The sequence below is a fragment of the Ensifer sp. Root558 genome, assembly GCF_001427045.1.
Lineage (GTDB): Bacteria > Pseudomonadota > Alphaproteobacteria > Rhizobiales > Rhizobiaceae > Ensifer > Ensifer adhaerens.
This window is the reverse complement of sequence record NZ_LMGC01000001.1, coordinates 783,745-841,415: the sequence shown is the minus strand read 5'-3', so window position 1 is coordinate 841,415 and position 57,671 is coordinate 783,745. Positions and strand designations below refer to the sequence as shown.

Below are 57,671 nucleotides of genomic sequence, written 5' to 3'. Positions count from 1 at the left end.
CCCTCGCGTTCGTCCGAATAGTCGCCGCCCAGTAATGTGCCGGTGCAGCCCACGGACGTCGCTTCCGAGCGGGACAAACAAATTGTATCTATTGTACTCATTGACAACCCCAATGCAGCGATTGCTATCGTTGTCTTGGTGATAATTGACATATTTTCCGCTGTAATCTAAAGAATTGTCACTATGACAAATTGGCTCCCCGACATTCAGCAGGGTCACGGTCCGCTCTACGCACGGATCGCCGATCAAATCGAACTGGCAATTGGCAACGGGGCCTTGCCCGTCGGCGCCAAATTGCCACCGCAACGCAACCTCGCCTACGATATCGGGGTGACAATCGGCACGATCGGGCGCGCCTACAATATTGTCCGCGAGCGCGGGCTTGTGAGCGGCGAAGTCGGGCGCGGCACCTATGTGCTCGACCATCCCGAAAGCCGGCCGCCGGAGCAGGCGGACCCGCTGACGACGTCCCTTGCCGGCACCCGGCCCCTGGTCGCGCCCGTTGGCAAGCTCAGGTTCGACAGCACCGCCGCGCCGGATATCGGCCAGGGAACGGTGCTGAGCGAAGTGTTGAGCGAAATCAGTCACGAGCATCACGCCGATATTGCCAGCTACGCGCGGAACTTCCCGGATCACTGGTTCGAGGCAGGCTGCCAATGGCTGGCGCGCGGAGGGTTTCGTCCTAAGCCCGAAAACATCGTGCCGACGCTCGGTGCGCATGCGGCCGTCGTTGCCGTAATCGCGGCGGTGACGGCCCCAGGCGACCGCATCGCCTTCGAGACGCTCACCTATTCGCAGGTCAGCCGCAGCGCCGGCCTGATTGGTCGCCGCACGACGCTGGTCGAATCCGACGCCTTCGGCATGATCCCCGACGACTTCGAGCGCGTCTGCGCGCAGCAGCATCCGAAGCTCGCCTTCCTGATGCCGAGCGCGCAGAACCCGACAGTGGCCGTCATGCCGCTCGCCCGCCGCCAGGCGATCGCCGATATCGCCCGCAAATACGGCGTCTGGCTGGTGGAGGATGATCTCTACGGCGCTATGACCGGCGATCAAACGCCGCTGCTCGCCGAGCTTGCGCCCGAACGTACCTTCCTCGTCGGCGGTCTTTCAAAGTCCGTTGCCGCAGGCGTTCGCGGTGGCTGGGTCGCCTGCCCTCCGCATTTCGGCCAGCGCATCCGCATCGCCCACAAGATGGTCAGCGGCGGCCTGCCGTTCATCCTGGCGGAACTCTGCGCCCGGCTGGTGCTCTCCGGCTCGGCTGCAGCCTTGCGCAGCCAGGGCATTGAGGAGGTTCGCGCCCGCGAAGCAATGGCGCGCGAGGTCTTTGAGGGTATCGAGTTCGCGTCCCATCCCTGCATTCCGTTCCTCTGGATGAAGTTGCCTGACCCCTGGCTGTCAGGAACCTTCAAGCAGGCGGCTCTTCAGGAAGGCGTGCTCGTCGACGACGAGGACGAGTTCAAGGCCGGCCGTACCGATCGCGTCTTCCATCGGATCCGCATCGGCTTTTCCTCGCCACCGCAGCGCGCCGAGGTGAGAGCCGGATTCCAGACACTGAAGCGGCTGCTCGACAGCGGCCGAGCCGGCTACGACAGTTTCGAGTGACTATCGAAATCGACGGGGTGACTTTCGCGCAAGCTTCCGCATCATACTGTTTTAGCAGTCTTGCGTAGATGATTCGCCCTCAAGGATTTCGCATGCCGCTATCGCTTCGCCCGGTTCCGTCCCGCCTGATTGCATCCCTTCTTTTCGTCACGACCACCTCCGTCATCGCCGCGCCGGCGGCGGCTCAAGATGGTGTCTTTGACGAAATGCGCTTCGGCGTGACGACATCGATCGCCAGCGGCGGCAAGCAGGAAGACGGCGTGTTTCCCTCGTTCACGCTCTACTTCGATCCGTTCAATGCGGACGGCGCCGCGGATCTCGGCGAAAAGCTGCTGCGTCCACGCGTCTATACCGGTGCTGCCGTGGCCACGTCGTCGAACGGCGTCAACCAGGCCTATGCCGGCCTGAGCTGGACCTTCGACATGACGCAACGCCTCTTCGTGGAGTTCGGCGCGGGCGGCACGGTTCACGACGGCGATCTCGACGATCCCAACGGTTCCGGTCCGCAACTCGGCTGCCGCGTCCTCTTCCGCGAATACGCCGCCGCGGGCGTGCGCCTCGACGAACACTGGAACGTCTCGGCGACCGTTGAACATGCGTCGCATGCCAATCTCTGCGACGGTCCCAACAACGGCCTGACACGCGCAGGCCTCGCCCTCGGCTACAAGTTCTGACGCAGGCCTGCGCAGTCGCGCTCAACAAAGCTTCATACGGGCATCAACCGCTGTTGATCGCCCGTATTTTTCTGTCGCGCCCCGCCGCAGCATAGGTTAAAGAAGCCGCAAAGCGCCCCCTGTTTCTGTTGCGGTTCGCACGCGCCATATTCCTCATTAGTGGATTGCGCGCCGCCCGAAGGATTTGACGGTCGACGATGACGATTTCCAACACCCGCCCCATCACCCCGGACCTCATCGCATCGCACGGGCTGAAGCCTGACGAATACGAGCGCATCCTCGGCCTGATCGGGCGCGAGCCGACCTTCACCGAGCTCGGCATCTTCTCGGCCATGTGGAACGAGCACTGCTCCTACAAGTCTTCCAAGAAGTGGCTGCGCACGCTGCCGACCAAGGGGCCGCGCGTCATCCAGGGCCCGGGCGAAAACGCCGGCGTGGTCGATATCGATGACGGCGACTGCGTCGTCTTCAAGATGGAAAGCCACAACCACCCGTCCTATATCGAGCCCTACCAGGGCGCGGCAACGGGCGTCGGCGGCATCCTGCGCGACGTCTTCACCATGGGCGCCCGTCCCGTCGCAGCGATGAACGCGCTGCGCTTCGGTTCGCCCGACCACCCGAAGACCCGCCACCTCGTTTCCGGCGTCGTTGCCGGTGTCGGCGGCTACGGCAACTCCTTCGGCGTTCCGACCGTTGGCGGCGAAGTCGAGTTCGATGCCCGCTACAACGGCAACATTCTGGTCAACGCCTTTGCCGCCGGCCTCGCCAAGAGCGATGCCATCTTCTACTCCAAGGCCGAAGGCGTCGGCCTTCCCGTCGTTTATCTCGGTGCGAAGACCGGCCGCGACGGCGTCGGTGGCGCGACCATGGCGTCCGCCGAGTTCGACGAGTCGATCGAAGAGAAGCGCCCGACCGTTCAGGTCGGCGACCCCTTCACCGAAAAGTGCCTGCTCGAAGCCTGCCTCGAGCTGATGACGACCGGCGCCGTCATCGCCATCCAGGACATGGGTGCAGCCGGCCTCACCTGCTCGGCCGTCGAAATGGGCGCCAAGGGCGACCTCGGCATCGAGCTCGACCTCGACACCGTTCCGGTGCGCGAAGAGCGCATGACCGCCTATGAAATGATGCTGTCGGAAAGCCAGGAGCGCATGCTCATGGTGCTCGAGCCCGCCAAGGAAGAGGTCGCCAAAGCGATCTTCGTCAAGTGGGGCCTCGATTTCGCAATCGTCGGCAAGACGACCGACGACCTGCGCTTCCGTATCCTGCACCAGGGCGAAGAGGTTGCGAACCTGCCAATCAAGGAACTGGGCGACGAAGCGCCGGAATATGATCGTCCCTGGACCCCGGCCAAGACCGCGGCACCGCTCGCAACCAACGACATTCCGGCAGCCGACGTCGCCGACGCGCTCGTCAAGCTCGTCGGTTCGGCCAACAATTCGTCGCGCCGTTGGGTTTACGAGCAGTACGACACGCTGATCCAGGGCAACTCGCTGCAGCTGCCGGGCGGCGACGCCGGTGTCGTGCGCGTCGAAGGTCATGCCTCCAAGGCGCTTGCCTTCTCCTCCGACGTGACGCCGCGCTACGTCGAAGCCGATCCTTACGAAGGCGGCAAGCAGGCGGTCGCCGAATGCTGGCGCAACCTGACGGCAACCGGATCGCTGCCGCTGGCAGCCACCGACAACCTCAATTTCGGCAACCCGGAACGCCCTGAGATCATGAGCCAGCTGGTTCATGCCATCAAGGGCATCGGAGAAGCCTGCACCGCACTCGACTTCCCGATCGTGTCGGGCAACGTCTCGCTCTACAACGAGACAAACGGCCAGGCGATCCTGCCGACCCCGACCATCGGCGGTGTCGGCCTGATCAAGGACTGGTCGAAGATGGCGCGCATCCGCTTTGCCGCTGAAGGCGAAACGATCCTCGTCGCCGGCGCGCCGGCCGGTCTCGGCTCGCACATCGCCCAGTCGGTCTATATGCGCGACGTTCACGGCCGCACCGATGGCCCGGCGCCCCATGTCGATCTGGTGCATGAGCGCAAGGTTGGCGACTTCGTCCGCGGCCTGATCGTCGACGGTCTTGTAACCGCCGTGCACGATTGCTCGTCGGGCGGCCTGGCACTTGCCGTTGCCGAAATGGCGATGGCTTCGGGCATCGGCGCCTCGGTCGACGCTGTTGCCGGCCATGATCCGATCGCGACCTTCTACGGCGAAGACCAGGGTCGCTACGTCGTGACGGTTGCCGCCGGCGCGCTCGACGCGGTTGCCGCTCGTGCCAAGGCTGCCGGCGTCTCGCTCCCCATCATCGGCAAGACCGGCGGCGACGCCGTCAAGCTTGGCGACGCCAGGGCCGTCTCGGTTGCGGATCTCCGCGCCGCCCATGAAGGCTGGTTCCCGGACTTCATGCAGGGCGACCTCGCGCCTGAAAACTGAGAGATCGATGACGGGAGCCGCACTTTCTGCGGCTCCCGTCACCCCTGTTGCGTGCCTGCTTGCAGGCGCTGCCGAGGGCGATCATTTGATCGTGTCGGCGCTGGCAACTGCCCTCCCTCACCCAATTCAGCAATTGCGTTCCGCCCCTGAATCGTGGTTCCCTTGTTTCATGGACAACGTCGGCAGGCTGCTGACGTTGCAGAATAAAAAGGGAGTTGGCGTATCATGCCCATGACACCAGGCGACATCGAAGACATGATCAAGGCGGGGATTCCCGGAGCCAAGGTCACGATCCGCGATCTGGCCGGTGACGGCGACCACTATGCCGCCGAAGTCGTGGCCGAAGCGTTTCGTGGCAAAAGCCGCGTGCAGCAGCACCAGATGGTCTACAACGCACTGAAGGGCAATATGGGCGGCGTGCTACATGCCCTGGCACTTCAGACGAGCGCGCCGGAGTAAGCTGGCGTGGCTGACCTGATCAAGGAACTCGTCAGCGGCGTAGTTGACAGCGCGCTCAAGGAAATTCTGAGGAAGACCGGCGTCAAGCGCACGACCACCAAGCGGACGAAGCGCCGGACGCGGCCGGCGGCCTCTGGCGGCGGCATCCTCGCGGATATCCTTGAAGCCGCCATCCGCAAGCCGGCGAAGAAACAGGTCAGCCGGCGGAAAACCTCGGCGGCGCGCAGCAAGGCGCGGCGCCGCACGGCTTGAGTGGTATTAAAACCACATCTTGAGGCCCATCAATATTTGTTGCGATTGGGTGGTGAAAATCACCAATATGCATGCTATCTAAGACCCAATCGATATCCGGCCCTTGAAGCCGGCGCAGGAAGGAAGACAGGATGAGCGGAATTCACGAATTCATCGACAACGAAGTCAAGACGAACGATGTGGTGCTCTTCATGAAGGGTACGCCGCAGTTCCCGCAGTGTGGCTTCTCCGGTCAGGTGGTCCAGATTCTCGACTACATCGGCGTCGACTACAAGGGCATCAACGTGCTCGCCGACGCGGACCTGCGCCAGGGCATCAAGGACTATTCCAACTGGCCGACGATCCCGCAGCTCTACGTCAAGGGCGAATTCGTCGGCGGTTGCGACATCGTGCGTGAGATGTTCCAGGCCGGCGAACTTCAGTCCCACCTTTCGGAGCAGGGTATCGCCGTCAAGGGCGCTGTCGCCTGATCTAAGGACGCCTTGTCCCGATCCATCGGAGAAGGCGGGCAACCGCCTTTTTTGATTCGGACGTTCCGTCCGGATCTCGATTTTCGTTGTCTTCCCAAAGGCTTTGCGCGCTTGGTTCGCGCAATGACCGTTTGAATGTTTGTGAAAGCAGGCTTCCTTCCTGAAACGTTTCCGGCGTTCTGCAGCGAGGCCTGGGGCCGCATTTTCGGCCTGTCATGAAGCAGTCGCGATCGTTCGGCATAAGCAGCAGCGGTTCCCGCTCCGGCCTCGGCACGGAAATGACCCCGTCGCTGCCGATCGATGCTCCCGCCGCTTCCTGCAGGCCCGGTCCATGTGGTGCGGCTTCCCGGTCGCTCCCGCCTGACATCCCTGTGCCGACCGGCATTTAGCCAGCCGACATCCTTCTTTTTCCGGAGCGGTCCGGACCCAGACCTGTTTCGCTTGGCGCCCACCGCGCCGCTAGGACTTTTGAAATGACAAGCACGACCAACGACGATGCCCTGCCCGGCCTCACGAAATTCCAGTTCATCGCGCTGATGGCCACACTGATGGCGACGAACGCGATTTCGATCGACATCATGCTGCCGGGCCTCCAGGAAATCGGGGCCAGCCTGGGCGTGGCGTCGGAAAACGAGCGGCAATACATCATCACCGCCTACCTGCTCGGCATGGGCGTGGCGCAGCTGTTCTTCGGCCCACTGTCGGACCGGTTCGGGCGCAAGCCGCCGCTTCTGGCGGGCCTTGCCCTTTATGCCGTCTGTGCGGTGGCAATTGCCATGGTGCCGACCTTCGGCCTCATGCTCGCCCTTCGCTTCATGCAGGGCGCGGGTGCGGCTGCCACGCGCGTCATCACCATCTCGATCGTCCGCGACGTCTATGGCGGCCGGCAGATGGCCGAGGTGATGTCGCTGGTCATGATGGTGTTCATGATCGTGCCTGTGATCGCCCCGTCGATCGGCCAGCTCATCATCAGCTTTGCCGAGTGGCATATGATCTTTGTCATCGTCGCGCTTTATGCGGTGATGAACATCGCGATCGTGCTGTCGAAGCTCGGCGAAACGCTTGATCCGGCCCACCGCCGCGCCTTCACGCCTTCGGTAATCCTAAGCGGTTTCCGCATCGTGCTGACCAACCGGTTGTCGCTGCTTTATACGCTCGCGACCTCGGTTATCCTTGGCGCGCTCTTCGGCTTCATCAACTCGGCGCAGCAGGTGCTGGTCGGCGTCTACGATCTGGGCGTGTGGTTTCCGCTTGTCTTTGCGGCTTTCGCGAGTATGATGGCGGTCGCTTCCTTTACCAACTCCCGCCTCGTCCGCCGCTTCGGCATGCGGCCGTTGTCCCATGCGGCCCTCTGCGGCTTTACGCTCGCAAGCTTCATCTGGATGTCGGCCTCGCTCTATGCGCCGCTGCCCTTCCCGGCCTTCGTGGTCCTCTATTGCGCCACGATGTTCCAGTTCGGGCTGATCGCGCCAAACTTCAACGCCATGGCCATGGAGCCGCTCGGCCATGTCGCCGGCACGGCGTCCTCGGTTCTCGGCTTCATGCAGACGATCGGCGGGAGCGTGATCGGAGCCTTCATCGGCCAGTCCTTCGACGGAACGGCCACCCCGCTTGCCACCGGCTACTTCACCGTCGCGGCCATCGGCCTCGTCTTCGTGCTCATCGCCGAACGCGGCAAGCTGTTCAAACCGCACCATCAGCCGGCCGGCTGAGCTCTAAAGCGCCAACTGTCGCTGTCGCGCTCTAAACCGCCGACCAGCCTTTTCCAAAGATTGAATTTACGGGTTTTCCCAATGTCCACCATCACCAATCAATCCGAACATGTCGACGGGGTCTCGGGGGCCGAGCGCCTCAACATGGGCATCGTCGAATTCATCATCACCATCGCCGTCATGACGGCGAGCGTCGCCATCGCCATCGACAGCATGCTGCCGGCTCTGCCGGCAATCGGCCAGTCGCTGAACGTCGCCAACACCAACGACAGCCAGCTGGTGATCGGCGTCTTCTTCCTCGGCTTCGGCATCTCGCAGATCTTCTTCGGCAGCCTGTCCGATGCCTTCGGCCGCCGCAAGGTGCTGCTCGGCGGCCTCGCCTTCTTCACCGTGTCGATGTTTGCCGCCGCCCTCACCCAGAGCTTCGAGACGCTGCTGATCCTGCGCTTCATCCAGGGCATCGGTGCTGCGGCCATCCGCATCACCACCATGGCGATCGTGCGCGACTGCTTCGGCGGCCGCGAAATGGCGCGCGTCATGTCCTATGTGATGATCGTCTTCATGATCGTACCGATCGTCGCTCCGTCGATCGGCCAGCTCGTCATCCTCTATGCCAACTGGCACTGGATCTTCATCCTGATCGGCGTCATCGGCGCGATCCTCTTCGTCTGGGCCTTTTCCCGCATGAAGGAGTCCCTGCCGCGCGAAGAGCGCATGCCGCTCTCCGTCGGTGCGGTCGCGTCGGGTTTCAAGACCGTTCTCACCAACCGCATCACTTGCGGCTACATGATCGGCATGACGATGTTTACCGCCGTCATCTGCGCCTACATCGTCACGGTCCAGCAGATCTTCGGCGAGGTCTACGGCCTCGGTGACTGGCTGCCGATCGCCTTTGCAGGTACGGCCGGTGGCATTGCTGTCGCCAACTTCGCCAACGGCTTCTTCGTCCGCAGCTTCGGCATGCGCCGCATCTCGCATGTCTCGATGATCCTGTTTACGCTGATCTCGGTCGCGGGCTTCGTGATGTCGCTCTCCGGCACGCCGGCCTTCGTCGTCAGCTATCTGATGTTCTCGGTGCTCCTGATGTTCTTCGCGGTCATCGCGACGAACTTCACCGCGATCAGCCTGGAGCCGATGGGTCACCTTGCCGGCACCGCTACGGCGATCACCGGCTTCGTCTCGACGACCGGTGGCGCGCTCATCGGCGGCGCCGTCGGCCAGCTCTTCAACGGCACGCTGCAGCCGCTGTTCGGCGGCTTCGCCCTCTTCGGGGCCTTGACCATCCTGGCAACGCTCTGGGCCGAGAAGGGCAAGCTCTTTACCCATCCCGGCGACAAGGACGTCAGCATGGATCACGGTGGCGGCCATATGTAACCGGCCGCCGTAAGGCAAACAAAAAGCCCGCCCGGAGCAATCCGGGCGGGCTTTGTATTTTGGGCTGCTTCGAACGGCTTAGACCGTGAAGACCTCGCGGCGCAGCGTCTCCCAGCTCTCCTTGTCGGTGGCAAGCAGCAGGCCGCCATTGAGATGGGACGGCAGATAGGGCGAGCCGTCGAAGCGGGCGGCATAGGCGCCGGCTTCCTGCGAAATCAGCGTGCCAGCCAGGTGATCCCACGGCATCAGCTTCTGGTACATCAGGAAGTGGATGTGACCGCCGGCAAGCATGCGATATTCATGCGCGGCGCAGCGGTAGCTGGTGGCGATGCGAACCTTGGCCATGTTGGCCATGACTTCGCGGCGTGCTTCCTGCTTGTAAAAACCGGTCGAGGCACCGCCGACCATGGCCTCGAGCGGCACGCCTGCGGTGACCGACAGGCGCTCCTGCGATCCATTGGCGCGGCACATCCAGGCGCCGGAGCCCTTCTCGGCGATCACCCAGTCGTTGCCGAGCGGATCGTAGATGATGCCGGCAACCGTCTCGCCCTTGGCGACGACGCTTGCCATAACGCCGAAGAGCGGCACGCCGGCGGCGAAATTGAAGGTGCCGTCGATCGGGTCGACGACGACGGCGAGATCGGCATCGGCGAGCTTGTCGAGCAGCGCCGGGTCGGCCGCAACCGATTCTTCGCCGACGAAAAGTGCGCCCGGCGCGACGTCTTCGATGCGTGCCTTGATCAGCCGTTCGGCCGCCTCGTCGCCCTCGGTCACGAGGTCGATCGCTTCCGATTTCACCCTGACGTCGCCGGCTTCAAGATTGCGGAACCGCGGCAGGATCTCTTTCACCGCCGCTTCCTGCAGCAGATTGGCAAGGCCGGCAATGTCGACGGAATGGCTCATTCTTTGGGCTCCGGTGTGAGGGACTGGAAATCGAACAGCTTGGGATCGAGCAGGTGCGACGGGTTCACGTGGCCAAGCGCCCGCAGCATCGTGTCCTTGCGGCCCGGCATGCGTCGCTCGATATCGGCCAGCATCGCCTTCATCGCATTGCGCTCGAGGCCGTCCTGCGAGCCGCAGAGGTCGCACGGGATGATCGGAAACTCCATGGCCGCCGCGAACTTGGCGAGATCGTCCTCGGCCGCATAGGCGAGTGGCCGAAGCAGCATCAGGTCGCCCTCGTCGTTCAAGAGCTTTGCCGGCATCGAAGCCAGCCGGCCGCCGTGGAAGAAGTTCATGAAGAAGGTTTCGAGAATGTCCTCGCGGTGGTGGCCGAGCACCAGCGCGTCGCAGCCCTCTTCACGGGCGATGCGATAGAGGTTGCCGCGGCGCAGCCGCGAACAGAGCGAACAGTAGGTCGCCCCCGTCGGCACCTTTTCCTTCACGATCGAGTAGGTGTCGCGATACTCGATGCGATGCTTGACGCCGATCGATGCCAGGTATTCCGGCAGGATGTGCTTCGGGAAGTTCGGCTGGCCCTGGTCGAGGTTGCAGGCAATGAGCTCCACCGGCAGCAGCCCGCGCCATTGCAGATCCATGAGCAGCGCCAGCAGGCTGTAGCTGTCCTTGCCGCCGGAAAGGCCGATCAGCCAGCGCTTGGCGCCCTTCAGCATGCCGAAGTCGTCGAGCGCCTGGCGGGTCTGGCGAAGAAGGCGCTTGCGCAGCTTATTAAACGAGACGGAGGACGGCATGCGGCTGAACAGCGGATGCGCGCCGGCGTCGATTTCGGTCTCAAAAATGGTTTCGGCCTGGTCTTGCGACGCGTTGAGCGAAAGGTCCATGGCGGGGATCCTGTGCGGCAGGCAGGCGCAACCGGCGCCCGGCTAATCTTGGGCCAGCACTTGCCCGCTCCAGCCGTCAAGATCAAGGGAAATCGGCCGCACAGTGCAGATCGCCCTTGTCGGACGAGTTCAGGGACCGAAGACCGACCAGCCAGTGCGCGCCGCGAGCATTTCGAGCGCCAGCGATCCGAGCAGCGAATTGCCGTTTTCGTTGAGGCCAGGCGACCAGACGGCAACCGACGCCTTGCCAGGCGCCACCGCCAGAATGCCGCCGCCAACGCCGCTCTTTCCCGGCAGGCCGACGCGATAGGCAAAATCGCCCGAGCCGTCATAGTGGCCGCAGGTCAGCATCAGTGCGTTGATGCGCCGCGCCCGCTGGCGCGAGACGACGTTATGGCCGGTCAGCGGATTGCTGCCGCCGGCGGCCAGAAACAGCCCGGCTTTCGCAAGCTGGCTGCAGGTCATGGAAAGCGCGCAGTGATGGAAATAGACGCCGAGCACGTGGTCGACGGGGTGGTCGAGCTTGCCGAAGGAGCGCATGAAATTGGCAAGCGCGAAGTTCCGGTAACCGGTGGCCGTCTCCGAACGCGCGACCTCATGGTCGATGACGATCTGGTCGTCGTCGGCGAGATAGCGGACGAACTGTACGATCTCGCCGATCAGTTCCCGCGGCGTATGGCCGGCAAGGATCAAGTCGCTGATGGTGATGGCGCCGGCATTGATGAAGGGGTTGCGCGGCTTTCCGCCCTCTTGCTCGAGCTGGACGATCGAGTTGAAGGCGGAGCCTGAGGGCTCGCGGCCGACACGGTGCCAGATGTTCTCGCCGTGCTTGCCGAGGGCCAGCGTCAGCGTGAAGACCTTGGAGACGCTCTGGATCGAGAACGGCACCTCGGCATCGCCGACGCGATAGATCTGGCCGCCTGTGGTCACGATCGCCATGCCGAAATGCTTGGCGTCCACGCGCGCGAGCTGTGGAATGTAGTCGGCGACCTTGCCCTGGCCGAACCGGGGGCTCAGCTCCCGATGAATGTCGTCGATGATCGCCTGCAGATCCTGCGGCTTCTGCTCTTCGGGCATCGGGCTTCCCTCTTGGTCATCGCTTTCGGATCGAGGCGACGATAAGGCGCTTATTCGCTGGGGTCCGCGGTAGCGCGGATGCTGATCGGCACTGACAAAAAAGCCGCCCGTTTCCGGGCGGCTTTCGAAACGTCACAAGGCGAGAGCCTCGGATTAACGCGAATAGAATTCGACGACCAGGTGCGGTTCCATGACGACGGCGTAAGGCACGTCGGAGAGAACCGGTACGCGGACGAAGGTCGCGACCATCTTGTTGTGATCGGCTTCGATGTAGTCCGGAACGTCGCGTTCAGCGAGCGAAACCGATTCGAGAACGGTTACGAGCTGCTTGGACTTTTCCTTGACTTCGATGACGTCGCCCGGCTTGCAACGGTAGGAACCGATGTTGACGCGGACGCCGTTGACCTTGACGTGGCCGTGGTTGACGAACTGACGGGCAGCAAAGACCGTCGGAACGAACTTGGCGCGGTAGACGATCGCGTCGAGGCGCGATTCGAGCAGGCCGATCAGGTTTTCCGGGGTGTCACCCTTGCGGCGGTCAGCTTCGGCGAAGATCGCGCGGAACTGCTTCTCGCGGATGTCGCCGTAGTAGCCCTTGAGCTTCTGCTTGGCGCGCAGCTGTACACCGAAGTCCGAGAGCTTGGACTTGCGGCGCTGGCCGTGCTGGCCCGGGCCGTATTCGCGGCGGTTTACCGGGGACTTCGGACGGCCCCAGATGTTTTCGCCCATACGGCGGTCAATTTTGTACTTGGACGATTCGCGCTTGCTCATCGCATTTCCTTTCAAACAGTTACACCGGCCTGTTTCCAAACCGGATCAAGGAAACACGCCCTCCTCTGAACCCATTTTCGGGGCTCTGACAGGTTTCTCACGATCACGCAGACGGAGAAGCCACGGGACATGTCAAATGAAACACCGGACATTTCTGCCCGGCGTTGGGGCGGCTTTAGTGGGTCCGGCTCCTGTTGTCAAACGAAATCGTGACAAACAGCCGTTGATCAGGCCGGATCACTCGGTGGCGCTTGCTCCAACGAAATCAGCAGTTTCCTGAGGAGCGCCGCCAGCGCCGTGCGGTCTTGCTTGCTCAGCACCTCGAGGTAGCGCGACTCGCTCGCCATGTCGGCGCGAAAGGCGGTTTCCGCAAGGGCTATTCCCTTTTCCGTCAGCCCGACGACGCTGCTGCGGCCGTCGGACGCCGAGCGTTCCCGCTGGATCAATCCTGCCTTCTGCAGCCGGTCGAGCCGGTGCGTCAGTCCACCGGACGAAATCATCAGCAGCGTATAGAGATCCGTCGGCGTCAGCCGGTAAGGCGGGCCGGATCGCCGCAGCGTCGAGATCACGTCGAACTCGCCGCGGTCGATGCCGAAAGAGGCAAAGGTCTCCTCGATCGAGGGGCGCACCAGATTGGAAAGCCGGTAGGCGCGCCCGAGGATGGCCATAGGCTCGGTATTCAGGTCGGGCAGTTCGGCAGCCCACTGCGCTTGCAGACGGTCCACATGGTCCCTTCCCTCATTCTCATTCTGCATCGTTCACCTCGGCATCGGTCAATATATCTTGACGAGAAGATAGTTTCGGATAATATCTTCTCGTGAAGATAATTTATTCCCGTTGGGAAGCCAACCCGGACGACGATGGAGGCCAGCATGTTTCATGTCATTCCCCTTACAGAACAGAAGCAGAGCCCAAACCGCACGATCCTGTTTGAAGGTGGGCAATTCGGCACGCCGATCTCGCTGTTCCTGATGGATGCCGAGCCTGGCCAGGGGCCTGCCCTTCACGTTCATCCCTATCCGGAAACATGGATCGTGCACTCGGGCGAAGCGGAGTTCACCGTCGGAGAGCAGAAGATCATGGGTAAGGCCGGCGATATCATCGTCGTCGATCCGGAGACGCCGCACCGCTTCGTCAATACCGGCACCGGCCGCCTGCAGATGACCTGCATCCACGCGTCCGATCACGTCATCCAGGAATGGGTCTGACGCCACGACACCGTAACGCGCCAGCGCCGTCTGAGCGTGGTCGGAATAGCTGATGCCTTTACGCGAAAGGTCCAGGTTCACTCCGCCGCAGCGGCAGCCGCAGCCGTCACATCCGGCCCGTTGGCGTCGCCTGGAGCGGTCTCGCTGCCAAGGTCCGGGAACGCGACGATGCGCTTTCCGGCAAAATCCGCATGGATGACGATCAACCCATGCTCCTCGAAGTAGCCGAGCAGACGGCGGGCCCGCCTTGCGGAGTGCGTGCCATAGGCGCGCGCGATCATCGCGTCGGAAGGGCACGGCAGGCCGCGGACGGCCGCCTGCGCCATCATCAGGAACACGGCCTGCAAGTCCTCGGTAACGCGATCGGCAAGCTGCAAGGCCTGCGCCCAGGTTTCTGTTGCCGCCGTCTCCGCGTCGATGCCGGAGCGCGCGACGGCCATCTTGCGGCGGAAGGCGCTCAGCGACAGGGCTGCACCGGATGGCAGCCGGCGAATGCGGCATCGCACCAGAAAATCCTGGAACAGTTCTGCATCGGGGCGGAAGGCCGCTTCCGGATTGCTGAGGATTTCGACAAAGACGCTGTCGAGCAGGCTCTCTTTTTCCTCGGCGGAAAGTTCCGGCTGCGCCTGCCTTGCCTCGACCGGCGCGGCAGGCTCGGGCCGCGGGCGGGAGAGCTCGGCCAGGATGTCGGTCGTCGGGCGCGGCGGCGCAACGGCGCGGCGCATGATCGGCCGCGTCAGCTCCTCCGGATCCGGCGTGAAGATCAGATCCTCGACGTCCTGCGGCGCCTCGGGCAGCGGCATCAGCTTCGGGCTCGTCGAGCGCGCCGAGGTCTCGACCGCGCCGATCGTCACCTTGAGCGGCCGGCGCGACAGCGCCGGGCCAAGCGCGACGAAGGAACCGCGCTTGAGGTCGCGGAACATTTCCGCCGTGCGCCGGTCCATACCGAGCAGATCGGCGGCGCGCAGCATGTCGATGTCGAGGAAGGTACGGCCCATCAGGAAGTTCGAGGCTTCCGCCGCCACGTTCTTGGCGAGCTTTGCCAGGCGCTGCGTGGCGATCACTCCGGCAAGGCCGCGTTTACGGCCGCGGCACATCAGGTTGGTCATGGCGCCGAGCGAAATCTTGCGCACCTCTTCGGTGACGTCGCCGGCAACCGACGGCGCAAACATCTGCGCCTCGTCGACGACGACCAGCACCGGATACCAGAACTCGCGATCCGCATCGAACATGGCGTTCAGGAACACGCCGGCATTGCGCATCTGCTGCTCGATATCGAGACCTTCAAGCGAGAGCACGCAGGAAACACGATGCTGGCGAATGCGGTTGGCAATGCCGATCAGCTCGGCGTCGGTGCGTTCACCCTCGACCACGACATGGCCGAACTTGTCGGCGAGCGTGACGAAATCACCCTCAGGGTCGATGATGCACTGCTGCACCCAGGGCGCGGACTGTTCCAGCAGCCGGCGCAACAGATGTGACTTGCCCGAACCGGAATTGCCCTGCACCAAGAGACGGGTGGCCAGAAGCTCCTCGATATCGAGCGAGGCCGATGTCCCTTCGGACGTCGCTCCCATGTCGATGCCGACCTTCATTTCCACCTCGTCATGTTAAATCTTACGCAGGTCCGGATGCGATACCGTTGCGCACTGTGCCTGAATACTCTTGATTGATTCGCGATCACGCGGAGACCGCCTATCGGGCGACACCTAGCACGGATTTCCCGGAAATCCTGCCGTCGGCGCACATAACCCACAGGGAATACGCTTAGGAAAGTCTCCTCGGAAAAGAACCGGATGTAGAATCTGGCGGTCACAATATAAAGTTGAATGTCGTACTTTTGCGAGAAGGCACGGACGCCCATATGCGATTTGGTCGAAGCGATTTGCCGGGGCAGGAATGCAGCACCACGAAACAGCGCAGCAGATGGAACTGAACAATCTCGATCGCCGTATGCGCGATGCTTACAAGGACACGCAACGGGTCGCCTCGAAAGACGACGCCGAACGCGCCAGCCGCATGCGCTTTCGCGCCGCCTGCGTGCTAGCTGTTCTGATCGGCCTGTTGCTGGCGATCTTCTTTTAAAGCACCGTGCCGGCCATAGGAACGCATGAACGGGGCACTACCCGATCGCTTCGGCATGCCCTGCTCGCTTTTCCCCGATGGCATCAAGTGCCACCGTCAGGCCAAAGCCCTGCATCAGCCGCCGCGTGGCGAAATCCGGTTTGCCGGAGGTGAAGATCGCCGGGTCCTGGCCGTTGAGCGGTTCGAAGCCGTTCGGTTGCGGCACGAGCGAACGCGCCCGTCTGGCAATCGCTTCGGCCGGATCCAGCCAGTCGACCGGCCAGGGTGCCAGCCTGCGGAAGACGTTCGCCATGAAGGGATAGTGGGTGCAGGCAAGCACGACGATATCGGTCTTCCTGCCGTCCATCTCGACGAAACACGGTGCGATCTCGGCTAGTACCGTTTCGTCGTCCAGTTTCTCGCCGCGGATATAGGCCTCCGCCATCTTGGCGAGGTTTTCGGAGCCGACGAGCCGCACATGGCATTGGCTGGCGAAGGACTGGATGAGATCGCGCGTATAGGCCCGCTTGACGGTACCCGGGGTCGCCAGCACCGAAACGAGGCCGGAGCGTGTGCGCTCTGCCGCCGGCTTGATCGCGGGCACCGTGCCGACAAAGGTCATCTGAGGAAAGGCCGCGCGCAGATCGGCGCCGACCAGCGTGAAGGCGGTGTTGCAGGCGATCACGCAAATTTCCGGATCATGCTCGGAAAGCAGCCGGCCGAAGAGCGCGATCACGCGCTCTTTCAGCGCCGCCTCTTCCCAGCCGCCATAGGGAAAGCCGGCATCGTCGGCGACATAGATGAAATGCCGCTCGGGCATCAGCACCCTCGCCTCTCGCAGCACGGTCAAGCCACCGATGCCGCTGTCGAAGACGAGGATGGGTTTCAGTTCACTCGCTGTCACCTTTGTCTCGCGCTTTCCTGCTGTGTTCGCCCGGAGCGCCGGAGCCGCGCGGGTTTTCCCGCGTGAACCGGTCGAGCGAAGAAATGACGCCGCGCAGCACCTGGATTTCGGATTCGGTAAAGGACGGCCTGGTCAGAACCGCGCGCAGGTTCTCGACCAATTTCGGCTTTTTGTCGGCGGAACGGAAGTAGTTGCGCGCCTCAAGCGCTTCCTCGACATGCTCGAACAGACCCTGCAGGTGTTCCTTGGTCGCCGGCCGCTGCGAGATCGCCTGGAACGAGGTCTGGTCCTCAGACTCCATGCCGGTCTTCAGCCATTCATAGGACATCAGAAGCACCGCCTGGGCGAGATTGAGCGAGGCGAAAGCGGGATTGACCGGAAAGGTCACGATCTCGTCGGCCAGAGCCACCTCTTCGTTGGTGAGGCCCGTGCGCTCGCGGCCGAACAGGATGCCGGTTTTCTCTCCGGTCTGGAAGCGCTGGCGGAGCGTGCGCGCCGCGACGATCGGCGAACGCACCGGCTTGTAGCCATCGCGGTCGCGGGCGGTCGTGGCATAGACGAAGTTGAGATCGGCGATCGCCTCTTCGACCGAACCATAGAGCTTGGCAGCGTCGATCACGTGGTCGGCACGGCTTGCGGCTGATCGTGCCTTTTCGCTCGGCCAGCCGTCGCGCGGATTGACGAGCCGAAGCTCCGCCAGGCCGAAATTCGCCATCGCGCGGGCGACCATACCGATGTTTTCGCCGAGCTGCGGATAGGCGAGAATGATCGCCGGTCCTTCCGCCAGAAGTTCGCGCTCGCTGTTCGTTCCTGCCATTTCCTTAGCCTTCGCCTTTCGTTCGGCGTTTCCCTTGCACAAATGCGGGCGAAATTAAAGTCCACTACAAATGAAGCCGGTTGAGAGACACCCCGATCATTTCCAGACCAAGCTCCGCATCGTCCTTCGAAATCGGAAGGTGGCGATCGACCGGCGCACCGATCCGGCCGACCTGGTAGAAATAGGCCGAGGCCTTGTCGCGCACCGTCTGGACGAGCGCGAGATTGGCGTCGATGTCCGCCTTGAAATCGGTTCCTTCCAGCGCCGCATCCGTGCCGACACGCCGCGCGAAAACCCGTGCCCAGTAGGTGCAGGCCATGAAGATCGCCAGCGCCTGGCGCACATGACCGGGACGCGTCACCAACTGCCAGGGAAGCCCGAGCGGCTTTGCGGCGGCGGCCAGGTCACGATAGGCGCGGTCGAGCGCCTGCGAGCGGGTAATGAGCACCAGACCCGATGCCCCGTCCCGCGCCGCCTGCAGCAGGCCCTTGAGTTCGTCGCACCAGGTTGCGACGGCGGCATCGAGCGTCGTGCGGGTGCGCGTCGGAAACACGACGAAGGCGACCGCCGCACCGGCGATCGAGCCGATCATGGTTTCCTCCAGGCGCAGTTGCAGCAGATGCGGGCTCAGCACGCCCATCAGGCTATAGACCAGCGACAGAACGACGGAGATGAAGAAGGTCATCGTCGCATAGGAGACGGCGAGGAAATAGAAGGCGAGAAAGACGCAAAGTGCGCTGAGCGGCAGCACCAGGTAGATATTGCCGGCTACCAGCGTGCCGACGATGATGCCGACAACAATGCCAAACAGGGTGCCGGCCGAGCGCTGCAGCGCCTTGACCGCCGTATCGCCGCGCGAGCGCGTGTTGGTGAAGACGAGAAACGCCGCAAGCACCGCCCAGAACCAACGTTCCCGCGACAGCATCAACCCGAACACCATGGCGATACCCGAAGCGAGCGTGATCTGGATCGCCGCCTTCAAGGCGGGATCGTTCAGCGACGGCCTCCAGCGGGCGGCAACGCCGCTCAAGTGCAGTGGCGGCTCTTCCAGATCGGCCGGCGTCAGCTTTGCAAGGCTTCGGGCGAGCCTTTGCCGGACGTTGCGCAGCCACAGCAGCGCCTTCACCGTTTCTTCGCGGCGCGGAGCGGCATCGCCGAGCCGCGCGATCTCCGCGTCGATCCGTTCGCCGTCGCGCGCCACCATCGCCTCCACCAGTGCCGGCGGCGGCATCGATTGGAAGCTGACGACCATCACGCTTTCGGCCGCAAGATGCAGGTCGAAGAGGTTGATGACGAGGTCGGAGGTCGTAAGGCCGGGCTGCGGTTCCGGCCGCCGGTTTTCCGTCGGAATGAAGCTTTCCGCCATCAGCACCGCTTCCTTCAGCCGCTCTTCGGCCGCATGCAGCTGACGACGATCGGCCGGTGACAGAACGGGCTTGCGGGCGATCTCCGCCAGTTGCAGCAGCATCTGGTCTACGCGACGCTGCACGCTTGCGGTGGCGCGCAGGAGGTCGCGATAGCGATCATCCGGCAACAGCCGCGTGCGGACGAGATGCGCGACGGTGGCCGAGACTGCCGCCCCGAAGAACAGGGCCGGCAACTGGTCGAGCGTTGGCCTCAGATAGGCGCCGGTGAAATAGGACATGAAGGCGAACATGCCGACGGCAAAACCTCGGGGGCCGAAGGAGCGGCCATAGACCGCGAGAAAGATGATCAGCAGGAAGACGACGTCGGAAACGTAGCGGTGATTCTCGAGAACCGACGCAAGCCCGACCATCGAAACGCCGACGAGGACCGCGATGATGCGGGTGAGCCGCTGGCCGGCAATGGTGCGATCGCGCACCGCCAGTCCCCCTTCGATCGACAGCGACGCCGCAAGCCCGAAGGCGGCCGGCGGCAGCGGTGCGACGAGGTAATGAAACGCCATCAGCAGCAGGATGGAAACGACGATGGTCGCGGTGATGCGCGAGGCCTGCCGCAGGCGGGAAAAGGCCGGATCGTTGGCAAGAAGCCAATCGCGCATACGGGAACGAAGTGCCATCGGAAGCCTTTGCCTGTCCCGCGGCCGCCTGTGGACGCGCGCCGCCTTCGCCGGTTCTTCCTGCATAGCGGCAGATGCGATCTTTGCAAGGCCGGCGCGACGAAAGCAGGCGTCGAAAAGCGGTGGCGAAGAGCCGTCCGAGGTCCGTCTCCACCTCCATCCAAAGTTTCAGCCAAGCATGCTTTGCCTTGTCGGTTCTGAGTGCTATAGGGCACAGGATTTTTCAGAGAGGAAGGGACATCGCTCCCGCTGTCCCGCATAAGCTACGAGGCATATTCATGGCAAAGATCAAGGTCGCCAATCCGGTCGTCGAACTCGACGGCGATGAGATGACCCGCATCATCTGGCAGTTCATCAAGGACAAGCTGATCCATCCCTACCTCGACGTCGATCTGGAATATTACGACCTCAGCGTCGAAAACCGCGATGCTACTGAAGACCAGGTAACGATCGACGCCGCCAACGCGATCAAGAAGCACGGCGTCGGCGTCAAGTGCGCCACGATCACGCCGGATGAAGCCCGCGTCGAGGAGTTCAAGCTGAAGAAGATGTGGAAGTCGCCGAACGGCACGATCCGCAACATCCTCGGCGGCGTCATCTTCCGCGAGCCGATCATCTGCAAGAACGTTCCGCGCCTGGTTCCGGGCTGGACCAAGCCGATCATCGTCGGCCGTCACGCCTTCGGCGACCAGTACCGCGCCACCGACTTCAAGTTCCCGGGCAAGGGCAAGCTGACGATGAAGTTCGTCGGTGAAGACGGCAAGGAAATCGAATACGACGTTTTCGACGCACCGTCGGCCGGCGTTGCCATGGGTATGTACAACCTGGACGATTCGATCACCGAATTCGCGCGCGCGTCGTTCAACTACGGTATCCAGCGCAAGGTTCCGGTGTACCTGTCGACCAAGAACACCATCCTCAAGGTCTATGACGGTCGCTTCAAGGACATCTTCCAGCAGGTGTTCGACGCCGAATTCGCCGAGAAGTTCAAGGAACTGAAGATCTGGTACGAACACCGCCTGATCGACGACATGGTCGCTTCGGCCCTGAAGTGGTCCGGCGGCTACGTCTGGGCGTGCAAGAACTACGACGGCGACGTGCAGTCGGACATCGTCGCCCAGGGCTTCGGCTCGCTCGGCCTGATGACTTCGGTTCTGATGACGCCGGATGGCAAGACGGTCGAAGCCGAAGCCGCGCACGGCACGGTTACCCGCCACTACCGCCAGCACCAGAAGGGCGAAGAAACCTCGACCAACTCGATCGCCTCGATCTTTGCCTGGACCCGTGGTCTCGCTCATCGCGCCAAGCTCGACGGCAACGCCGAACTCGCAAAGTTCTCCGAAACGCTTGAGAAGGTCTGCGTCGACACCGTCGAAGCCGGCTTCATGACCAAGGACCTGGCGCTCCTCATCGGTCCCGATCAGCCGTGGCTCTCGACCACCGGCTTCCTCGACAAGATCGACGAGAACCTGCAGAAGGCCATGGCTGCCTGATAGGCTCCAGTCGAAGAGACAACGAAACCCGGCCTCGCGCCGGGTTTCTTTTTTGGACCGATCAAAATTCCGGAACGCGGATCGGCGCCGGACTGCAGCCGGTACTCGCACGACTTCAAGGCGAGCGCGGCCATGCTACCGGCAGCGACTGCTAGAACATGTCGCGGCTGCTGCTGCGCGGATCGTCGCTGACGATATGTGGGTCGTAGATCCCGCCTCTCGCGCTCCGGCGCCATGGCCGGGCCGGATCGACGGGGTCCCTGCCGATATCCGCCACGACGATCGATGGTCCATCCCCGCTGCATCGGACCGCCCATTGCCCGTCGGGCGAAACAATCCCTGAAGGAGCCGTCAGGCCGGGCTGCGCGAGAACCGCAAAACTCGCCCAATAGCGATTGATCGAAGCATGCCCCTGCACCTCGGCGGCAAAGGCAATGTCGTTCGCCAGAGCGCCGCCGGAGGTCGAAAACAGCACGCAATCGACGTTCAGCTGTTCGTATTCGCCGAAAATCTCGGGAAAGTGGCACTCGATGCCGAGCGCGCAGCCGAAGCGGACGCCGTCGACCTCGAACGTCAAAGGGATCGTTCCGGGCGTGTACATGAACGAGACCTTGGTGTTCGACAGCATGCGCTCATCGTAGCGTGTCGCGACCGCCCCCTTATCCGAGATCACATAGAGGCTGTTGTGCGGGCGATGCGGTTCGGTGAGCTTGTGAACGGATCCAAGGACCGTCCATAGCCCGAGGTCCCGCGCCAACGTCCGTATGGCATCAAGCTCTTTGCGCAGAACCGTCCACTCGAAACGGCGCCAATCGGACGGGCCTATTTCGCGCGGACCGATCGTCGACATGATGCGCTTGTTCGGAAAGCACGTCGCGCCCTCGGGGAAATGCAGCACCCGCGCGCCGGCCCGATGCGCCTCCCGCATCAGGTGTCGGATCCCTTCGCCGGCATGGTGAAGTGCCGCCGCATCGCGGGGATCGTCGAAATAGCCGGATTGCGCCACGGCCAGGCGCAGCAATCTTGGTTGCGCCACCAAGTCTTCCGCCGAAGCCTGGCGAAGATGCATGAGTGCAGTTGTATAGGATTCGCCGGTCTTGGCGGCACGGGCGCGAACACGCCGTTTGAAATTTCGGTTTTCAGTCATCACAGGGCCTTTCGCGTCTCGGGCAAGTTCCCCAGCAACCGGACCCGAAACGGTGGGACCGAGATTGCGACCCGAGACTGAAGCCCCTTTGCCTCCGTGAAAGGATCGTGCTGGGGACGATCTTTGGAGGTTCGGCGCAGGCCACGCCGAACCAAAAGGTGCCGCTCGGACACTGATTCGTCAATTGCGGGTGTGTGCTCGGGTGTCTGTCACTTCAAAGGCAGATAGATCTCGCTCAAGAGTTCGGTCGGCGCAACTTCGCGGGGATTGTTGAGATATTTCTCGAACATCAGGCTGTCGCGGATATCGCGGCCGGACTGCGGCAGCCATGTGCCGTAGAGCCAATGGTAGGCCTTCGGCATATCCGCGTAAGGGCCTTTGTGGCGAAGCACCGCATAGCGGCCGCCGTCGAGATGCTGCGGGGTCAACGGCGCCTCCGCCGGCATCGGTCCGCGCGCGCTGACGCAGGCAAAGGAGCGCAGTTTTTCCGCCGGCACCAGTTCCGGATCGTCGAGGTAGATGCCGATCATCTCCATGTCCGGCCGGAACAATTGCCGTGAAAAGAGGGTGCCATAGAGCGTCTCGAACGCCTTGCCGATCTCCATATAGGAGCCGGTGTGGGCGACGCCGACGAGGTCGAAGGCTTCGACGTCCTTCAGGGTGACTTCATACATGTCTGGAATTCCTTCCGTTGAAGCGGTTTCAAAGGCGACATGGCTCCCTTCCTTGCGGTATCGCGCCGGCGGCAGCCCATAGGCGGCCTTGAAGGTGCGGTTGAAGGATTGCAGATTGGGATAGCCAGAGCGCTGCGCGATCGTTTCGACAGGAAGATCGGTCTGGGCGAGATCGGCCGCTGCCCGCTGCAGCCGCAGCCGCTTCACCGTTCCTGCCAGCGTCTCGCGGTGAACGGCCCGGTAGATCCGGTGCCAATGGTGCGGCGACAGACAGGCAATCTCGGAAAGGCGATCAAGGTCGAGATCGCCGTCGAGATGACCGTAGATATAGTCGCTGACCCGGTGCAGACGCCGTTCATAGGTCGCCCACGCTACCCGCTCTTCCATGTCCAACCTTTCGCGCTTTGCTCACGGATGGGTAGACCATAGCTCAATTTGACAAATCCTGCGGAGTTGCGGGCGTGCTTCGACTGAGATTTGTACGAGCCTTCCGCGATACAGGACCCCAGAACGGTGCCTTGGCCAGCAATCACGTTTCGGTTTGACCGTCCGAGGCGCCGAGGCTCTGTTCGTGTGGGCTGGTGATCCGGCGGGGTATGACACGCACGACCGGAGGGGGCTCGCGGGACCGCGAGCGTGAAGCTACACAAGCCCTGCCCGATGCAAACAAAAAGGGCGCCGCAACGGACGCCCCTTTTCCTATTCTGCTGCGGGTACCAATCAGCCGGCGAGTGCGACGGCCACCGCTGCGGGTACCAATCAGCCGGCGAGTGCGACGGCCACCGCTTCGATCGCTTCGGCCGCCTTGTCGCCATCCGGACCGCCGGCCTGGGCCATGTCGGGACGGCCGCCGCCGCCCTTTCCGCCGAGAGCGGCGGATGCGACGCGAACGAGGTCAACGGCGCTGAGCTTCGAGGTCAAGTCGTCGGTCACGGCAACGACCGCGCTTGCCTTGCCATCGCCGGAAACGCCGACGAAGGCAACGACGCCGGAGCCGAGGCTCTTCTTGCCGTCATCGGCCAGGCTCTTCAGATCCTTGGGCTCGACGCCCGAAACGACCTTGCCGAGGAAGCGAACGCCGGCGATTTCGCGGGCGGCATCGGCCGAACCCGCTTCGCCGCCACCACCGAGTGCCAGCTTCTTCTTGGCCTCAGTCAGCTCGCGTTCCAGCTTGCGGCGCTCGTCGAGCAGCGCCTCGACGCGGCCGAGCACGTCGCCCGGCTGAACCTTCAGCGTGTTGGCGAGCGTCTTCACGCGCTCGTCCTGCTCGTTCAGATAAGCGCGTGCCGCTTCACCGGTCAGCGCCTCGAGGCGACGAACGCCGGCGCCGACGGCGCTTTCCGAGACGACGCGCACCAGGCCGATGTCACCGGTGGCAGACACGTGCGTGCCGCCGCAGAGTTCGACGGAGTAAGCGCGGTTGGCCTTGGAGCCGTGGATGCCGCGGCCCATCGAGACGACGCGAACCTCGTCGCCGTACTTCTCGCCGAAGAGCGCCATCGCACCTTCGGCAATCGCATCATCGACGCTCATCAGACGCGTGGTCACCGGCGTGTTCTGGACGATGATCTCGTTGGCCATCTCTTCAACGACCTTCAGCTCCTCGGCCGTCATCGGCTTCGGATGAGAAACGTCGAAGCGCAGGCGTTCCGGCGCTACCAGAGAGCCCTTCTGGGCCACGTGGGTGCCGAGCACTTCGCGAAGCGCCTCATGCAGGAGGTGCGTTGCCGAATGGTTGGCGCGCAGGCGCGAGCGGCGGGCGTGATCGACGTCGAGCTGGGCGGCGTCGCCGGTCTTGACCGTGCCTTCGGCCACGGTCGCGAAGTGGACGAAGAGCCCCTCGCCGCGCTTCTGCGTGTCGGTGACGGTGAGCTTGCCGCTTTCCGTCGTGATCGTGCCGGTATCGCCCATCTGGCCGCCCGATTCGCCGTAGAACGGCGTCTGGTTGAGCACCACCTGGACGGTGTCGCCCTTGGCGGCGGTTGCTACGACAGCGCCATCGCGCACGATCGCCTGGATCACGCCCTCGGCGGTCTCGGTGTCATAGCCGAGGAAATCGGTCGCGCCGTGCTTTTCCTTGAGCTCGAACCAGATGGTTTCGGTCGCAGCTTCACCGGAACCGGCCCAGTTGGCGCGGGCTTCGGCCTTCTGGCGCTCCATGGCAACCGAGAAGGCGTCGGTATCGACGGTGATGCCCTTGGCGCGCAGCGCGTCCTGGGTCAGGTCGAGCGGGAAGCCGTAGGTGTCGTAGAGCTTGAAGGCGGTTTCACCGTTGAACTGGTCGCCTTCAGACAGATCGGCAGATGCGTCGGACAGCAGATTGAGACCGCGCTCCAGCGTCTTGCGGAAACGGGTTTCCTCAAGCTTCAGCGTCTCGGAGATCAGCGCTTCGGCGCGCACCAGTTCCGGATAGGCGCGGCCCATCTGGCCGACGAGTGCCGGCAAGAGCTTCCACATCAACGGATCCTGGGCGCCGAGCAGCTGGGCGTGACGCATCGCACGACGCATGATGCGGCGAAGCACGTAGCCGCGGCCTTCGTTCGACGGCAGCACGCCGTCGGCGATCAGGAAGGCGGACGAACGCAGGTGGTCGGCAATGACGCGATGGCTGGCGCGACGGTCGCCCTCAGCCTTGACGCCGGTCGCTTCTTCCGAAGCCGCGATCAGCGCGCGGAAGAGGTCGATGTCGTAGTTGTCGTGTTCGCCCTGGAGGACGGCTGCGAGACGCTCGAGGCCCATGCCGGTATCGATCGACGGACGCGGCAGGTTGACCCGCTCTTCCTTGGTGATCTGCTCGTACTGCATGAAGACGAGGTTCCAGATCTCGATGAAGCGGTCGCCGTCTTCGTCGGCCGAGCCCGGAGGTCCGCCCCAGATATGGTCGCCGTGGTCGTAGAAGATTTCCGAGCACGGGCCGCAGGGGCCGGTATCTCCCATGGCCCAGAAGTTGTCACTGGTCGGGATGCGGATGATGCGGTCGTCGGAGAAACCGGCGATCTTCTTCCAGAGATCGAAGGCCTCGTCGTCGGTGTGGTAAACCGTGACCAGCAGGCGCTTGGCGTCGAGGCCATACTCCTTGGTGATCAGGTTCCAGGCGAGCTCGATCGCGTTCTCCTTGAAGTAATCGCCGAAGGAGAAGTTGCCGAGCATTTCGAAGAAGGTGTGGTGACGCGCGGTGTAGCCGACATTGTCGAGGTCGTTGTGCTTGCCGCCGGCGCGAACGCACTTCTGCGCCGTAACGGCCGTCGAATAGGGACGCTGCTCCAGGCCGGTGAAGACGTTCTTGAACTGCACCATGCCGGCATTGGTGAACATCAATGTCGGGTCGTTGCGCGGCACCAACGGGCTCGACGACACGACCTCGTGACCGTTCCTGCGGAAATAGTCGAGAAAGGTCGACCGGATTTCATTCACGCCGCTCATCTTGCGTCCTATTCTTAAGCACCGATTCCGGCCCGCGTCCGGCCCATGCCGCGCCACTAAGCCATTGTCCCTAAACCCTGCGGCCACCCGTGGTGACCGCACCCTCCAACGCGCTGGGTCGCCGGAACCAAAGGCTTTTATCGCTCACATATCCGACTGTCCAGACGCCAGCAAAAAACCGGCCGCCCACGGGACGACCGGTTTTCTGGTAACCTCAGTGGACCGAGCGGCTTATGTTTCCGGCGGCTCGTCACCGTCGTCCGCTTCCGGACCGCCATTCTCGAGGAACCGATCAGCGATCAGGCCGGCGTTCTGGCGCAGCGCCGTCTCGATTTCGCGCGCGAGATCCGGATTGTCGCGCAGGAACGTCTTGGCGTTCTCGCGGCCCTGGCCGAGACGCTGGCTGTTGTAGGAGAACCAGGCGCCAGACTTTTCGACGATGCCGGCCTTGACGCCGAGGTCGACCAGTTCGCCGGTCTTCGATACGCCCTCGCCATACATGATGTCGAATTCGACCTGCTTGAAGGGAGGCGCCATCTTGTTCTTGACGACCTTGACGCGGGTCTGGTTGCCGACGACCTCTTCGCGCTCCTTGACCGAGCCGATGCGGCGGATGTCGAGGCGAACCGAGGCGTAGAACTTCAGCGCGTTGCCGCCGGTGGTGGTTTCCGGCGAACCGAACATGACGCCGATCTTCATGCGGATCTGGTTGATGAAGATGACCATGCAGTTCGACTTGGAGATCGACGCCGTCAGCTTGCGCAGCGCCTGGCTCATCAGGCGGGCCTGCATGCCCGGCAGGCTGTCGCCCATTTCGCCTTCGATTTCGGCGCGCGGCACAAGTGCGGCAACCGAGTCGACGACGAGAACGTCGATCGCGCCGGAGCGCACCAGTGTGTCGGTGATTTCCAGAGCCTGCTCGCCGGTGTCGGGCTGCGAGATCAAGAGGTTTTCGAGATCGACGCCGAGCTTGCGGGCATAAACCGGGTCAAGCGCGTGTTCAGCATCGACGAAGGCGCAGATGCCGCCCTTCTTCTGTGCTTCGGCGACGGTCTGCAGCGCCAGCGTCGTCTTACCCGAGCTTTCCGGGCCGTAAATTTCAACGATGCGGCCCTTCGGCAGGCCGCCAATGCCGAGCGCGATGTCGAGGCTGAGAGAGCCGGTCGAAACCGTCTCGATCTCAATGATGCTGTCCTTCCCACCGAGCTTCATGATCGATCCCTTACCGAACGAACGTTCGATCTGGGAAAGTGCCGCTTCAAGTGCCTTGCTTTTATCCACCGATTTGTCCTCTACGAGCCGCAAAGAGTTTTGTGCCATTTGGTCCACCTTTAGGTTATTGAAGCTACCGAGGCAATGAAGCCGCCGCAGGAGTTTTTGTACATGTTTTGTTCCGTATTTGCAAGAGCGCGACAACGCATTGAAAAACAATAGCTTTTCACGATACGTTCGATTCTTGTTCACGGAACGAAACCAGAGTTTTCGAATGTTGGCGCCAGCCCTTCGAACCTGCCCGGCAAGGCTCGGCCGATTCGCCTGCGCATGAGACTTTGAGCAGGTCGGGCGCGTGGCGCTTTGCGACGCGGCATTGCAGGATGCCAACAGATATTCGGCCGATAGGCCAAGCAGAGGAACATTCATGACGCAAGCTGACATCGCCGTTTTCGGTGGCGCGCATATCGACAGGCGCGGCCGTATATCGGGAACGACAGCGCCCGGATCGAGCAATCCGGGAAGCTGGTTCGAAGAAGCGGGCGGCGGTGGTTTCAATGCCGCGCGCAACCTGGCGCGGCTTGGCCACAGCGTGCGCATGATCAGCACCCGCGGCGGTGATGCGGCCGGCGAGATGGTGACCGCAGCCGCGGCCGCCGCTGGCGTCATCGACAGTCCCCTCACCTTTCTTGATCGCCAGACGCCGAGCTATACGGCGATCCTCGAAAACGACGGCAATCTGGTGATTGCGCTTGCCGACATGGAGCTCTACCGGCTGTTCTCGCCACGGCAGTTGCAGCGGCGGGCGCTCCGCGAGGTCATCGCCGCGAGCAAGCTGGTGCTGACCGATGCCAACCTGCCGGAAGAAACGATCGCCGCACTTGCCCAGTCGGCTGCCGGCAACGGCCGCCTCGTCGCCGGCATCGCTGTTTCGCCGGCCAAGGTCATCCGCTATCGGCCGTGCCTCTCGCATCTCTCGTTCCTGTTCATGAACGAATCCGAGGCGCGGGCGCTGGCCGGCAAGGAGGCGGCCGAGGCGGAAGAATGGCCGGCCCTGTTGCGCGGTCTGGGCATCAACGGAGGCGTCGTGACCCGGGGCGGCCGTACGGTCGTTGCCTTCGAGGGCGACAGCGCCTGTGTCGTCGTGCCGCCGGCCCTGCCCGCCCTTGCCGACGTCACCGGCGCTGGCGACGCGCTCGCCTCCGGCTTCCTTTCCGCCCGCCTTGCCGGCCGCGATATCGCCGATTGCCTGCGGCACGGCATCGCAGCCGCCGGTTTGACGTTGCGTTCTCCCTTGGCCGCATCCGAAGAGATGTCCGCGGCCAATCTCGAACAGGCGCTGGCCCTTGTGCCCGCGCCCCAAATGCTGTCATGACATTTGCCAGCAGAACTCCCAAGGAAAGACCATGACCAAACCCGCTTCCCCCTTCCTGCCGATGGAATATTCCGACGAGGTCGCAGCCGCCAAGGCGCGTGGCGCGCCGATCGTGGCGCTGGAATCGACCATCATCACCCATGGCATGCCCTACCCGGGCAACCTGAACATGGCCCGCAGCGTTGAAGCGATCATCCGCGAACAGGGTGCCGTGCCGGCGACCATCGCCGTCATTCATGGCGTACTGCATATCGGCCTTGACGATGCCAAGCTCGAAGAACTGGCCAAGACCCAGGGCGCGATGAAGGTCTCGCGCGCCGATCTCGCCTTCGCGATCGCCGAGCGCCGCACCGGCGCGACCACCGTCGCCGCGACGATGATCGCTGCTGCCCGCGCCGGCATCCGCGTCTTTGCGACCGGCGGCATCGGCGGCGTGCACCGTGGCGCGGAGCTCTCCTTTGACATCTCCGCCGACCTCGATGAACTCGCCCGCACCGGTGTCATCGTCGTCTGCGCCGGCGCGAAGGCGATCCTCGACATTCCGAAGACGCTCGAAGTGCTCGAGACCCGCGGCGTTCCGGTCGTCACCTATGACAGCGAAATCTTCCCGGCCTTCTGGTCACGCGACAGCGGCCTCAAGAGCCCGCTGATGCTGAACAGCCCGGCCGCGATCGCCAACTTCCAGACCATGCGCGAGCTGCTCGGCGTCGAAGGCGGCATGCTGGTCGCCAATCCGGTTCCGGAAGCTGCCGAGATCCCGCGCGAAGAGATGGAAATCTATATCGCCCGCGCGCTCGACAATGCCGAGAACGACGAGATCACCGGCAAGGCGGTCACGCCCTATCTGCTCAGCAACCTCTTCGAAATGACCGAGGGCCGCAGCCTCGAGACCAACATCGCGCTGGTCGAGAACAATGCCCGGCTTGCCGGCGAGATCGCCGTCGCGTTGAACGTGAAGTAATCCGGTAAGAAACGGCGAGAAATAGAGAAGCCCGGCCCGCAAGCGCCGGGCTTTTTACATTGGCGAAGGCTGACGATGCGTTGGAAGTTTGATCAAGCACCTGATGTTGCCTGCGTTACCTGCCGCTCGGTGCTCGCGGGGCACCCGGTTCTCGTCGCAACACATCATGAAGACGATCATTCATGGGCGTTTACAGATGGCGCACCGATCGACATGGCGAAAGTGCTGGTGGTCGCGATGGCGGAGGTCGTCGAGCGCCACACCGACCTTGACGAGATAGCCGATCTTCCTCCCGGCTGGTCGGCAACGCGCGCCTCGGCCAATGGGCCTTGGTCAAGGCAGCAGAACGACTAGGGGCGGAAGCCTAACGTACCCAGCGCCGACCCCGGTCGATATCCTCTGGCGTTCAACGGCTCTAGGAATCGAGCATTTCGCGCACGGATACCGCCAGCTGCTTCAGCGAGAACGGTTTCGGCAGGAAGCCGAACTTGGCATCCGCCGGCAGGTTGCGGGCAAAGGCGTCTTCGGCATAGCCCGAGACGAAGATGAACTTCAGGTCCGGGTACTTCTTGCGCAGTTCGGTCAGGAGCGTCGGTCCGTCCATTTCCGGCATCACCACGTCGGATACGACGATATCGACGGCGCCGTTGAGCTCGTCCATGATGTCGAGCGCCTCGACGCCGGAGCCCGCTTCGTAGACGGTGTAGCCGCGCGTTTCCAGCATGCGCTTGCCGCCGCGGCGAACAGCCTCCTCGTCCTCGACGAGCAGCACGACTGCCGAATCTCCGGTGAGATCGGTCGGCTCCTCGGTCTTGACCACGGGAGCCGCTATCGTCTGCACCACCGGCGCAGCAACGGTTCCGGTGCCTGCCTGCGCGGGCTCCTCGGGCGCAACCGGCACCTCGATATGGCGCGGCAAGAGGATGCGGAAGGTCGTGCCCTTGCCCACTTCCGATTCCGGATAGATGTAGCCGCCCGACTGCTTGACGATGCCATAGACCATCGACAGGCCGAGACCGGTGCCCTTGCCCACTTCCTTGGTCGTGAAAAACGGCTCGAAGATTTTGTCGAGGATTTCGGGCGCAATACCTGTTCCCTGGTCGGAAACTTCCACCATCACGAAGTCTTCCTCCGGCAGCTCACGGCGTCCGAAGGCCGAAACCTCCGCCGCCGGCAGATTGCGGGTGCGAAGTGTAATGATGCCGCCTTGGGGCATGGCGTCGCGGGCGTTGACCGCGAGGTTCAAAAGCACCTGTTCGAACTGGCCGAGATCGGTCCGGACCGGCCAGAGATCGCGACCATAGTCGACCTCGACCTTGACGTTCGTTCCGGTCATGCGGTCGACCAGCATGCGCAGGTCGCCGATCACGTCGGTCATGTTGAGCACCGTCGGCCGCATCGTCTGCTTGCGCGAGAAAGCAAGCAGCTGCCGCACGAGAACAGCGGCACGGTTGGCGTTGCGCTTGATCTCCATCAGGTCGGCGAAGCTCGGATCGGCCGGCCGGGCAGACAGAAGCAGGTGGTCGGAGGACAGCAGGATCGCCGTCAGCACGTTGTTGAAGTCGTGCGCGATGCCGCCGGCAAGCGTGCCCACGGCGTTCATCTTCTGCGTCTGCGCCATCTGGTTTTCGAGCGCTTTCTGCTCGGTAATCTCCAGCGCATAGATGATCGCCGCTTCCTCCGGCGCCTGATCGGTCTGGTCGATCACGGCATTGACGTAGAAGCGGAAATGGCGCTCGCCATCGGTCGGGTGCAGCGCGTCGATCGGCGCGATGTCGCCCTGCCGGTCCTTGGCGGCCGCCAGCGCGTCGTGCAGGCGAAGCTTCTCGGTTTCGTGCACCACGGCATCGATCAGCGCGCCGCGCTCGACGTCGTCCTGCGAGACGAGACTGGAAAACAGCTTCAGGAACGGCGCGTTGGTGCGCAGGATCCGGCCATTGCCGTCGACCGAGGCGATCGCCATCGGCGTATTGTTGAAGAAGCGGGTAAAGCGCATCGCTGCGCTCGACGCCGACTGGTCGCTGTCCTCGCCGCCCTCGCGCGACATGACGATGGTGCGGCTTTCGCCGGGCGCGCCGTCACGGGTCGAGGAGACACGGTGGATCATGCGCACCGGCAGGCTCTGGCCGTTCAACTTGCGCAGGTCGAGGTCGAGCATCTTGGTCTTCTTCAGACCCGGTTCGGCCTGCACCGCCTGGACGAGCGTCAGCCCCTCGCCGGCCACCAGATCGCCGATACTTATCGAGCCCGGCTGGAACTTGGTGAGATCGATGCCGAGCCAGTCGGCAAGCGTGGCGTTGATATAGAAGATCTCGCCCTTGCGGCCGGCGGAGAAGAAGCCGGCGGGTGCGTGATCAAGATAATCAATCGCGTTCTGCAATTCCTTGAAGAAGCGCTCCTGGTCATCGCGTTCGGCAGTGATGTCGGCGATCTGCCAGAGATAGAGCGGATTGCGCTCGCTGTCTTCGAGCGGCAGCACGCGTGCCTTCAGCCGGAACCAATGGGCGCCGGAGCCGGTGGCCGCACCGGTCGCAAGCGGCTTCAGCAGGCGGAATTCCTCATGCCCCTGCTTGCCCTCGTGCAGGCCGTTGGTCAGCCGGTAGATTGCTTCCGTCGCCTCGCGATTGCGCGACAGGATCGTTTCGAGCGATTGGATGCCGGCAGCGTTCCTCGCGCCCGTGAGCGCGCCATAGGCGGCGTTGGCGTAGATGATCCGGCCCTTCCGGTCCGTGACGATCGTGCCGTCCTCATGCGCATCGAGAAAGGCACGCGCCAGTTCGTCCGGGCGCGATTGCGGCATCACCTCGATGAAGCCGATGACCGAGGACACGAGAAAGAAGATGCCGACCATGGCGAGAACGCCGAGGATGCCGAGCACGATCTCATTTTCCATCTGGTTCCGGAAGATCACGAAGGCGATGGCCGAGACGGTGAGGACGATCGCGAGCAGCACGATCCGCAGCACGGTTCCGGGCCTGACGCCACGGTCAACAACCGGCATCTGGTAGTCGCCTGACTGCCGCAATTTCGTCATCGGGTCCTCTTACGCGGCCGGCGCCGCGCGCGGCGCGGCCCAGCCCTTCCGGCCGGCATCCGCTCAAACCGCCGGGCAAAATCGGCCATAGCCGACACGCCCTCGATCATTCGGACAAGAATCATCTTTAACAATCAGAGATAACAGCAAAAAGCACCTGTGCGGAAGCATTCGAGCCAATTCACAGGGAATGTCGGCGAAGTGCTTGTCCGAGCCCGAAAAAAGCCGTCAAATACTGCCACTCGAAAGGCAGAAGGAGTTCACCCTATGATGGAAACGATCATCGCCGACAACGGCAGCCGGTTCGTCGTCGCCGCTGCAGCGGTCGCGATTGGACTTTTGTGCCTCGTGGCTGTGCTCTGGATCATGCGCAACCGTCCTTCCTCGCCATTCATCCGTGGCGGCAAGAACCGCCAGCCGCGCCTGGCCGTGCTCGATGCTGCCGCTGTGGACACCCGGCGCCGTCTCGTGCTCGTGCGCCGCGACGATGTCGAGCACCTGATCATGATCGGCGGGCCGACGGATATCGTCATCGAAAGCCGGATCGTCGCCGGCGGCGACGAGCGCCCGGCCGTCAGCGAACGCTCTGCTGTCATCGAACGCAAGGTGACCGAACCAGTGGGTGAAAGCCGTCCGGCAGTCAGGGAACCCGTTCAGCAGCCCGCGCCGTCGATGCAGGCCGCACCCGTCGTCGCGACGCCAGTTCGCCCCATCACCCGGACAGAGGAACAGCCGGTCGCTCGCGTCGAGCCGGTGGCGCCCATGCGCGTTACGGCCGAACAGCGCCCGGTGGCAGCACCTGCCCTTGCTGCAGAGCAGCGCCCTCTCGCTCGCCCTGTCGCCCAGCCCGCACCCGAGAGCCCGTCTATCACCTCCGTCGCAGCACCCGCGGTCAACGTCGATGCAGCCATGAACCGCCCTGTGGCAATGGCGCAGACTGTACAGCCGCAACCCATTCAGATGCAGCCGGCCCAGCAGCTTCAGCGCCCCGCAGCGATCATCCAGTCGCAGCCTCAGCCCCAACCGCAGCCGGCTCCTGCGACCGCCCTTTCTGATTTCGAGCGCCTTCTCGACGCGGAGATCACCGGCGACCTGCAGCGCCTGGGTCCGGCAACATCGGTCACTCCGGAAAACCGTGCGCCGGCCCATTCCGGCCGTCAGGAGCCGACGCTTGGCGCGCCTGTCGCCGACGGCGGTCATAAGGAGCCGACAATCGAAGAAGAGATGAACCGCATGCTGGCCGACATTTCCGCCGGGCGGAAGCCCTGATTGCCGCATTGGCCTGGCGGCGACGTCAGGCATCGCGACGGCAGCGAGATACTTGTCTGAGCCCAGGCATCGAAGCGAAGAGCCGCTTCGATGCTTCGGAATAAATTCGGGACAACGGAAAAAGGCGCGGTTTGACCCGCGCCTTTTTTCAGACTGTTACGAAAGCCCGAAAGCTTATTCGTCCCGGTAGACCTTTTCCCGCCGCTCGTGGCGCTCCTGCGCCTCGATCGAGAGGGTCGCGATCGGACGGGCGTCCAGTCGCTTCAGGCCGATCGGCTCGCCTGTTTCTTCGCAGTAGCCGTAGGTACCTTCGTCGAGACGCTGCAACGCCGCATCGATCTTGGAGATCAGCTTGCGCTGGCGGTCCCTGGCTCTGAGCTCGATTGCCCGATCAGTTTCGGAAGAAGCCCTGTCTGCGAGATCCGGATGATTGGCGCTCTCCTCTGCCAAGTGATCCAGTGTCTCGCGTGCCTCGCGAAGGATGTCGTTTTTCCAAGCGTTCAACTTGGCCCGGAAGTACGCCCGGTGGTTGGCATTCATGAATTCATCGTCCTCGGAAAGGACGAAGGTACTAAGATCGATCTTCTCACTCAACGCGATTCTCCTGAAGAACATCTCATTGCGGCGGTGTATAGACCTATGGAAGCTGTGATTCAAGCCTCGCAACAGACACTCAACCGTATTTTAATGTTGCTAGCGCTTCAGGCTAACTGACGAATATTTCATCAAAATTACACATCGGATCTTGATTTCCAACTTGCGCCCACCGAAGCCGCCGCCTCTGCTCGCTGAAAAGTGACAATGACGTGTTTGCGCCATTTTACCGTCCATTAACGACCGCGGCAAAGCGCAGCACCGGCAGTCCCCGAAAAAATCACGGCGGCCAGCTTGATCTTTACGGTGCGTGCGGGGAAAGGTGACGGTCTGCCGGCCGACATGAAAGCCGGCAAAATTCTACCCTGTCGCTGCAACCGGCAGGCAACGCCGGAACCGATCGATGCAAGACAGCGCCCCCAAGGCTCTCCGCCTCTACCTCCTGCGGCACGCCCGTTCCGGCTGGGCCCTGCCGGGCCAACGCGATTTCGATCGGTCGCTGGACGAGGTCGGCTACATCGATGCGGAGCGGCTTGCCCAGACGGCCGCAGACCAGGGCATCCGCCCCGACCGCATCCTCTGTTCGACGGCGGTGCGCTGCCGCGAAACGGCCGAGCCGTTCTTCCGCACGGTCAGCGAAGAGCTGGATATCCGCTACATCGATGCGCTCTACTCCGGTCCGACGAGCATCTATCTCGACCTCATCGATGCGCACCGGCATGTAAACGCGCTGATGCTCGTCGGCCACAATCCGATGATCGAACAATTGCTCTGCAACCTGGTGGGCGACGAGGCCGCCCGCGAGGCGCTTCCCGATGGATATCCGCCGGCTGGCCTGGCCATTCTGGATCTGCCGTCTGACGCCACCTCCGCCCGCCTGGTATCGCTGCTGTTGCCGACGCCATGAAGGCGCACCGTAAGAAGAATTGACACGTGCGCGTTGCGGCGCCGCAATTAGTGCCTATATCGCGGAGGCAGCCCGCAGCCGATCGTCGTTCGGCGGGCTTGACGATGCGAACGACCCCGGGAAACACGCCGCAAGAAAGACCAAGACTTGGCGCCTAACCTGACCAGCTTCAAAGACGACGCGCTGATCGCGCTCGACAACCTCACCGACCGCGCCTCCGGCCTCGTCAATCCCTCGATCCGGCTCGGCGTCACCGGCCTGTCCCGTTCGGGAAAGACCGTCTTCATCTCGTCCCTGGTGCACAATCTGCTGAACGGCGGGCGCCTGCCGGTGTTCGAGGCGGTGCGTTCGGGCCGGGTCTCGAAGGTCAGGCTCGAGCCGCAGCCCGACGATGCCGTGCCGCGTTTCCAGTATGAAGATCATATCGCAGCCCTGGTGCGCGATCGCATCTGGCCAGACTCCACGCGCGCCATCTCGCAGCTGCGCATCACCCTTGAATATGAGAGCGCCAGCGGCTGGAACCGGCTGTTCTCGCCGGGCCGGCTGTCGCTCGACATCGTCGACTATCCCGGCGAATGGCTGCTCGACCTGCCCCTGCTCGCGCAGGACTTCCGCGAGTTCAGCAACAATTCGGTGGCGCGCGCCCGTGCACCTGGCCGTGCGAAGTTGTCGGCCGAATGGCTGACGCTTGCGTCGTCGGCTGGCTCGACGGCGACCGCCGACGAAAGCAGCGCCCGCCGGCTCGCCGAGAGCTTCACCGGCTATCTCAAGGCCTGCAAGGCGGACGAACGCTCGCCCTCGACCCTGCCGCCTGGACGTTTCCTGATGCCGGGCGACCTCGAAGGTTCGCCGGCGCTCACCTTTTCGCCGCTTCCGGACCTACCCGAGGGCCGCGCACCAAAGGGTTCGCTCTGGGCCATGATGGAGCGGCGCTACGAAGCCTATAAGAAACATGTCGTCAGCCCGTTCTTTCGCGAGCATTTCGCGCGCCTGGACCGGCAGATCGTGCTCGTCGATGCCCTGCAGGCGATCAACAACGGCCCGGAGGCGCTGCTCGATCTCGAGCAGGCGTTGGCCGACGTACTTGCCTGCTTCCGTCCGGGGACCAACAGCTGGCTCTCGTCCTTGCTGACGCGACGGATCGACAAGGTGCTGATCGCAGCAACCAAGGCGGATCACCTGCATCACGAAAGCCACGACCGGCTGGAGCGCATCGCCGCGCGCCTCGTCGATCGCGCCGCCGAAAGCATCGGATTGAGCGGCGCCGGCCTCGAGGTCATGGCGCTCGCATCGGTCCGGGCCACCCGCGAAGCGACCGTCAACCACGACGGCCATGCGCTGCCGGTCATCGTCGGCACCCCGATCGCCGGCGAGAAGATCAACGGCGAAATCTTCGATGGAGAAAGGAAAACAGCGATATTTCCCGGTGACTTGCCGGAAGATCCTGAAGTTCTTTTCAAGACGATGGAGACCCGGTCCGGCGCGACGACCTATCTCGAAAGCGCTCAACCGCTGCCGGAACTCAGCTTTGTTCGCTTCCGCCCGCCACATCTTGAGGAAACCGGCGGCGGCTTGAAACTGTCGGTGCCGCATATCCGCCTCGACCGGGCCATGCAATTCCTGTTCGGAGACCGGCTCGCATGAGTGACGACAGCAACGGTCGCAGCCGCCGTCCCGGCGCCTTTTCAGTTGGCGAAGACAAGCCCGCCGAGGCCCGTCCGCAGCTGCGCGCGCGGCGCGCGCCCGCAAGTTTCGACGACAATGTGGTGCTGACACCCGATGCGGAAGACCCTTTCCGTGAGACCACGCTTGCGGTGGAGGCCCTCGCCTTGCCCGAAGCAAGTCCTCGCAAGCGCCGCCTGTCAGTTGGCAAGATCGCGACCGGCGCACTCGGCATCATCCTGTCACTGGCTGCCGGCCTCTGGGTCGACCGCCTGCTTCGCGATCTCTTCGCGCGTGCCGATTGGCTCGGTTACGCCGCACTTGCCGTCGTCGCGATCGGACTGCTGGCGCTGCTGATCGTCGTTGGCCGCGAATTTTCGGGGCTAATGCAGCTCACGGCGATCCAGAAGCTGAAAGCGGAAACGGAAGCGGCGGCCGCTTCGGCCAGTGCGAAACCCGCGCGCGCGGCGCAGGCAAAGCTCGTCCATCTGCTGGCCAGCAATCCGCGGACGGCGCGCGGGCGCACACGGCTGAAGGAAAGCGAAGGCGAGATCATCGACGGTCCGCACGTGATCGAACTCACCGAGCGCGAGCTGCTCAGCCCACTCGACCGCGAGGCGCGGCGCCTCATTCTCGCGGCTTCCAAGCGCGTGTCGATCGTCACGGCGGTCAGCCCGCGGGCGCTCGTCGACCTCGGCTACGTCCTCTACGAATCTGCCCGCCTGATCCGCGCCATGGCCGAACTTTACGGCGGTCGCCCCGGCACGCTCGGTCTGCTGCGGCTGATGCGTGACGTCATCGCTCATCTGGCCGTCACCGGCTCGATCGCCGCCGGCGACAGCCTGATCCAGCAGGTGCTCGGCCACGGGCTGGCTTCGAAGCTCTCGGCGCGCCTGGGCGAAGGCGTCATCAATGGCCTGATGACCGCACGCATCGGCATCGCCGCGATGGACCTTTGCCGCCCGATGCCGTTTCGCGCGCTGAAGCGTCCCGGGATCGGTGATTTTCTCGCCGACCTCAGCCCCGGCGCCGGACGCGTGATTGGCGAAAGCGGCGAGAAATAGCGCGGTAGCAAAACTAGATCCCCGCATACCAGTCGTAGCCGAGATCTTCCCAATAGCCGCCGCGCCCTCGACCGAAGGGCGCGAGATCGGCAACGACTTCGATCGCCTTGATGTATTTCGCCATCTTGTAACCCAGCTGGCGTTCGACCCGGACGCGCAGTGGAGCACCGTTAGCGACCGGCAAAGCCGCGCCGTTCAGGCCATACGCGAGGATCGTTTGCGGGTGATGCGCATCGAGCATATCGATCGATTCGTAATAGGCGACCGAGCCGCCAAGGCCGAGCGGCATGCTGTCGAAGCAATGAAAGACCACGTAACGCGCCTCGGGCTTCACCCGGGCTTCATCGAGGACGCGAGTAAGGGCAACGCCGCTCCACTTGGCGATGCAGCTCCAGCCCTCGACACAGTCGTGTCGAGTGATCTGGGTGCGCGACGGCATGTTTCGCAGTTCTGCAAGCGTCAGGTGAAGCGGTCGCTCGACCAGGCCGGAAACACGAAGCCGGTATCCGGCAAAGGCGTCCTGCTTCAGCGCGAGATAGGTCGCATCACCCGGGTCGGTGGAGCCGTTCGGTCGTTGCCCCTGCCGGATCTCGCTCTCGGCAAATTCCGGCGCCAGCCGATCAGCCGGCACCAGCAGCCGCTGTGCTCGGTAAGTAATGCTGTTGGCGGATGCGAGAAAGTCGCGCACGCGACTGCCGTTGCCAACGAGGCCATCGAGCGCGTCGCACCCGGCAAGCGGCAACGACGAGGCCGTCGCCCCCGCCGCCGCCAGGAAGCGCCGGCGACTGAGGACGAACGCGCTCATGTCCTTCCTCCCCGGTCCACCGAACGCCTGATGCGATAACGCCCAGTAATCATCGACCGCATCTCGTTGATTGGACCAGCGGCAAAAACCATGGCGATGTGCACAGTGAAGAAGCCGACGAGCAGCAGCATCACGACGAAATGGATCGTGCGGGCCGTCTGCCTGCCGCCAAAGAGTTGAACCAGCCAGGGCCAGCCGGCGTCCATGCCCGGCGACATCGTCAGCCCTGTCGCGATCATGAGAGGAAAAAAGACCAGGAGAACAATGCCGTAGGAGAGTTTCTGCAAGCTGTTGTAACGCCCGTCATGTTCGAAGCGCAACCGCAGATGCGCGATGAAGGTCGCGGGCAAGGCGCGGATGTCGGCCAAAGCGGGAAGAATGTCCCGCCGCAGGTGACCGTTGATCGTGCTTGCGACCAGCCAGATGGAATAGACGACGGCAAACATCCAGGCGAAGAAGAAGTGCACGACGCGGCCGGTGGCGAGGTCCTGGTAGGACGGCAAGGTCAACCAGGCCGGAAAAGCCCGATAGGCCCGCTCCTGTTCCGGCCCGCTGACGCCCAGGACACCGGTGGTGTCAACGCTCAGCCCCAAGACTGTCGTCAGGCCGCGAACCTCGCCGCTTCGCTCGCGAACAGGTCCAATCGACAGGATGCTGTTGTCGAAGGCAAAACCCGACTGCTGCCCGACATAGAGTGCCGGGTGCGCGTTGAAGATCTGCAGGCCGCTGAGAAACAGAAAGAACAGCGCGCCGGCCCATCCCCAATGGGTAAGCCGGGTTGTCAGCCGGTGCCGCGATATCGCCAGGCTCTGCTGTGCGTTTGACGCGGTCGATTCGGAATCATGTCCTGCTATAACCATGGAAATCTCCCGTTTCCCATGGTTATACGTAGCGCGATTGGGGCAAGTTTCATGTCCCCGCACAATGCTCGCCGAAATCCGCCAACCCACTGTATTTCCTAAGCCAAAAATGCTGTGGTCAATCCGCTTTTCGGCCACAAAGAAGCCGCGCCGCGCACCGCGCAGAAACCGTCCGTTAACCATTTGCGCGCAAATGTGGCTTTCAGTTTCGGACGTTGACCCATCAAGGATCGTTTATGTTCTCGCGCCCTTCTTTGATCGCTCGCGGCGCTGCCGCCTTCGCGCTTGCAGCCACCGTCGGCCTTGCGACACCGGCTTTTTCCGGCGCCAAGGACAAGGTCTTTTTCGAGAAGGTCGCGGGCCAGTGGAAGGGCCCGGGCGAGATCGTCGCGGGCAAGTACAAGGGCACCAAGTTCACCTGCGATCTCTCGGGCGAACCGGTTGCTGGCGATGACACCGGCATCAAGCTCGACGGCTTCTGCCGCGTCGGCGTGTTCAAGCAGCCGATGTCGGCGCTGATCACACAGAAGGGCAACACCTATACCGGCAAGTTTCTCGACGGCGCCGAGGGCAAGGGCCTGGATATCATTTCCGGCAACGTCGCCAAGGACAAGGTCGTCGTCGGCATCAATCGCAAGAAGCTGAATGGCGCCATGATCGCCCGTCTGCAGGACGACCAGACGATGAACATCACCATTTCGGTCAAGGTCGAAGAAACGATGGTGCCGGTCATCGGCGTCAGCCTCAACCGCCAGATCGACGCGATCGCTGTCGGCTCCATCAAGTAACGTTCAACACCCGATTAAACGTCAAAGCCCCGGCATCGACCGGGGCTTTGTCGTCTGTGGATTACGTTGCGGTCCTGTTCAGGCGCCTGCGCGCCACCAGCTCACGTCACCATCCGCAACCTCGATGCCTGCGACGTCAGCCTGCTGCAGCCAGTCGCCGACCGGACGGCCGCCAACAGCCATGTCGGCGGCGAAATCGGCAAGCGGCATCAGTACGAAACCGCGCTCGGTCATCCTCGGATGCGGCAACTCCAGCCGCCCGCCCGCTTGCGCCACGCCCTCGAAGGTCAGCACATCGATGTCGAGCGTGCGCGGCCCCCAGCGCTCGTCGCGAACCCTCTTCATCGACCGTTCGATATCAAGGCAGGCGTCGAGCAGGGCTTCGGGCTCGAGCGTCGTGTCGACCTTGGCGCAGGCATTGTAGAACCAGGCCTGGTCCGTCTTGCCCCAGGGCGGCGTGCGATAAAGGCGCGAGACGGCCTTGATCACGCAGTCGTCGCGGGCATCGAGCAGGCGAAGCGCTTCGGCCATCGCCTTGCGGGGATCGCCGAGATTGCCGCCAAGCCCGAGTGTCGCTGCCCGCCAGCTCACCTCAGACGACATGCTCGACCGTCACTTCGACATAATCGAGCACACCCGGAACCGGCGCATTCGGCTTACGGATCGACACCTTGGCGCGCTTGATCTGCGGGAAGCGCACGCAGAGCGTCTTGGCCACTTCCAGCGCCAGCGCCTCGATCAGATAGCGGCGGCGGCCGGTGACGATGCGCTCGATCTCCTGGAAGGCGATGCCGTAATGCACGGTGTCTTCGATCGAGTCGTCGACCAGCGCCGTTCCCTGTTCGACTTCGAGCTCGGCATCGACGAAGAAGCGCTGACCAAGAAGCTCCTCCTCGTCGAAGACGCCGTGGCGCGCGAAGAAGGCGCAGTTCTTGAGGGTGATGATATAGGTCGCGCTCATGCTTCTCAGTCCCATCGGCTTTCTTGGATCGCCATGATTGCGCGGTCGAGCCGCTCAGCAGTCATGCGCGTGATTGGTAGTCACAGGTTCAGGCGGAATGCGGACGAGAAAATCTCACCTCGCTCTGGCGTGCAGCATAGCATCCGCCATCGCCAGTGCATCCTTGCTGTTTGCGACATCGTGTACGCGGAAAATTGAGGCGCCGGCAACGCGCAAAAGCGCCGTTGTCGCGGCCGTCGCCATGTCGCGATCGGCCGCCTCTCGGCCGCTGACCGCGCCGACGAAGCGCTTGCGCGACGTTCCGACCAGGAATGGCAGCTCGAAACGGTGCAACTCTGCGAAGCGCGCCATCAATTCCAGGTTCTCATCCGTGTCCTTGGCGAAGCCGAAGCCCGGATCGAGAATGATGCGATCCCGCTCCACGCCGGCAGCTGCCGCGATCTCGAGCGACCGGTCGAGAAAATGAAACTGATCGGCGATCACGTCTGCGAGTTTTTCACGGCCCCGGCCCGTATGCATGACGCAGATGCCAGCGCCGCTCTTGGCGGCGACAGTGGCAATGTCGGGTTCGCGCTGAAGGCCGTGCACATCGTTGACGATATGCGCGCCGGCGTCGACCGCAAGCTGGGCGGTCGAGGCTCTGTAAGTGTCGACGGAAATCAGCGCATCGGTATCACGGGCAAGCGCTGCGATGACAGGCAGGATCCGCGCCTGTTCTTCCTCGGCGCTGACGGGCGCCGCATCGGGGCGTGTGGATTCACCGCCGATATCGAGGATCAAGGCGCCCTCCTCCAGGCAGCGCATCCCTTGCGCCACCGCGGCAACGGCATCGATAAAACGGCCGCCATCGGAAAAAGAATCCGGGGTAACATTGACGATCGCCATCAAAACGCCACGCGGCCCCAGTTCGAGGCTGCGTCCATGCGCCAGCTTCCAGCTAAATTTCTGAAATGGATTGTAAGTCATTTTCCCTCACCATCCGCATACGGCCGGGAGCCATCGTTTTGCTGTTGCGCCGGCGCTGGCTATGCCCCAAGCTTGATCGAAGTTCAACCGAAGAGAACCACGCATTGATGTCCCGAGTACGCGTCCCGTTCAAAGTCGCCCTTCTTGCTCTCCTGGTTGCCGCCCCGCTTGGCACGGCCTCGGGCGAAACCGTGGTGAACAAGAGCTTCTCCTATTTTTCGATCGGCGGCCGGACTGCGGAAGAACTGGACAAGGCACTCTCGGCCAGCGGCCCGATGATGAAATCGACCGGCGCACGGCATCCGGGCGCGACCCGCATCAAGTTCGGCGGCTCGATCACCTATGTCAGCCGCAACGGACGCTGCGCCGTCGGCTCGGCCCGCGTCACTCTCAACACGCGCATCATTCTGCCCAAATGGAAGTATCGCCGCCAGGCCGGACGCGACCTCGCCCTCGTGTGGGACACACTGTCGAGCGACATCAAACGCCACGAGGAGCGCCACGCGGAAATCGCCCGCAATCACGCGCGGCGGATGGAGAAGATGTTCCTGGCGTTGAAGCCGCAGGACACGTGCGAAGAGATGCAGGAAAGCGTTGCCCGCGTCAGCGCAACCGCGATAGAGGCGCATGACAAGGATCAGGCTCGCTTCGACCGCACCGAAGCCGCCAACTTCGACAAGCGCATGATCCGTCTTCTGCAATACAGGCTGGAGACGCTGAAGAAAGCGCAACAGTAGATAGCAAAGCCGGAACCCAGAAGAAGAGCCTGACTATAGTCACGGCTCGGGCCATTTCAGCGGCAATACCCACAGTATTTTATTGGTGAAATATAACGATGGCTGCCGGCCGGCGACTCATCTATATTCAAACCAATGAGAGAGGGGCCGGGACAAAGACTAGCCCCACAAATTGAATAGGTTATGCGCGACGCGATTGCGGCGCGAAAAGCTTAGATGTTGCCTTTACTTTGAATTGCGCAACGTTGTTCACTTGAAAAGAAAAAGAAGAAATCGAACAGCGGAGCCGGAACGGGTTCTCCTGGCGTGTCTTGGTGCAGCAGATGTTCCCTCCCTCATCTGTATGCGATGCGCCCTCCTCGCCTCGCTTGTCCAACGACCGGCGAGGCGCTTTTTTTGTGCGGAGGCCTGAAGGAAGGGGCGTGGGACGCAGGCGTTAGGCCTGGCGCTCCGGCACGTGCACGACGAGACCGTCGAGCGCATCGCTCATCTTGATCTGACAGGAAAGCCGCGACGTCGGCCGGACGTCGTAGGCAAAGTCCAGCATGTCTTCTTCCATGGCTTCCGGAGCGCCGACGGTCTGAGCCCAGGCATCGTCGACATAGACATGACAGGTCGCACAGGCGCAGGCTCCGCCGCATTCCGCTTCGATGCCGGGAACCGAATTGCGAACGGCGTTTTCCATGACCGTCGAGCCGTTCTCGACATCAAGTTCGTGGCGCGCGCCATCAAAGGCAACGATCGTAAGTTTTGTCATGTCTCTTTCCGGAATGAACTGGTGGATTGGCCGGGCGCAAGGCCTGTTGAGAAAAGAACCCCGCGGGCGCAAATTCAGGGAAAGTTCTTCCAACAAATCGGCCGGCCAGTCAACAACGGCCGTCATTCTGTGCGTCGCCGCAGATCGCGCCGGTAGCAATGGCTGCCGGCACGGCGCCCTCTATGCGAGGCGCGGGCATCGTGCGACAGACAGGGGTCGGTTAGGCCCCCTGTCTGCTCGGGAGCCGCTAGCGGCAGAGCTTCAGAATGAAGAGCTCGGCTTCGAGCACGGCCGATGCGAGCTGGTCGCAGAGCGAGGCTTCGGCCGGATTGTGTTCGATCGCGCCGGCAACGCTTGCAACGTCGACGGCACCAACAGCAAGGGCTGCGCCCTTTAGCCGGTGGGCTGCCTGGGCACGGGGCGTGCCCTCGCCTTCGGCGATTTCCTTCAAGACCTGGCGCGCCTGGCGCGCAAAGAGTTGCAGCACTTCGATTTCGAGCGCCTTGTCACCCATCGTCTGGACGGCGAGGTGAGCAAAGTCGATCGGCTTTTTGCCTGACGCAGAAGAGTTTCCCGGACTATCCGGGGCTTCAAAGGCAATCCTGAGGGCCGCCATGAGCCAATTTCCCTATTGTTTGTTTGATGTTGGCCTGTTTCCGGCATCGCTTCATCGGGAGCGGTGCCGCCGCCCGCACTGTTCAGACTTCCATCTTCGGCGGGCTCCGGCACCTATTGGCTCAAATCCGGGCGCAATATAGGCAGTATTTTGGGAAAATGGTTAACGTCCGTTAAACTCTCTGATTTCCTTATCTTTTCCGGCTTTTAGACCTGCATTGCATTAAGATTTCATTAGGATTTTAATCAACCCCAAGCGCTCTTAATTGTAAGAACCCAGCTAATGTGTCACTACGATACGCTTAGGAACGGACCCGCGTACGAAAATGGCAACCGTTCCGGTGGATAAGCTCGACGCGTGGTCCCATTCGGCCACAAATGCGACTATCCGTCGAGGCAATGCAGTGGGTGATCAGTAGGGTATTGCGTAGATCCGATGCGCGTATCTTGCCGTCACCGCCCATGAGGAAGAGACCCTGCCCGCTAACGGGCCAGAGGCGCTTTCCGTTCTGGGCAAAAGGTAATGAGGCGTATCCCTATGGCGACGAAAAAGAGCAATGAGTCGATCGACGAAAAGGCGTTCCAGGCTCTGGAAGCTGCCCTGAAGATTGATTTCGACGAGCTTGCATCGAGCCCGAATGACAAGACTTCCTTGGATGATCCGGAGGAAAATGTGTCTCAGCCCACCAATCAGGCGGCGACGCCCGATCAGAATAAGAAAGCACGGCCCCAGCCGGAACAGTCCCGCGGGGCGCGTGCTGCAGAAGCGGCCAAGACGCTCGCTCCGGAACCTGCGCCCAAGTCCCCGTCCCTTTCCGCCGCCAACGACGATGGTCGCCGTTCGCCGGCTGCGATGCTGCGTGCGCTCGACGTGCGCTCCAATCGCGCCGCGATCCGCGTTGCTGCGCTGGTGTCCGTCATCTGGGCGGTTGCCGGCCTCGGTGTCGCCAACCTTCTTTACGGGCCGCAGATCTGGCAGATCCGTTCGCTGAGCGACCTTGCCGCCACCCCTGGCGCCGTCGGCGTCGCGATCGGCATCGTGCTGCCGATCATGCTCTTCTTCTCCTTTGCCATCATGATCGCCCGCGCGCAGGAACTGCGCAACGCAGCGCGCTCGATGGCGGAAGTCGCCCTGCGCCTTGCCGAGCCGGAAACGGCTGCTGCCGATCGCGTCATGACGGTCGGCCAGGCCGTCCGTCGCGAAGTCTCGGCGATGAACGAAGGCATCGAACGCACGATTGCCCGCGCCACCGAACTCGAAACGCTGGTTCATTCCGAGGTCAACGCGCTCGAACGCAGCTACAGCGAAAACGAACTGCGCGTGCGCACCCTGGTGCAGGAACTCGGGCTTGAGCGCGAAGCCATCATCGGCCATTCGGAGCGTATCCGTTCGGCCATCTCCGGTGCGCATGGCAAGCTGAAGGACGACCTGGAACAGGCGAGCGAAGACATCGCTTCGCGCATTGCAATTTCGGGCGAAGCCTTTGCCTCGCTGATCGACACCCGCGCGGCTGCCCTCAGCGAGAAATCGGACGGCGCCTTGCAGTCGATCGGCAGCATGCTGACGACCCGCACCGATGCGCTGCTTTCGGGCCTGACCGCTGCCGGCCTCGGTCTCAGCACTGAATTTGACACCCGGCTTGACCAGCTCAGCGACACGCTGACGAAGCGCGGCGAAGACCTGCTCAGCCAGTTCGAAACGCGCGCCTCCTCGCTTGACGCCAGCACCGAGAAGCTGAATGCGGCGCTCAACGAACGCGCCCGCCAGCTCAACGAAACACTGATCGCCCGCACCCGCGACCTCAACGAAAGCCTGAGCGTCGGCCAGCACGCCATCACCGGTGGCCTCGACCACGTGCTCGCCTCGCTCAACGCCACGCTCGACGAAAAGGGCGCGAGCTTCCGCCAGAGCCTGCGCTCCAGCGCCGACGACGCGATCATGGACCTCGACCTTCGCGGCGGCTTCTTTGAAGAGAAGCTGCAGACGACCGTCGGCCAGCTCGCAACCGCCTTCGACGAGCGGTTCCACGAGTTTGCCTCCGCCTTCGACAAGCGTGCGAGCCTGCTCGACACCAAGCTCATGGAAAGCCTGCACCGCATCAACGAGACCGTCTCCGGCGGTTCGGAAGCGATCGGCGGCGCACTCGACAGCAGCATCGAGAAGATCGGCTCGGCCCTTTCCGACCAGTCGCTGACGCTTGCGACCACGCTCGGCGCGACCCAGGACTTCATCGAAGAGACGATTGCGAGCCGTACCACGGAACTCGGCAACATGATCGGCGATGCGCACACCCGCATCGACAGCGTGCTCTCCGAAAAGACCAGCGGCCTCATGGGTGCCCTCACCCAGGCACAGGACCGCATCGAAAACGGCTTCGGCCAGCGTGCGGACGCACTTTCGAGCGCACTGACGACGAGCGAACAGCGCCTGACCGAAGGTCTCGACAGCCGTACCGCTGCCTTCGTCGACGGCCTGCAGGCCGCGCACGCCCGCATCGAGCAGACCCTGCACGGCTCGACCGACGAGATCACCAGCGCGATCGCTGCCAGCCAGCACCGCCTCGATAACACCCTGTCGGAACGCACGCTCGCGCTTTCGACGATCCTCTCCATGGGCGCAGACTCGATCGACACCGCCGTCAGCGGCACGGCCGACCGGCTGGAGCGCGTTCTTTCCGAACGCGGCGAAGCGATCTCCGACGCGCTCACCAACCAGACGACGGCGCTTGACGGCGTACTCGCCGAGCGCGCCGCCGCCATCACCTCGACGATGTCGTCGCGTGCCAACGAGATGGCCAATACGCTGAGCCGTCACGCCGAAGACGTGGCCGACAGCCTGACCTTCCGGGCAACCGCCGTCGCCGAAACCATGACCGACCGTGTCGGTGATATCGAGCAGAAGCTCTCCGAGAGCGTCAACACGATCGCAGAAAACCTCGGCGGCCGCGTCAGCCTGATCTCCGATACGCTCACCCAGACGAGTGCCCGCATCGCCGAGGATCTGAGCGGCCGTGTCAGCAAGATCTCCGATACGCTGACCGAGACCAGCGCGCACATCGCCGATGCGCTGACGGCGCGCACCACCGAAGCGACCGCGTCGCTTGCCGGAAAGGCAGCGGAAATCGAGGAGACGCTGAGCGGCCGCGCCGAGCACCTGCGCGATACGCTCTCGTCCACGCACGAGCAGATCCGCGTCACGCTCGACGACCGCATCAACGCCATCAACCTTGCCGTCGGCCAGGGCCGCGAGCAGCTCGAAGGCATGCTTGCCGATCAGTCGACCGCGATCGCCACGACGCTCGCCACCAGCGCCGGCATGCTGGAAATGTCGCTCGAAGAACGCCAGTCGGCACTCGCCGGCGCCATCGACCGCAGCGGCGAAGTGCTCGACAGCCGTATGCGCTCGACCACGGGCCATATTGCCGAGCGCCTGGCCGAAACCGCCAACCAGATCAGCCTGGCGGCCGACAGCCTCACCAACCGCGTTGACCTGTCGATCAACGGCCTCAACGATCGCCTTGACGATACCGGCATGCGCGTTGAAACCAGCCTCGGCGCACTCGAAGAGCGCATGCGCGAGAGCGCCGGCAACATCAGCTCGATCGTCGACGAAACCGGCATGCATCTCGAGACCCGCGTTGGCGTCCTCGAAGACCGTATTCGTGGCACCGTCGGCAATGTCGGCGCCGTGGTCGACGACACCGGCGCACGGATCGAGAGCAATCTCGGTGCCCTCGAAAACCGCATTCGCGGCAGCGTCACCAATGTCGGCTCCGTCGTTGATGATGCGGCGGCCCGTGTCGAAGGTGGCCTCAGCGCGCTCGAAGACCGTATCCGTGGCAGCGTCAGCGGCGTCAACGCGATCGTCGGCGAGACCGGTGCACTGATCGAAAACAGCCTCGGCGTCCTTCAGGACCGCATCCGCGGCAGCGTCAACGACGTCAACACCCTGGTCGACGATACCGGCCTGCGCCTGGAAGTCAGCCTCAGCTCGCTGGAAGATCGGGTCCGCGACAGCGTCGGCAGCGTCAACCAGATCGTCGACGGCGCCGGACAGCGGATCGCCGACAGCCTTGGTGACCGCGCTGGCGACATCGACCGCATGAGCGAAGTTGCGGCAACCCGGATCACCGGCGCCATCGAGTCCGGTGCGGAACGCATCGCCGAACGCCTCGGCACCATGGATCGTGCCCTCAACATCGGCCTAGATAACGTCAACCGCACGATCGAGGGCAAGGCGGCCGTTCTGGTCACCAGCCTGCGCGGCGCCGTTCACGAGGCAACGCAGGATATCGACGCTGAAGCCAATCGCCTGGAAGGCAAGACGTCCGACATCGTCGCCAATCTGCGCAGCGCAGTCGGCGGCGTGGCTGAGGACTTCGATGCCGAAGCCGTGCGCCTGGAAGACAAGGCAGCCGGTCTCGCAAACACGCTCCGCAGCGCCGTTGGCGATGTCGCGCAGGAACTCGACGCAGAAACGCTGCGCATGGAAGACAAGGCTGCCGGCCTCGTCAACACGCTTCGCAGCGCCGTTGGCGACGTCGCCCAGGAACTCGACGCAGAGGCACTGCGCATGGAAGACAAGGCCGCCGGCCTTGTGAACAGCCTGCGCGGCGCCATCAGCGGTGCAGCTCAGGAAATCGACGCGGAAGCTGTCCGCTCGGCCGGGCTGCTGTCGAAGGCAGGCGACGATTTCGCCTCCGCACTTGCCGCTCGCCAGGCAGACTTCGCCAACACGATCGACCAGACGGCAGCCGCCACCGCCGCGCGCCACGCCGAGCTTGCCAACTCGATCGAGCAGAAGGCGGCAGCGACCGCTGCACGTCATGCCGAGCTTGCCCGCTCGATCGCCGACGCGGCCGACACCGCAAGCGCACGGCTGGCCGCAACGCACAGCCAGATCGCCAACCACGCCGACAACATCCACCAGGGCCTCAGCAATACGGAGAAGGCGCTGGAAGCCCGTGGCGAAGCAATCCGCACCACGCTCGACGAGCGCACCCGCGAACTCAACTCGATGCTCGCCGGCCGCTCGATGGAGCTCTCGCGCCTGATCGACGAGCAGGCACGCCCTGTCATCGACCAGTATGCCGCCACCGGCCGCGAGGCAGCCGAGCGCATCGCTGCGGTGACACAGGAAAGCGCCGACCGCCTGCGTGCGGAAAACGCCGCCCTCGTCAACGCCATCGCCGAGCGCACGGGCGAGACGCTGAACGCGATCTCCTACCGCGCCGAAGAGACGGCAAAGGCGATGAAGATGGTCGAAAACCGTCTGCAGTCGACCGCCCTTGGCCTGATCGACCAGCTCGCCAACAACAATGCGGCCATTGCCACGGTCATCGACCAGGCGAGCAGCAACCTCGGCGAAATGGACCAGCGTCTGGAATCGACGATCGCCCGCGTGTCGGAATCGACCCGTCAGGCCTCCGACATGCTGTCGACCTCCACCCGCCTCATCGAAGGCAAGGTCGACAAGCTCTCCGATATCTCCGCCTCGACCCTGTCGCAGATCGGCGGCATTGTCGGCCGGTTCGAAGACCACTCGCGCGTTCTCGGCCAGGCCTCCGACCTGCTCGGCGCGGCCCAGTCGAACCTCGTCAGCACGCTCGAGGAACGCCAGGATGCGCTTCGCACCCTGTCGGTCGGCCTCGTCCAGCGCTCGGAAGAGATCGAACGCACGATGCGTGCGCTCGAAGGCTTCGTCGACGGCGCCTTCCAGCGGGCCGAAGAACGCTCGGGCCACGTTGCCGGAAACCTGCGCAGCGGCATCCAGCAGTCCTTCGCCGATGTCGGTCGCCTGCTGACGAGCGCCGAACAGCGCGCGGCGGAAGCTGCTGAATCGATGCGCAACACGCTCGCCCAGGCCGGTGACGAAGCCGGCGCCTCGGTCGAGCAGGTCTTCAGCCGTGCCGAAGAGCGTTCGCGCCAGATCGCCAACACGCTTCGCTCGGGCGTCGAGACCTCGTTTGCCGACGTCAACAAGACGCTCTCCTCCGTCGAAGGCCGTGCGCTCGGCGCATCGGAAGCCCTTCGCCAGGCGATCGCCAAGGTCGGTGAAGATGCCGGTGCCTCGATCGAGGGTGCCTTTGCCAATGCCGAGGAGCGCTCCAAGGAAGTCGCCTCGCGTCTGCGCGGCAGCGTTGCGGCCTCGGTGTCCGACATCGAGCGCATGCTTGCCGAAAGCGGCAAGAAGTCCGATGGCGTCGCAGACCAGCTGCGTGACGCCGTTCGCGTCGCAATCGACGAGGCGATCGGCCGCTTCAGCGGCGCGACTGACGAGATCCGTCGCTCGGCTGGCGAGATCCGCAAGGAACTCGACATGACCCGCGAAGAGCTGAAGCGCGGCGCCTTCGACCTGCCGGAAGAAGCCAAGGAAAATGCGGCCGTCATGCGCCGTGCCGTCGGCGAGCAGATCAAGGCGCTGCAGGAACTGTCCGACATCATCGGCAAGTCCTCGACGCAGCTCGAAGTGGCCCAGCCGCTGCGCCAGCAGCCGGCCGCCGCTCCGGTCGCCCGTCCGGTGCAGCAGCAGGCAGCCCCGCAGCCGCAACCGGTCGCACAGCCGCAGCCCCAGCCGGTGGCACAGCAGCCTGTAGCGCAGCAGCCCGTCATCGAGCAGCCGCGCCGTCAGGAACCGGCACCGGCGCTGCGCGGCAGCCTCGGTATCGAGCAGCCCGCCGTTCGCCAGCCGGCGCCGACGCAGGCTGTGAGCAACGAGGTCGCCGAAGGTGGTGGCTGGATGCGTGACCTGCTCCGTGCGGCGTCGCGCGAAGAAGCACCCTCGCCCGCGCCGCAGCGTCCGGCCGAGGCTCAGCCGACGGCACGGGCCGGCGACAGCCGCAACCCGCGCCACGTGGTTGAATCGCTGAACTCGCTTTCGGTCGATATCGCCCGCGCCATCGATCATGATGCGTCGGTCGATCTGTGGCGCCGCTACCAGCGCGGCGAGCGCGACGTCTTTACGCGTCGCCTCTACACGCTGAAGGGCCAGCAGACCTTCGACGAGATCAAGCGCAAGTACGACCGCGAGCCGGAATTCCGCACCGCTGTCGATCGCTACATCGCAGATTTCGAGAAGCTGCTCGCAGATGTCGCCCGCAACGACCCGGACAAGCGCATCACCCAGACCTACCTGACGTCGGATACCGGCAAGGTCTATACGATGCTCGCCCACGCCGCCGGTCGCTTCAGCTAAGCGAGCCCGGATAGAAACAATCAAAACGGCCCCGTCTTGCGACGGGGCCGTTTTCGTTTGCAGGGATATCAGAGAAGAAAAGCGACGGATCACTTCCGCTAAGATACTGGCGATCCCTTATGATGCAGAGCGCTCCTTAAGGCGCTCCCGGCACGCGTACGACCGGACTCTGCCCCTTGTCGCAAGTTCGAGCCACTACCCGCTAATCACGGCTGCGCGAAGGGGATTTGGGTTCGTAGGCGGGTGTCGTGAACAACGGGCTGTCGACATGCTTTAGCCGCGCCTGGCGACGCGTGCTGACTGGACCGGCTCAACGCAGTGGCGAACAGCCGCCGACATCGGCGGGCTTGACCCGGCCCGCCTGCAGATCCTTCAGGTAAGGCTTGTTCGGGTCCGGTCCGCCGAGCGCGCCGTCGTAGGTCGCACGGTCGATCTTGAGCATGCGGCCGCTTGCGGTGAAGCTCACCATCTCCTTCTTGTTGACATAGGCAGAAGCGACGTTCAGCCGGCAAAAGAACGTCTTCTCTCCGTTGCCGACCACCCAGCCCCAGGCGCCGGACTTGCCCCTGGAGAGCTTGCCGGTGGCGTAGCCTTGCTTGGTGAGCGTCGCGTAACTCTCGGCCTGTGCAATACCGGGAACAAAGGCAAGAGCTACCACGGCGACCACCGCCAGGCGTTTGAAAGAAATAGACATCGAGATTCACCCCTCTGAAGAAACAATAACGCAGCCTTCTAGGCGGGCGCCAACGGTCTATGCAACCATAACATGCAGTCGTCCTTAACGGCATCCGGACGGCCAGACACTCTGCCAGCCAGACAGGTGGAACGCAGGAATGAATGTTGACATCATCACGCTCTGCATCTGAAGTTCGTCCGATGGATAGGGAGCTGCCTTGCACGACACAGCCGATTGAAATCTGCGATTGGTCCTCCGATTGGGCGGAGCGGTTTGCCACCAAGGCGAAGACGATCCGCCAGGTTTTGGGCGATCATGCCTTGCGTATCGACCATATCGGCTCCACCGCAATCCGTGGTCTGGCTGCCAAGCCGATCATCGATGTTCAGATTTCCGTTGCCGATCTGGAGTCCCTCGACGTGCTGGCGGAAAAAATGGCGGCGATCGGCTACCTGTGGCGGCCGCAGAATACCGATCTGGCGAAACGCTACTTTCGTGAGCGCCCTGGCGACGAACGCACGCACATCCACGTGCGCCGAGCGGGAAGCTGGCAGGAACAATGGTCGCTGCTGTTTCGCGACTACATGCGCGCCCATGCCGAGGAACACGGCCCATACGTCGAGCTGAAGCGGGCATTGGCAAGCCGACATCGCCACGACCGGGCAGCCTATACCGAGGGCAAGTCGGAACACTTGTGGCAGGTCATTCGACGCGCGGATCGGTGGGCTGCGGCAAGCGGCTGGAGACCAGGTCCTTCCGATGCGTAGGCCGGTCTTCCGCTGCCCGGCACAGCCTTAATCCGAGATCGGTGCGGTGGCCAATGATCGGCCGAATACGGTAGCTGCTGTCTGCATCGCAAGCCTGTCCTGCGAGCGACTGGTGTTTAGCCGCCTGCCCTTCGCCAAAGGAATGCGTGAAGCATCGCGAACTTGCTGCAGGTCCGGCCAAATTCCTCGCCCAAGGTCAACGGTGTCGGGATGCACGGTGGCAAACGAAAAAGGCCCCGGACGAACCGGGGCCTTTTTCGTTGGGTCTTGGTCGTACCGGCCTGAGCCGGAGCCGATCAATGTTCCTTGTTGGCGTAGACCGACTTCTTGGTGAGGTACACCAGGCCGGTGAAGATCAGCAGGAACACCATGACCATGAAGCCGGTGCGCTTGCGCTCTTCGAGGTGCGGCTCGGCGGCCCACATCAGGAACGCCGAAACGTCCTTTGCGTACTGGTCGACCGTCTGCGGCGTGCCATCGTCATAGGTGACCTGGTCGGCGGAGATCGGCTGAGCCATCGCCAGCGCGGCAGCGTTGGCGAAGTACGGGTTGTAGTGCGTGCCTTCAGCCACTTCGACGCCCTGCGGCGGATCCTGGTAGCCGGTCAGCAGCGCGTGGATGTAGTCCGGGCCGCCTTCCTGGTAGGGCCAGAACATGTCGAAGATGAACTGCGGGAAGCCGCGCTCGATGCCGCGAGCCTTGGCGATCAGCGAGAAGTCCGGTGGAGCTGCACCGTTGTTCGATGCGGCAGCCGCTTCCTTGTTCGCGTAAGGCGACGGGAAGTGGTCGGAGGCGACAGCCTTGCGGGTGAACATCTCGCCGTCGGCGTTCGGGCCGTCCTGAACTTCGTAGTTCGCCGCAAAGGCCTTTACCTGGCCTTCCGAATAGCCCAGGCCTTCCAGCGTGCGGAAGGACACCAGGTTCATCGAGTGGCAGGCAGAACAGACTTCGGCGTAGACCTTCAGGCCGCGCTGAAGCTGACCCTTGTCGTAGTGACCGAAGGGACCGGCAAAGCTCCAGTCCTGCTGTTCCGGCTTGTGGATCGGATAGTGGGGCGTACCGCCGCCATGCTCCTCGCCGCCCTTCGCCTCTTCGGCAACAGCCGTACCGAGACCGAGACCAGCGACGACAGCGAGTGACAGAATGCCTGTAACAAGCTTTTTCATTGTTGTGGGTTCCTTATCAATCGCTGTTCTGATCAGGCGCGCGCGGCAGCCGGCTGCGCCTTGGCATTCTGCTTTTCCAGCACCGCTTCGGTGATGGAGTTCGGAATGCGCTTCGGCGTCTCGATCAGACCGAGGACCGGCAAGATGACGAGGAAGAAGCCGAAGTAGTACAGCGTGCCGATCTGCGACATCACGACGTACAGGCCTTCCGCCGGACGCGAGCCGAGCCAGCCGAGCAGGATGGCGTTGGCCACGAAGACCCAGAAGAACAGCTTGTACCACGGACGGTAGACGGCCGAGCGGACCTTGGACGTGTCGAGCCAGGGCAGGAAGAACAGGATGATGATCGAGCCGAACATCACCAGAACGCCGCCGAGCTTGGAGTCGATCGGGCCGACATTGAAGGTGATGGCGCGCAGCATCGCGTAGAACGGCAGGTAGTACCATTCCGGAACGATGTGAGCGGGCGTCTTCAGCGCGTCAGCCGGAATGTAGTTGTCCGGGTGGCCGAGGAAGTTCGGCTGGTAGAAGACGAACCAGGCATAGATGATCAGGAAGACGGAAACGCCGAGCGCATCCTTCAGCGTCGCATAGGGCGTGAAGGGCACGGTGTCGGTCTTGGACTTGACTTCAACGCCGGTCGGGTTGGTCTGACCCGTTACGTGCAGCGCCCAGATGTGCAGGACGACGACGCCGGCGATCATGAAGGGCAGCAGGTAGTGCAGCGAGAAGAAGCGGTTCAGCGTCGGCTGATCAACGGCGAAGCCGCCGAGCAGGAACTGCTGGATCCACTCACCCACCAGCGGGAAGGCGGTGAAGAAGCCGGTGATAACGGTCGCGCCCCAGAAGGACATCTGACCCCAGGGCAGAACGTAGCCCATGAAGCCGGTCGCCATCATCAGGAGGTAGATGACCACGCCGAGGATCCAGAGGATTTCGCGCGGAGCCTTGTACGAGCCGTAGTAGAGACCACGGGCGATGTGCAGGTAGACGGCGATGAAGAAGAAGGATGCGCCGTTGGCGTGCATGTAGCGCAGCAGCCATCCGTGATTGACGTCGCGCATGATCTTCTCGACCGAGTTAAAGGCGACGGTCGTTTCAGCGGCGTAGTGCATGGCCAGCACGATACCGGTCAGGATCTGTACGATCAGCATGACCGAGAGCATGGCACCGAAGGTGTAGGCGTAGTTCAGGTTCCGGGGAACCGGGTAGCTGATGAAGCTATCGTGAACGAGACGCGGCAACGGCAGACGGGAATCAACCCATTTCTCAATGCCAGTCGTCGGCGTGTAGGTTGAATGTTCAGCACTCATTATCAGTAGTCCCCTCAACCGATCTTGATAACTGTGTCGGATACGAACGAGAAGGTCGGCACGTGAAGGTTCTCCGGCGCCGGACCCTTACGGATGCGGCCGGCCGTATCGTAGTGCGAACCGTGGCAGGGACAGAACCAGCCACCGAAATCACCGGCCTGGCCAAGCGGCACGCAACCGAGATGGGTGCAGGAACCGATCATGACGATCCAGTTTTCCTTGCCTTCGCCGGCGGAACGATCGAGGTCGCTCGCGGAAGCGTCGGCCGGAAGGTTGGCGTTGCGCGCAACCTGGTCCTTAAGCTCGTCCAGCTTGACGGCCTTTGCCTCCTCGACTTCCTTCTCCGTACGGTTGCGGATGAAGATCGGCTTGCCGCGCCATTTCGCCGTCAGCGACATACCGGGCTGAAGGCTCGATACGTCAACCTCGATCGAGGCGAGCGCGAGCGTCGATGCGTCCGGACGCATCTGGTCGATGAACGGCCAGGCGACGGCACCAGCGCCGACGACGCCTGCCATACCGGTAGCCAGATAAAGGAAGTCGCGGCGAGTGGGCTCGCCCAAGGCCTCGCTTGAAGTGTCGTGTTCGCTCACGGCTAAACCATCCTCTCACGCAATATTGCGGAAACCGCATCCGCCCCCGGCGAAATTCCTGCCCCTTGCGGTTTGATCCAGGTCAAGGAACCACGCCCTATTCATAGTGCTGTCGCCCCATCGCCTTGCGGTTGCAAATGCGACATCGGCACAGAATCCGAAAAGAATCGGCGCGCGCACAGCACGCAGAATCCCCGTCAATCCGGCGCGTTCTATGCTTGATCGCAAATTATGTCCAGCCTTGACAAGGGCATGTGGGCAGATTGTCGCGGGGAAAAGCGCGGCCAATTGGCACAAGGACTTGACGGCCATCAGTTGGGCGGAATTTACGCCCGCCGGATGGGCTTGAAGGCGTCCGTAAAGCGCCCTACTCCGCCGCCTCTTCCCGGGCGAGAAATCCGCCGGACTGGCGTGACCAGAGCCCGGCGTAAAGCCCGCCGCGGGCGACAAGTTCGGCGTGCGTTCCCTGTTCGACGATCCGCCCCTTGTCCATCACCACCAGCCGGTCGAGCGCGGCGATCGTCGACAGCCGATGCGCGATCGCGAGCACCGTCTTGCCCTGCATCAGGCGGTCGAGATTGGACTGGATCGCCGCTTCGACTTCGGAATCGAGCGCCGAGGTCGCCTCGTCGAGCACGAGGATCGGCGCATCCTTCAGCATCACCCGGGCGATCGCGATGCGCTGCCGCTGTCCGCCCGAAAGCTTGACGCCGCGCTCGCCCACATGGGCGTCGAGCCCCTTGTGGCCGCGCTGGTCCTGAAGGTCGGCGATGAAGTCGTAGGCTTCGGCTTTCCGCGCCGCAGCGATCAGTTGCTCCTCGTTCGCGTCGGGACGGCCGAAGAGGATGTTGTCGCGGATCGAGCGATGCAGAAGTGAAGTATCCTGGCTGACCATGCCGACCTGGGCGCGCAGCGACTCTTGCCTGACGGACGCGATATCCTGGCCGTCGATCAGGATGCGCCCGCTTTCAAGATCGTAGAAGCGCAGCAGCAGGTTGACGAGCGTCGACTTGCCGGCGCCC

Annotated in this window: 49 protein-coding genes (1 of these 49 running past the window's edge); 22 read left to right on the top strand and 27 right to left on the bottom strand. The window is 63.1% G+C overall.

Features of this window, described 5'->3' with window-relative positions:
- The first annotated feature begins 183 nt into the window (after nt 1–183).
- The 8 genes from ASD63_RS04135 to ASD63_RS04100 all read left to right on the top strand — a co-directional run bounded on the left by ASD63_RS04135 (nt 184) and on the right by ASD63_RS04100 (nt 8,972).
- A complete protein-coding gene (locus ASD63_RS04135; protein WP_034794440.1) occupies nt 184–1,602 on the top strand; it encodes a PLP-dependent aminotransferase family protein in 1,419 nt (472 codons plus the stop codon).
- A gap of 92 nt (nt 1,603–1,694) precedes the next feature.
- A complete protein-coding gene (locus ASD63_RS04130) occupies nt 1,695–2,276 on the top strand; it encodes an acyloxyacyl hydrolase (protein WP_034794442.1) in 582 nt (193 codons plus the stop codon).
- Nucleotides 2,277–2,473: 197 nt separating this feature from the next.
- Nucleotides 2,474–4,705: a phosphoribosylformylglycinamidine synthase subunit PurL gene (purL, locus tag ASD63_RS04125; RefSeq protein ID WP_034794444.1), complete on the top strand. Its 2,232-nt coding sequence runs from the start codon at nt 2,474–2,476 to the stop codon at nt 4,703–4,705.
- Between the two features lie 225 nt (nt 4,706–4,930).
- Nucleotides 4,931–5,164 carry a BolA family transcriptional regulator gene (locus tag ASD63_RS04120; protein ID WP_034794447.1) on the top strand — a complete coding sequence of 78 codons (234 nt, stop codon included), beginning with the start codon at nt 4,931–4,933 and terminating at the stop codon, nt 5,162–5,164.
- Nucleotides 5,165–5,170: 6 nt separating this feature from the next.
- Nucleotides 5,171–5,416 (top strand): hypothetical protein, encoded by a 246-nt coding sequence (locus tag ASD63_RS04115; RefSeq protein WP_034794450.1) that lies wholly within the window; start codon nt 5,171–5,173, stop codon nt 5,414–5,416.
- 131 nt (nt 5,417–5,547) lie between these two features.
- Nucleotides 5,548–5,886, top strand: coding sequence for a Grx4 family monothiol glutaredoxin (grxD, locus tag ASD63_RS04110; RefSeq protein ID WP_034794485.1), 339 nt, complete (start codon nt 5,548–5,550; stop codon nt 5,884–5,886).
- Nucleotides 5,887–6,359: 473 nt separating this feature from the next.
- Nucleotides 6,360–7,598, top strand: coding sequence for a multidrug effflux MFS transporter (locus ASD63_RS04105; protein ID WP_034794489.1), 1,239 nt, complete (start codon nt 6,360–6,362; stop codon nt 7,596–7,598).
- 81 nt (nt 7,599–7,679) lie between these two features.
- On the top strand, nt 7,680–8,972 hold the full coding sequence (locus tag ASD63_RS04100) for a multidrug effflux MFS transporter (RefSeq protein ID WP_034794494.1): 1,293 nt from the start codon (nt 7,680–7,682) through the stop codon (nt 8,970–8,972).
- A 78-nt stretch (nt 8,973–9,050) separates the two neighbouring features.
- On the opposite strand, the gene ASD63_RS04095 is transcribed toward ASD63_RS04100, so the two are convergent.
- The 5 genes from ASD63_RS04095 to ASD63_RS04075 form a co-directional block, all read right to left on the bottom strand.
- The gene (locus ASD63_RS04095; protein WP_034794509.1) at nt 9,051–9,875 is read right to left on the bottom strand and encodes an inositol monophosphatase family protein; all 825 of its coding nucleotides are present in this window, start codon (nt 9,873–9,875) and stop codon (nt 9,051–9,053) included.
- On the bottom strand, nt 9,872–10,753 hold the full coding sequence (gene ttcA / locus ASD63_RS04090; protein ID WP_034794511.1) for a tRNA 2-thiocytidine(32) synthetase TtcA: 882 nt from the start codon (nt 10,751–10,753) through the stop codon (nt 9,872–9,874). The genes ASD63_RS04095 and ttcA overlap by 4 nt, the downstream gene beginning before the upstream one ends.
- A gap of 129 nt (nt 10,754–10,882) precedes the next feature.
- On the bottom strand, nt 10,883–11,830 hold the full coding sequence (locus tag ASD63_RS04085) for a glutaminase (RefSeq protein ID WP_034794526.1): 948 nt from the start codon (nt 11,828–11,830) through the stop codon (nt 10,883–10,885).
- A 153-nt stretch (nt 11,831–11,983) separates the two neighbouring features.
- A complete protein-coding gene (gene rpsD / locus ASD63_RS04080; protein WP_034794529.1) occupies nt 11,984–12,601 on the bottom strand; it encodes a 30S ribosomal protein S4 in 618 nt (205 codons plus the stop codon).
- 227 nt (nt 12,602–12,828) lie between these two features.
- Entirely contained in the window at nt 12,829–13,356 is a 528-nt protein-coding gene (locus ASD63_RS04075) for a MarR family transcriptional regulator (RefSeq protein WP_034794535.1), read from the bottom strand.
- A 117-nt stretch (nt 13,357–13,473) separates the two neighbouring features.
- Between ASD63_RS04075 and ASD63_RS04070 the strand changes: the two genes are divergently transcribed.
- Complete coding sequence (locus ASD63_RS04070; RefSeq protein ID WP_034794649.1) at nt 13,474–13,809, top strand: cupin domain-containing protein; 336 nt, start codon at nt 13,474–13,476, stop codon at nt 13,807–13,809.
- Between the two features lie 77 nt (nt 13,810–13,886).
- Here the strand turns inward: ASD63_RS04070 and ASD63_RS04065 are convergent, their stop codons facing one another.
- Entirely contained in the window at nt 13,887–15,404 is a 1,518-nt protein-coding gene (locus tag ASD63_RS04065; protein ID WP_034794538.1) for an ATP-binding protein, read from the bottom strand.
- 304 nt (nt 15,405–15,708) lie between these two features.
- Between ASD63_RS04065 and ASD63_RS04055 the strand changes: the two genes are divergently transcribed.
- Nucleotides 15,709–15,894 carry a hypothetical protein gene (locus ASD63_RS04055; protein ID WP_034794543.1) on the top strand — a complete coding sequence of 62 codons (186 nt, stop codon included), beginning with the start codon at nt 15,709–15,711 and terminating at the stop codon, nt 15,892–15,894.
- Between the two features lie 37 nt (nt 15,895–15,931).
- Here ASD63_RS04055 and murI read toward each other — a convergent pair whose 3' ends face one another.
- The 3 genes from murI to ASD63_RS04040 form a co-directional block, all read right to left on the bottom strand.
- On the bottom strand, nt 15,932–16,777 hold the full coding sequence (murI, locus tag ASD63_RS04050) for a glutamate racemase (RefSeq protein ID WP_034794546.1): 846 nt from the start codon (nt 16,775–16,777) through the stop codon (nt 15,932–15,934).
- On the bottom strand, nt 16,764–17,594 hold the full coding sequence (locus ASD63_RS04045) for an RNA methyltransferase (RefSeq protein WP_034794549.1): 831 nt from the start codon (nt 17,592–17,594) through the stop codon (nt 16,764–16,766). The genes murI and ASD63_RS04045 overlap by 14 nt, the downstream gene beginning before the upstream one ends.
- Before the next feature lie 64 nt (nt 17,595–17,658).
- Nucleotides 17,659–19,635, bottom strand: a complete 1,977-nt coding sequence (locus tag ASD63_RS04040; RefSeq protein WP_034794651.1) for an FUSC family protein — start codon at nt 19,633–19,635, stop codon at nt 17,659–17,661.
- 278 nt (nt 19,636–19,913) lie between these two features.
- Here ASD63_RS04040 and ASD63_RS04035 point away from each other — a divergent pair, with 278 nt between their 5' ends.
- Nucleotides 19,914–21,128: an NADP-dependent isocitrate dehydrogenase gene (locus ASD63_RS04035; RefSeq protein WP_034794552.1), complete on the top strand. Its 1,215-nt coding sequence runs from the start codon at nt 19,914–19,916 to the stop codon at nt 21,126–21,128.
- 151 nt (nt 21,129–21,279) lie between these two features.
- Here the strand turns inward: ASD63_RS04035 and ASD63_RS04030 are convergent, their stop codons facing one another.
- From ASD63_RS04030 to recA, 4 genes are all read right to left on the bottom strand, one after another.
- Complete coding sequence (locus ASD63_RS04030; RefSeq protein WP_034794555.1) at nt 21,280–22,275, bottom strand: carbon-nitrogen hydrolase family protein; 996 nt, start codon at nt 22,273–22,275, stop codon at nt 21,280–21,282.
- A gap of 209 nt (nt 22,276–22,484) precedes the next feature.
- A complete protein-coding gene (locus ASD63_RS04025; RefSeq protein ID WP_034794558.1) occupies nt 22,485–23,336 on the bottom strand; it encodes a GyrI-like domain-containing protein in 852 nt (283 codons plus the stop codon).
- A 372-nt stretch (nt 23,337–23,708) separates the two neighbouring features.
- Nucleotides 23,709–26,372: an alanine--tRNA ligase gene (alaS, locus tag ASD63_RS04020; RefSeq protein WP_034794561.1), complete on the bottom strand. Its 2,664-nt coding sequence runs from the start codon at nt 26,370–26,372 to the stop codon at nt 23,709–23,711.
- 231 nt (nt 26,373–26,603) lie between these two features.
- Nucleotides 26,604–27,692 (bottom strand): recombinase RecA, encoded by a 1,089-nt coding sequence (gene recA / locus ASD63_RS04015; RefSeq protein ID WP_034794574.1) that lies wholly within the window; start codon nt 27,690–27,692, stop codon nt 26,604–26,606.
- A 319-nt stretch (nt 27,693–28,011) separates the two neighbouring features.
- Here recA and ASD63_RS04010 point away from each other — a divergent pair, with 319 nt between their 5' ends.
- The 3 genes from ASD63_RS04010 (at nt 28,012) to ASD63_RS04000 (ending at nt 30,274) form a co-directional block, all read left to right on the top strand.
- A complete protein-coding gene (locus ASD63_RS04010; RefSeq protein ID WP_034794577.1) occupies nt 28,012–28,959 on the top strand; it encodes a carbohydrate kinase family protein in 948 nt (315 codons plus the stop codon).
- Nucleotides 28,960–28,990: 31 nt separating this feature from the next.
- Entirely contained in the window at nt 28,991–29,920 is a 930-nt protein-coding gene (locus ASD63_RS04005) for a pseudouridine-5'-phosphate glycosidase (protein WP_034794581.1), read from the top strand.
- A 75-nt stretch (nt 29,921–29,995) separates the two neighbouring features.
- The gene (locus ASD63_RS04000) at nt 29,996–30,274 is read left to right on the top strand and encodes a hypothetical protein (protein ID WP_051659310.1); all 279 of its coding nucleotides are present in this window, start codon (nt 29,996–29,998) and stop codon (nt 30,272–30,274) included.
- 61 nt (nt 30,275–30,335) lie between these two features.
- Here the strand turns inward: ASD63_RS04000 and ASD63_RS03995 are convergent, their stop codons facing one another.
- Nucleotides 30,336–32,954, bottom strand: coding sequence for a PAS domain-containing sensor histidine kinase (locus tag ASD63_RS03995; RefSeq protein WP_034794583.1), 2,619 nt, complete (start codon nt 32,952–32,954; stop codon nt 30,336–30,338).
- 267 nt (nt 32,955–33,221) lie between these two features.
- On the opposite strand from ASD63_RS03995, the gene ASD63_RS03990 reads away from it, so the two are divergent.
- Nucleotides 33,222–34,223 (top strand): flagellar biosynthetic protein FliO, encoded by a 1,002-nt coding sequence (locus tag ASD63_RS03990; protein WP_034794586.1) that lies wholly within the window; start codon nt 33,222–33,224, stop codon nt 34,221–34,223.
- A 174-nt stretch (nt 34,224–34,397) separates the two neighbouring features.
- On the opposite strand, the gene dksA is transcribed toward ASD63_RS03990, so the two are convergent.
- Nucleotides 34,398–34,817 (bottom strand): RNA polymerase-binding protein DksA, encoded by a 420-nt coding sequence (gene dksA, locus ASD63_RS03985; protein ID WP_034794589.1) that lies wholly within the window; start codon nt 34,815–34,817, stop codon nt 34,398–34,400.
- 403 nt (nt 34,818–35,220) lie between these two features.
- Here dksA and ASD63_RS03980 point away from each other — a divergent pair, with 403 nt between their 5' ends.
- From ASD63_RS03980 to ASD63_RS03970, 3 genes are all read left to right on the top strand, one after another.
- Nucleotides 35,221–35,724, top strand: coding sequence for a histidine phosphatase family protein (locus ASD63_RS03980; protein WP_034794591.1), 504 nt, complete (start codon nt 35,221–35,223; stop codon nt 35,722–35,724).
- A 147-nt stretch (nt 35,725–35,871) separates the two neighbouring features.
- Complete coding sequence (locus ASD63_RS03975; RefSeq protein WP_034794595.1) at nt 35,872–37,368, top strand: YcjX family protein; 1,497 nt, start codon at nt 35,872–35,874, stop codon at nt 37,366–37,368.
- On the top strand, nt 37,365–38,450 hold the full coding sequence (locus ASD63_RS03970; RefSeq protein WP_034794598.1) for a TIGR01620 family protein: 1,086 nt from the start codon (nt 37,365–37,367) through the stop codon (nt 38,448–38,450). The genes ASD63_RS03975 and ASD63_RS03970 overlap by 4 nt, the downstream gene beginning before the upstream one ends.
- 13 nt (nt 38,451–38,463) lie before the next feature.
- Here ASD63_RS03970 and ASD63_RS03965 read toward each other — a convergent pair whose 3' ends face one another.
- Nucleotides 38,464–39,255: a molybdopterin-binding protein gene (locus ASD63_RS03965; RefSeq protein WP_034794601.1), complete on the bottom strand. Its 792-nt coding sequence runs from the start codon at nt 39,253–39,255 to the stop codon at nt 38,464–38,466.
- Nucleotides 39,252–40,115, bottom strand: a complete 864-nt coding sequence (locus ASD63_RS03960; protein ID WP_051659311.1) for a cytochrome b/b6 domain-containing protein — start codon at nt 40,113–40,115, stop codon at nt 39,252–39,254. Before ASD63_RS03960 ends, ASD63_RS03965 begins: the two co-directional genes overlap by 4 nt.
- A gap of 236 nt (nt 40,116–40,351) precedes the next feature.
- Here ASD63_RS03960 and ASD63_RS03955 point away from each other — a divergent pair, with 236 nt between their 5' ends.
- On the top strand, nt 40,352–40,903 hold the full coding sequence (locus ASD63_RS03955) for a hypothetical protein (protein ID WP_034794604.1): 552 nt from the start codon (nt 40,352–40,354) through the stop codon (nt 40,901–40,903).
- Between the two features lie 78 nt (nt 40,904–40,981).
- On the opposite strand, the gene folK is transcribed toward ASD63_RS03955, so the two are convergent.
- The 3 genes from folK to folP form a co-directional block, all read right to left on the bottom strand.
- The gene (folK, locus tag ASD63_RS03950; RefSeq protein WP_034794607.1) at nt 40,982–41,506 is read right to left on the bottom strand and encodes a 2-amino-4-hydroxy-6-hydroxymethyldihydropteridine diphosphokinase; all 525 of its coding nucleotides are present in this window, start codon (nt 41,504–41,506) and stop codon (nt 40,982–40,984) included.
- On the bottom strand, nt 41,496–41,864 hold the full coding sequence (gene folB, locus ASD63_RS03945) for a dihydroneopterin aldolase (protein WP_034794609.1): 369 nt from the start codon (nt 41,862–41,864) through the stop codon (nt 41,496–41,498). The genes folK and folB overlap by 11 nt, the downstream gene beginning before the upstream one ends.
- Before the next feature lie 114 nt (nt 41,865–41,978).
- A complete protein-coding gene (gene folP / locus ASD63_RS03940) occupies nt 41,979–42,830 on the bottom strand; it encodes a dihydropteroate synthase (RefSeq protein ID WP_034794612.1) in 852 nt (283 codons plus the stop codon).
- A gap of 107 nt (nt 42,831–42,937) precedes the next feature.
- Here folP and ASD63_RS03935 point away from each other — a divergent pair, with 107 nt between their 5' ends.
- Nucleotides 42,938–43,567, top strand: coding sequence for a DUF922 domain-containing protein (locus ASD63_RS03935; protein ID WP_034794616.1), 630 nt, complete (start codon nt 42,938–42,940; stop codon nt 43,565–43,567).
- A 436-nt stretch (nt 43,568–44,003) separates the two neighbouring features.
- On the opposite strand, the gene ASD63_RS03930 is transcribed toward ASD63_RS03935, so the two are convergent.
- On the bottom strand, nt 44,004–44,324 hold the full coding sequence (locus tag ASD63_RS03930; protein ID WP_034794619.1) for a 2Fe-2S iron-sulfur cluster-binding protein: 321 nt from the start codon (nt 44,322–44,324) through the stop codon (nt 44,004–44,006).
- Nucleotides 44,325–44,571: 247 nt separating this feature from the next.
- Complete coding sequence (locus ASD63_RS03925; protein ID WP_034794621.1) at nt 44,572–44,940, bottom strand: Hpt domain-containing protein; 369 nt, start codon at nt 44,938–44,940, stop codon at nt 44,572–44,574.
- Nucleotides 44,941–45,477: 537 nt separating this feature from the next.
- On the opposite strand from ASD63_RS03925, the gene ASD63_RS03920 reads away from it, so the two are divergent.
- Nucleotides 45,478–52,134, top strand: a complete 6,657-nt coding sequence (locus ASD63_RS03920; RefSeq protein ID WP_034794624.1) for a kinesin — start codon at nt 45,478–45,480, stop codon at nt 52,132–52,134.
- Nucleotides 52,135–52,444: 310 nt separating this feature from the next.
- Here the strand turns inward: ASD63_RS03920 and ASD63_RS03915 are convergent, their stop codons facing one another.
- Nucleotides 52,445–52,828 (bottom strand): hypothetical protein, encoded by a 384-nt coding sequence (locus ASD63_RS03915; RefSeq protein ID WP_060528797.1) that lies wholly within the window; start codon nt 52,826–52,828, stop codon nt 52,445–52,447.
- Between the two features lie 182 nt (nt 52,829–53,010).
- Between ASD63_RS03915 and ASD63_RS03910 the strand changes: the two genes are divergently transcribed.
- Nucleotides 53,011–53,577: a GrpB family protein gene (locus ASD63_RS03910; protein ID WP_034794983.1), complete on the top strand. Its 567-nt coding sequence runs from the start codon at nt 53,011–53,013 to the stop codon at nt 53,575–53,577.
- Between the two features lie 296 nt (nt 53,578–53,873).
- Here the strand turns inward: ASD63_RS03910 and ASD63_RS03905 are convergent, their stop codons facing one another.
- The 4 genes from ASD63_RS03905 to ASD63_RS03890 all read right to left on the bottom strand — a co-directional run.
- Nucleotides 53,874–54,743 (bottom strand): cytochrome c1, encoded by an 870-nt coding sequence (locus ASD63_RS03905; protein ID WP_034794986.1) that lies wholly within the window; start codon nt 54,741–54,743, stop codon nt 53,874–53,876.
- A gap of 32 nt (nt 54,744–54,775) precedes the next feature.
- Entirely contained in the window at nt 54,776–56,056 is a 1,281-nt protein-coding gene (locus tag ASD63_RS03900) for a cytochrome b N-terminal domain-containing protein (RefSeq protein WP_034794990.1), read from the bottom strand.
- Nucleotides 56,057–56,070: 14 nt separating this feature from the next.
- On the bottom strand, nt 56,071–56,649 hold the full coding sequence (gene petA, locus ASD63_RS03895; RefSeq protein ID WP_034794992.1) for a ubiquinol-cytochrome c reductase iron-sulfur subunit: 579 nt from the start codon (nt 56,647–56,649) through the stop codon (nt 56,071–56,073).
- Between the two features lie 367 nt (nt 56,650–57,016).
- A protein-coding gene (locus tag ASD63_RS03890) for an ABC transporter ATP-binding protein (protein WP_034794995.1) crosses the window boundary here: on the bottom strand, nt 57,017–57,671 show its final stretch. It continues 1,211 nt past the right edge of the window; 655 of the gene's 1,866 nt are visible here — the last part of the coding sequence; its start codon lies beyond the right edge, outside the window — the gene reads right to left on this strand; it ends in the stop codon at nt 57,017–57,019.

Coding starts and splice junctions, on each gene's coding strand:
- ASD63_RS03900 (WP_034794990.1), bottom strand. CDS start 56,056: ATGAGTGCTGAACATTCAACCTACACGCCGACGACTGGCATTGAGAAA.
- ASD63_RS03990 (WP_034794586.1), top strand. CDS start 33,222: ATGATGGAAACGATCATCGCCGACAACGGCAGCCGGTTCGTCGTCGCC.
- ttcA (WP_034794511.1), bottom strand. CDS start 10,753: ATGGACCTTTCGCTCAACGCGTCGCAAGACCAGGCCGAAACCATTTTT.
- ASD63_RS04130 (WP_034794442.1), top strand. CDS start 1,695: ATGCCGCTATCGCTTCGCCCGGTTCCGTCCCGCCTGATTGCATCCCTT.
- ASD63_RS04030 (WP_034794555.1), bottom strand. CDS start 22,275: ATGACTGAAAACCGAAATTTCAAACGGCGTGTTCGCGCCCGTGCCGCC.
- alaS (WP_034794561.1), bottom strand. CDS start 26,372: ATGAGCGGCGTGAATGAAATCCGGTCGACCTTTCTCGACTATTTCCGC.
- folP (WP_034794612.1), bottom strand. CDS start 42,830: ATGACTTACAATCCATTTCAGAAATTTAGCTGGAAGCTGGCGCATGGA.
- ASD63_RS03995 (WP_034794583.1), bottom strand. CDS start 32,954: ATGACGAAATTGCGGCAGTCAGGCGACTACCAGATGCCGGTTGTTGAC.
- ASD63_RS04105 (WP_034794489.1), top strand. CDS start 6,360: ATGACAAGCACGACCAACGACGATGCCCTGCCCGGCCTCACGAAATTC.
- ASD63_RS03965 (WP_034794601.1), bottom strand. CDS start 39,255: ATGAGCGCGTTCGTCCTCAGTCGCCGGCGCTTCCTGGCGGCGGCGGGG.
- ASD63_RS04085 (WP_034794526.1), bottom strand. CDS start 11,830: ATGCCCGAAGAGCAGAAGCCGCAGGATCTGCAGGCGATCATCGACGAC.
- ASD63_RS03925 (WP_034794621.1), bottom strand. CDS start 44,940: ATGGCGGCCCTCAGGATTGCCTTTGAAGCCCCGGATAGTCCGGGAAAC.
- ASD63_RS04040 (WP_034794651.1), bottom strand. CDS start 19,635: ATGGCACTTCGTTCCCGTATGCGCGATTGGCTTCTTGCCAACGATCCG.
- ASD63_RS03955 (WP_034794604.1), top strand. CDS start 40,352: ATGTTCTCGCGCCCTTCTTTGATCGCTCGCGGCGCTGCCGCCTTCGCG.
- ASD63_RS04000 (WP_051659310.1), top strand. CDS start 29,996: ATGCGTTGGAAGTTTGATCAAGCACCTGATGTTGCCTGCGTTACCTGC.
- ASD63_RS04135 (WP_034794440.1), top strand. CDS start 184: ATGACAAATTGGCTCCCCGACATTCAGCAGGGTCACGGTCCGCTCTAC.
- purL (WP_034794444.1), top strand. CDS start 2,474: ATGACGATTTCCAACACCCGCCCCATCACCCCGGACCTCATCGCATCG.
- ASD63_RS04075 (WP_034794535.1), bottom strand. CDS start 13,356: ATGCAGAATGAGAATGAGGGAAGGGACCATGTGGACCGTCTGCAAGCG.
- grxD (WP_034794485.1), top strand. CDS start 5,548: ATGAGCGGAATTCACGAATTCATCGACAACGAAGTCAAGACGAACGAT.
- ASD63_RS03915 (WP_060528797.1), bottom strand. CDS start 52,828: ATGTCTATTTCTTTCAAACGCCTGGCGGTGGTCGCCGTGGTAGCTCTT.
- folB (WP_034794609.1), bottom strand. CDS start 41,864: ATGAGCGCGACCTATATCATCACCCTCAAGAACTGCGCCTTCTTCGCG.
- ASD63_RS04005 (WP_034794581.1), top strand. CDS start 28,991: ATGACCAAACCCGCTTCCCCCTTCCTGCCGATGGAATATTCCGACGAG.
- ASD63_RS04055 (WP_034794543.1), top strand. CDS start 15,709: ATGCAGCACCACGAAACAGCGCAGCAGATGGAACTGAACAATCTCGAT.
- recA (WP_034794574.1), bottom strand. CDS start 27,692: ATGGCACAAAACTCTTTGCGGCTCGTAGAGGACAAATCGGTGGATAAA.
- ASD63_RS04045 (WP_034794549.1), bottom strand. CDS start 17,594: ATGGCAGGAACGAACAGCGAGCGCGAACTTCTGGCGGAAGGACCGGCG.
- rpsD (WP_034794529.1), bottom strand. CDS start 12,601: ATGAGCAAGCGCGAATCGTCCAAGTACAAAATTGACCGCCGTATGGGC.
- ASD63_RS04010 (WP_034794577.1), top strand. CDS start 28,012: ATGACGCAAGCTGACATCGCCGTTTTCGGTGGCGCGCATATCGACAGG.
- ASD63_RS03980 (WP_034794591.1), top strand. CDS start 35,221: ATGCAAGACAGCGCCCCCAAGGCTCTCCGCCTCTACCTCCTGCGGCAC.
- ASD63_RS03905 (WP_034794986.1), bottom strand. CDS start 54,743: ATGAAAAAGCTTGTTACAGGCATTCTGTCACTCGCTGTCGTCGCTGGT.
- ASD63_RS04120 (WP_034794447.1), top strand. CDS start 4,931: ATGCCCATGACACCAGGCGACATCGAAGACATGATCAAGGCGGGGATT.
- ASD63_RS03935 (WP_034794616.1), top strand. CDS start 42,938: ATGTCCCGAGTACGCGTCCCGTTCAAAGTCGCCCTTCTTGCTCTCCTG.
- ASD63_RS04095 (WP_034794509.1), bottom strand. CDS start 9,875: ATGAGCCATTCCGTCGACATTGCCGGCCTTGCCAATCTGCTGCAGGAA.
- folK (WP_034794607.1), bottom strand. CDS start 41,506: ATGTCGTCTGAGGTGAGCTGGCGGGCAGCGACACTCGGGCTTGGCGGC.
- ASD63_RS04025 (WP_034794558.1), bottom strand. CDS start 23,336: ATGGAAGAGCGGGTAGCGTGGGCGACCTATGAACGGCGTCTGCACCGG.
- ASD63_RS04100 (WP_034794494.1), top strand. CDS start 7,680: ATGTCCACCATCACCAATCAATCCGAACATGTCGACGGGGTCTCGGGG.
- ASD63_RS04065 (WP_034794538.1), bottom strand. CDS start 15,404: ATGAAGGTCGGCATCGACATGGGAGCGACGTCCGAAGGGACATCGGCC.
- ASD63_RS03910 (WP_034794983.1), top strand. CDS start 53,011: ATGGATAGGGAGCTGCCTTGCACGACACAGCCGATTGAAATCTGCGAT.
- ASD63_RS03960 (WP_051659311.1), bottom strand. CDS start 40,115: ATGGTTATAGCAGGACATGATTCCGAATCGACCGCGTCAAACGCACAG.
- ASD63_RS03970 (WP_034794598.1), top strand. CDS start 37,365: ATGAGTGACGACAGCAACGGTCGCAGCCGCCGTCCCGGCGCCTTTTCA.
- ASD63_RS04070 (WP_034794649.1), top strand. CDS start 13,474: ATGTTTCATGTCATTCCCCTTACAGAACAGAAGCAGAGCCCAAACCGC.
- ASD63_RS03920 (WP_034794624.1), top strand. CDS start 45,478: ATGGCGACGAAAAAGAGCAATGAGTCGATCGACGAAAAGGCGTTCCAG.
- ASD63_RS03930 (WP_034794619.1), bottom strand. CDS start 44,324: ATGACAAAACTTACGATCGTTGCCTTTGATGGCGCGCGCCACGAACTT.
- ASD63_RS04035 (WP_034794552.1), top strand. CDS start 19,914: ATGGCAAAGATCAAGGTCGCCAATCCGGTCGTCGAACTCGACGGCGAT.